Raw genomic sequence first — 57,671 nt, forward strand, 5'->3', positions numbered from 1 at the left:
GGTACTGTGATTTTCAGTATTGTGGCAATTATATTCTTTACAGTTATGAATCCGGCTCTGGGAGAAAATTTGATCACCCAGACAGAGATCAGTACTGTTCATACAATCTTTAATATCGGAACAACGGTATTGCTTTTCCCGGTATCCAACTGGATTATCACATTGGCAAAGAAACTTGGCCGTGTAGAAGAGTGTACACAGGAAGACGATGTTGTATTACTGGATGACAGAATGCTTCAGACACCAGGTATTGCATTACAGTCTACCGTGACAGAGATTGTAAGAATGGGAAATATTGTTGCAGAGACATTGAAAGAATCTAAGGAAGTGCTCTTTACAAAGAGCGAAGAGACGATAAAAAGTATCAAGGAGAAAGAGTCTGTTGTAGATAAGCTTAGTGCAGGAATTACAGATTATGCTATTAAGATCACAGCGCTTCAGGTCAGTGAGAAGGAACATCAAGATGTGGCACATTTACTCCAAGTCGTATCAGATATGGAACGGATCTGTGACTACTGTGAGAACATTTCAGAGTGCGCAGAGGCGATGCGCGAGAGAAAGCTAGAATTCTCAGAAATTGCGACAGAAGAGATCAAACAGATGATGGACGTCTGTGTGGAAAGTTATCTTTACGCAAAGGAGGCATTCTTTGAGAAGAGTTCAGAGAAAGCAGTGAAAGTGATTGAGAAAGAAACACTTGCAGATGATCTGGAGGTACGTTTGAGAAATAAACATATCAAACGTCTTGCAAATAATCAGTGTAATGCAGAGACGGGTATCTTCTATTTAGATACGCTCGTTTCTATGGAGAGAATTTCAGATCATGCAAGAAATATTGCAGAAGAAATTATGAATCCGGAAAACTAAATATAAAATGAAAATAGGAGTTGCTGCAAAATAGATGAGGAATCACTATGGAGCAGTGACTCCGTTTTTATGCCACAAAATCAGAAAACGAAATCCGAAGAGTCCGTAATCTGTGGTATAATAAGATATGAGCAATAAATTAAAATACTACAAAAATCATACCGAATAAGGAGTTCTATTATTCTGAAATTATACTCAATAAAAAAGACTGGGAAGAGTATAAAAAGTGGGGCAATGAAAATTGAAAAAATATTATCAAGAGAGCTTGGAAACAGGCTCTCTTTTTTGAAACAGGAAGATATTAAACGCGTTAGTAACACGTTAGTAACAAAAGTGCCTGAAAACCTATTAAAATCGTGATATGAAATTAAGAAATTATTAAATATTTATAAATAAAAAATATTGTATGATATGGTATCATAATTTCAAGTGAGTGTAATGTTTTTTCTTTTTTACAGAATTGAGAGTATTATTAGGATATGGGAGTGCATGGATGTCTGGTCATGTGGTGTGGAAGTGAAAGAAAAAACGCATGGATTTGACCGATGCAGAGAAAGGAGCAGTGAAGTGAAGAAGATCATTGAGGCGAAACACTTGTTTAAGTTGTACCGTGTAGGAGACAGTATCGTGCGTGCATTAAATGGCGTGAATTTTAGTATCTATGAAGGAGAGTTTTGTGCAATCGTCGGGACTTCCGGTTCGGGAAAGTCAACACTGTTAAATATGCTTGCAGGACTTGAAAAACCAACCAAGGGTGAGGTGATTATCAATGGCGTTCATATGGAAAAGTTAAATGAAGATGGACTTGTAAAATTCCGCAGGGAGAACGTAGGTTTTATATTTCAGTCTTTCCATTTGATCGGGACGATGAATGCAGTAGAAAATGTGGCATTGCCGCTGAGCTTCCGAGGGGTGCCAAAAAGTAAGCGGATGAAGATTGCCAATGAGATGCTTGATCTTGTCAATTTGAAAAAGCATAAAAAGCATCTGCCGAATCAAATGTCGGGCGGACAGCAGCAGCGAGTCGGAGTAGCGAGAGCTCTTGTAGTGGATCCGAAGATTATTTTTGCAGATGAACCGACAGGAAATCTGGATTCGCATACGTCAGAAGAGGTGATGCGTTTGATGCAGAAAGTAGTTAAGGAGCAGAAGAAGACACTGGTAATGGTCACGCATGACAATCATCTTGCAGAGTATGCAGACAGAGTGTTCCATATTATTGACGGGGAGATTGTAAAGATTGTTGATAATCGGGAACAAGGGAAAGAAAAATCAGAAGAGAGTGGAAAGGAAAGAAAGCAATGAGAAGCAAAAAGAGATGGGCAGCATTCCTTCTCTGTGCAGCAATGGTGTTGCCTGCGGAAGTGTATGCAAAGGAACTGAATACAGAAAAGGAAATGATGACAACGGAAGAGGGACAAACGCAGATTGGTCTGGAGATGACATCCCAGATTGAAGGAAATGAAAGCGATGTCCTTCTCTACCGGGCGGGGGAGACAAAAAATTTATTATTAAATTTCACAAACACAGGAAATACACCGTTGACTTGTGTCAACGTGACTCCGAGAGTAAAAGCAAATACAGACGCGTGGCCGTTTGAGATTGAAAACAAAAATTATACACAGACAGTGGATGCAATCGCACCTGGAGAGACAAAGGCAGTATCTTATGCATTTACTGCACGGCAGGATGTAGTATCTCGCTACTACAAATTGAAATTTGATCTGACATGTGCGGAAGGTACGATTTCGGAACAAAGTGTTTTTTTGAAAACGGATGTCAAAGAGGAAAACCAGAATCAGCAAGATCCAGGGCAGCAAAAGCCTGACCAGCAAGACCAGGGAAGTGGGGAACAAAATGGATCCGTTTCTTATCCGTACGATGCAGGCGGAGTATATAATGGAGGAGAGGTTGTATCTGGTGGAGGTGAGACAAAGACAGGAGTGCCACGTGTTATCGTGTCCGGATTTAATACAGATCCGGCAGAGATTCCTGCGGGAAGTAACTTTAATCTGATTGTACATTTACAGAATACCTCTCAGGATACGGCTGTTTCCAATATGCTTTTTGAATTCAATGCTCCGGCGGAAGGCGCGGAGTCAAGCGGAGCAGCCCCGGCATTTCTTCCAGTTTCCGGATCCAGCTCTGTCTATTTGGATCATATTCCGGCAGGAGGGACGAAAGATATTGCGATTGCTCTGAATGCACGGGCAGATTTGCTTCAAAAGCCATACAGTATTGAATTGTCCATGAAATATCAGGATGGCAATGCAACACAGTATGAGGGACATGCGGCGCTTGCAATTCCGATCAAGCAGGCGGCGAGATTTGAGTTCAGTGAGGTGGAAGTCAGCTCGCCGGAAATCGCAGTCGGTGATGAAGCGAATATTATGTGCAATATCTATAATCTTGGACGTACCAAACTTTATAATGTAAAGGCGAAATTTGAGGGGGAAGGAATCAAAGGAAAAGAAGTATTTGTAGGTCATGTGGAATCAGGATCTTCTGCCGCTATTGATGGAATGGTAACTGGGGAGAAAGAGACGACCGGAGATGGCAGAATGAAGATGATTGTGACTTATGAAGACGAGGCAGGAGCCTCATACTCGACAGAACAGGAATTTCAGCTTCTTGTGACTCCAAAACAGGAAGATGCAGGAATGGTATTTAGCCCTGAAACAGAGCCGGAAAAGAAAGGATTTCCGATTCTGCCAGTTGGGATTGCAGTAGTAATACTTGCGGGAGGGATTGCTGCGATTATCATCGTAAAGAAGAAAAAACAAAGAAAGCTTCAAGAAGAGGAGGAGAGCTTGGCAGATGAGTTTGATAGACTTACTGAGGATGAGTAGTGGAAATTTAAAGCGCAGAAAACTCAGGACTTTTCTGACTGTTCTCGGTGTGGTGATCGGTACAGCTTCCATTGTCGTGATGATTTCACTCGGACTTGGCATGCAGAAATCCATGTATAAGCAAGTGGAGGAATCTGGTGGGATTACAAATATTGATGTCACTGGGAAGAATAATGGGGGAGGCGGTGTCATCATCAGCAGTGATATGATGCATCAGGATCAGGAGTCGGAAAAATACATTACAGATGAGGCCATCAAAGAGTTGAGCAAGATAGAACATGTGAAAATGGCGTCTCCGGTGTTGTCAATGTCAGCGATGATTCTCAAAGGGAATTATGAGGGATACATTGATTTGAGAGGAATGCGTCCGGAAGCATTGGAGGAGCAAAATATTCCACTGATAGAGGGGAGTCGTCTTCCAGAGACAAAGACATCCAATTTGGAGCTGATCATCGGTAATTTGATTCCTGAGATGCTTTATGAAAAAAATACAGGAAAAGGATATTGGGAAACCGGAAAACTGCCAGAAATCGATTACATGAAGGATTCTTTGTTCTTAATCTTAGATTCGGATGCATATTTGGCTTCCAAACAGAATGGAACAAGTTCTTTGGAACAGTCACTTGGCAAGAATGAAGGGCAGGGAGGAAACCAGGCGAGCGCAAAAGCGCCAAAAAAATATGTTGTCCATGCCAGTGGGATGGTGAAGGGAGACTTAAACACCTATAATTCACATTCTTATTATGTATATTGTGATCTGGATACGCTGATTGCTTCTCTGAAAAAAGAGTATGGAACGAAGCCGATTCCCGGGCAGCCGACGACAAAGTCTGGAAAGCCATATAAGGAATTTGTATATTCGTCCGCCTGTGTGCAGGTAGATGATATTGACTATGTAGAGGAAGTGTCAGCCAAAATTCGAGAAATGGGATATACCGCGAACAGCAATGCAGAATATTTAAAAAGCATGCAGAGTCAGTTTGCGATCATTCAGGCTGTACTTGGAGGAATTGGTGCAGTATCACTTCTTGTAGCAGCAATTGGAATTGCCAATACGATGATGATGTCCATCTATGAGAGGACTAAGGAAATCGGTGTCATCAAAGTACTTGGGTGCAGTCTGAAAAATATCAAACAGATGTTTCTGATCGAGGCAGGTTTCATCGGGCTTTTGGGAGGTGTGATTGGAAATATTTTGAGTATGCTTCTGTCATTTGGAATCAATACAATTGCCGGAAGCATGGGAAGTGCGATGGGATTTGAAGGAGACATTTCATATATTCCAATTTGGCTTATTCTGGCTTCCCTTGGATTCGCAATTTTGGTCGGGATGGCAGCAGGATATTTCCCGGCGCTGCGTGCTATGAGGTTAAGTCCGCTTGCGGCAATCCGTAACGAATAGAAAAACTGGAAGAGAGGTGTAAAAAGCCTCTCTGTTTTTAGGTATGTACAAAATTTGTTGTTTCCATTAGAAAAGGCTTGTATTTTTCAGCGGTTTATCTCAAAATAAAAGGGAAGAAAAATGGCTGAGAAAAATAAAAAATTGAAATGAGGAATGAATATGAAAAAGGCACTGATCGTTGTGGATATGCAAAATGATTTTGTAGATGGAAGTCTTGGAACAAAGGAGGCACAGGAAATCGTAGAAGCAGTGGAGAAGAAAGTAAAAGCTGCCCGGGAAATGGGGACAGAACTTCTTTTCACAAGAGATACCCACGGAGAAGATTACCTTCAGACAAAAGAGGGGAAGTCGCTTCCGGTTATCCACTGTGTCAAAGAAACAGAAGGCTGGGAGATCATAGACTGCCTGAAGCCTTATGCTGACAGAATTTTTGACAAGGAAACTTTTGGAAGCATTGCTCTGGCTGATTATGTTGCCGAGCAAGGATATGAATCCATTGAGCTTGTCGGTCTCTGCACAGATATTTGTGTTGTGTCAAATGCACTTCTTCTAAAAGCACGTCTTCCAGAGACAGACATTGTTGTGGATCGAAGCTGCTGTGCAGGAGTAACTCCAGAGAGCCACGAGGCGGCGCTGTCTACGATGCAGATGTGTCAGATCCAGATACTATAACAGTTTTTGATGGCAGGAGATGAAAGAGATGTTTCGATTATGGGGAAAGATATTTAAAGACAACCGGATGGTACGCGATACGGTCATCTGTATTGAGGAGGAAGATACGAGGACACATAAAATTTTCCGTGCATTAGATGAAATCTGTTACGAATTTGATCTGAGTAAACCAATTTGGCTGAATCATACAATCAGTGAATTTCAGAGACATGACAAGGCAAGATTTTATCAGGATAATTTTGTGGATTCCATCGACTTTGACTATCTGGAAATTCATATTATTGAGGAGTAAAGAAAAGGACAGGGTGTGCTTATCTTTCTTCTATGGAGAAAATGGGACAACATATGAAAAAGTATAAAGAATATTAAAAAATTGTGAAATTTAAGACAATTAAATCATCCTATGTTATAATAATTGTATCAAATGATTTTTCGGATACAAGGAGAGAAGGAACGTGATGAGAACAGTGGTAAAAAATTACGAGGATGTGGATAGTTGGAAGACTGTCATGTTTTTGTACAATGCCGCAATGAAAGAAGTAGGAACGAAACTGGAAATATTAAATGATGAGTTTCAGCATGTACACAAGTATAATCCAATTGAGCATATTAAATCTAGAATCAAGTCACCGGAGAGTATTGTAAAGAAGTTGAAGCGCTATGGACATGAGACATCCATTGAAAATATGGTTAAGTATGTCAATGACATTGCGGGGGTCAGACTGATCTGCTCTTTTACATCAGATATTTATCGGCTGGCAGGTATGATCGGGAATCAAAGCGATTTGAAAGTGCTGTCGATCAAGGACTATATCAAGAATCCGAAGGAGAGCGGATATAAGAGTTATCATATGCTTGTTTCTGTACCGATTTTTTTATCGGACAGTGTTGTCGATACGAAGGTTGAGATTCAGATCCGTACGATTGCGATGGATTTTTGGGCAAGTCTTGAGCATAAGATTTATTACAAATTTGAAGGGAACGCACCGGAATATATCAGCAGAGACTTAAGAGAATGTGCGGATATGGTCTCGGCGCTTGATGAGAAGATGTTATCGCTCAATGAAGCAATCAAAGCGTGCCTGCAGGAATCGGAGCGGGAGAAGGAATCGTAATAGAATCTGAAAAGAATAGCAAATAGGAGTTGGCAATCGTTCCTGGAAATGATAAAATAACTTAGAGCGTGTCAGAGAGGAGTTCGTCAGAGCACTTCCCGGCACGCTCTAAGAGTACGTTAGGAGGAAAAAAGGAATGGAGAAATTGAAGAACAAGAAAATGGCTGTACGTCTTCTCTGGGCAACATTTGGAAGTCTTCTGTTTGCTGCGGGCGTTAATATTATTATTTTACCGCTGCATTTATATAATGGAACTTTCTTAGGTATTGCTCAGTTGATCCGTACATTTCTTGTAGACTATCTGAAGATTGCCGCGCTTAGCGGGATCAATCTTGACGGTATTATTTTCTGGTTATTAAATGTACCGTTGTTTTTCATGGCATGGAAAGTACTTGGAAGGGGATTTTTCTGGTTGTCTGTCTACACGACAACAATTGAGACGTTGTTTATGACATTTATTCCGATTCCCAATACACCGATCATTGAAGACTATCTGACGGCGTGTATTATCGGAGGGCTTGTTGCTGGTGTCGGAACAGGAATGATCCTGAGAGGGGGAAGCTCCGGAGGAGGCCAGGATACACTAGGAATGGTATGTGCGAAGAAATACCCGTCATTCAGTGTTGGAAAAGTAAGTATTCTTATGAATATTTTCGTGTATGGAATCTGTTTTATGATATTTGATATAGAAATTACAGTTTACTCGTTGATCTATGCGACCGTGATGGCAATGACGTGTGACCGGGTGCATGTGCAGAACATTAGTCTCAGTGTGATGATCTTTACAAAGAAGGATGGGGTTGAGCAGGCAATTATGAATGAGATGCGCCGCGGTGTGACGGAGTGGGAAGGAAAAGGTTCCTACACGAAGGAAGATTCCAAAGTATTTGTTGTTATGATTTCGAAATACGAACAGAATGAGATCACAAGAATTGTCTCAGAGATCGATCCGAATGCATTTATGATCTTTACAGAAGGTGTGAAGGCAGTCGGAAACTTTGAAAAGAGACTTTCTTAATCAAAAAAGAATATGTTTTGATATGATGAGAGGAGCGTGTCCGTAAAAAGACATGCTTCTTTTTTGTAAAATAATTTTACACAGATTTAACAAAAGGCTGTTTTTAAATTTAACAATCGCCAAGTATAGTATCACTTGTAAACGAAAGCAGAATGAAAAATAAGACGGATTGAAGGAGAGTAAATCGTATGAAAATGAAAAAGTTTTTAGCAGTAATGGCAGTGGTATCTATGACAGCAGCAATGGCAGCAGGTTGCGGAAGCAGTGAAGAAGAAGGAAAAACAGAAACGAATGAAAAAACGGAAGCAAGTGGAGAAACGGATACTTCATTTGACTCTGCAAATGATATTTCTGTGACATCAAGAGAAGATGGTTCAGGAACAAGAGGAGCATTCATCGAGCTGCTGGGAATTGAAGAGAAAGACGATGAAGGAAATAAAATAGATAATACAACAGAAGAGGCAAATATTACAAACAGTACATCTGTTATGATGTCAACAGTAGCAGGCAATGAGTATGCTATCGGTTATATTTCTCTGGGATCTCTTGATGACAGTGTAAAAGCTGTGAAAGTAGATGGAGCGGAAGCGACAGAAGACAATATCAAAGATGGTTCCTACAAAGTGGCAAGACCATTTAACATTGCTACAAAGGAAGAAGTAAGCGAAGTGACACAAGATTTCATCGATTACATTCTGAGTGAAGAGGGACAGGAAATCGTATCTGATAATGGATATATTTCTCTTGATGATGTGAAGCCATATGCGGGTAGCAAGCCAGAAGGAAAGATTGTTGTCGCAGGATCTTCTTCTATTTCACCGGTGATGGAGAAGTTAAAAGAAGCTTATTTAAAAGTGAACACAAGTGCAGAGATTGAGATTCAGACAAGTGATTCCACAACAGGTATGACTTCTGCAATCGATGGAATCTGTGATATTGGAATGGCGTCCAGAGAGTTGAAGGATGAAGAGAAAGAGCAGTTAAAAGCAACTGTGATCGCAACAGATGGAATTGCAGTAATCGTAAATAAAGCAAATCCGATGGATGAGCTCACAAGTGATCAGATAAAAGAAATCTATACAGGTGAAGTGCTTGCTTGGGATGAGTTAAACTAATTCAGGAATTGCTTGCAAAATAGCCTGAGAAAGATGGATAAGAGGGAAAAAACAATATGAAAGCATGGAAAGAAAAGTTCATGCAGGGAGTGTTTTTCATCGCCGCCTGTACTTCGGTGCTGGCGGTGGCTCTCATTTGTGTATTTTTATTCGCAAATGGAATTCCTGCAATGAAGGAAATTGGATTTATGGAATTTTTGACCGGAGAGAGGTGGAAGCCGACCAATGAAATCTTCGGAATCCTCCCGATGATCATGGGAAGTATCTATGTCACTGCGGGAGCAATTATTTTAGGAGTTCCGATCGGAATTCTGACATCGGTATTTATGGCAAAATATTGTCCAAAGAAAATCTATCCGGTGCTGAAAGGTGCTACCGAACTTTTGGCAGGAATCCCGTCCGTTGTATATGGATTTTTTGGATTGGTAGTACTTGTGCCATTGATCAGAGACATCTGCCAGAAATTTCACTGGGGTGGAAATGGAAGCAGCATTCTGACTGCATCTATCTTACTTGGAATGATGATTCTTCCGACGATCATCGGTGTCACAGAGTCAGCGATCCGTTCTGTGCCGGCGCATTATTATGAGGGTGCACTTGCACTGGGGGCGACACATGAGCGAAGTATCTTTTCGGTTGTTCTCCCGGCAGCAAAATCAGGTGTTGTAGCAGGAATTGTACTGGGGATCGGACGTGCGATCGGAGAGACGATGGCAGTGATCATGGTAGCAGGAAACCAGGCGAGAATGCCTGCGGGGATTGTGAGAGGTGTTCGTACTCTTACGGCAAATATTGTGCTGGAGATGGGATATGCAGCAGGACTTCACAGAGAGGCACTGATTGCAACTGCCGTTGTTTTATTTGTCTTTATCCTGCTGATCAATCTTTCCGTATCATTGTTGAACAGGAGGGCACAACATGAATAGGCAGACAATTGGACAAAAACTTCGTGCTTACAGACGAAGACCTGGATCGTTAATCTTGATGCTCCTTGTGATGTTGTCAGCAGTGGCAACTTTTGCAGTTCTCTTATTTTTGATTGCATACATTTTGATCAAAGGACTTCCGCATCTGACACCAGATCTGTTTGCATTAAAATATACTTCAGAAAATGCATCTTTGATGCCGGCGCTGTTAAATACAATCGGAATGACTGCGTTATCGCTTGTAATTGCAGTACCGCTTGGGATTTTTGCCGCAATCTTTCTTGTAGAATATGCAAAGAGAGGAAATAAATTTGTGGAAATCATCCGACTTACGACGGAAACGTTGTCGGGAATCCCGTCGATTGTTTACGGATTATTCGGATTGTTGTTTTTCGTAACAACACTCGGCTGGGGATATTCTCTACTTGCTGGGGCATTTACATTGGCAATCATGATTCTTCCACTGATCATCCGAACGACAGAGGAAGCATTAAAATCAGTTCCAGACAGTTTCCGTGAGGGAAGCTTTGGGTTAGGAGCGGGAAAACTTAGGACAGTTTTTTGTGTAGTTCTGCCATCGGCAGTACCGGGAATTCTTGCAGGTGTAATTCTGGCGGTCGGAAGAATTGTTGGGGAAACGGCAGCGCTGATCTATACAGCGGGAACTGTTCCGGCAGTGCCGAAAAGTGTGATGGGATCTGGGCGAACCCTTGCCGTACATATGTACAATCTGTCCAGTGAAGGACTTTACATGGATCAGGCTTATGCGACGGCGGTCGTACTTCTTGTACTTGTTGTCGGAATCAACTGCCTGTCCGGATATATTGCGAAAAAGATTACGAAAGGAAATGGAAATGGGGAAAATTAGTGTAAAGAACCTAGATTTATATTATGGCGATTTTAAGGCTCTGAAAAATATTAATATGGAAATCGAGGCAAACAAAATCACTGCATTTATTGGGCCGAGCGGATGTGGAAAATCTACTTTGTTAAAGTCGATCAACCGGATGAATGATCTTGTGGAAGGATGTCGGATCGACGGACAGATTTTACTGGATCAAGAGGACATTTATGGAAGGATGGATGTGAATCTTCTCAGAAAACGTGTCGGAATGGTATTTCAAAAGCCAAATCCATTTCCAATGAGTATTTATGACAACATTGCATTTGGACCGCGTACACATGGGATCCATTCTAAGGCAAAGTTAGATGATGTTGTGGAAAAATCGCTTCGCCAGGCAGCAATTTGGGAGGAAACAAAGGACCGTTTGAAGAAAAGTGCACTTGGAATGTCCGGCGGACAGCAGCAAAGACTTTGTATTGCAAGAGCGCTTGCAGTGCAGCCGGAAGTGCTTTTGATGGATGAGCCGACATCTGCATTGGATCCAATCTCGACATCGAAGATTGAGGACCTTGCCATGGAACTAAAAAAAGACTATACTATTGTCATGGTTACACACAATATGCAACAGGCAGTGCGCGTGTCGGACAATACCGCATTTTTCCTTCTTGGTGAGATGATTGAATATAACAATACAGAAAAATTGTTCTCGATTCCGTCAGATAAGAGAACGGAAGATTATATTACAGGGAGGTTTGGATAAGAGATGCGCAATAAGTTTGATATGCAGCTGGAACGACTCAGTGAACAGCTTATTTTTATGGGAAGCCTTTGTGAGAAAGCAATTGCAAATGCGACAAAGGCTCTGAGAAACGGAGATTTGGAACTTGCAAAGCTCGTCATGAGCGAAGATGAAGAGATTGACCAGATTGAGAAAGATATCGAGAGACTGTGTTTAAAACTTCTGCTTCAGCAGCAGCCGGTGGCAAGAGATCTGCGCCAGATTTCTGCGGCGCTGAAAATGATCACAGATATGGAGCGGATCGGAGATCAGACATCAGATATCGCGGAGATTATCATTTCTGCTGGAATGTCAGAAGCGAGAGATATTTCGGTAATCGGGACGATGGCAGAAGCAACGAGCAAGATGGTTCATGACAGTATCCTTGCCTATGTCAATAAAGATTTGGAGATGGCGCAGAAGGTTATGCTTGCCGATGACGAAGTGGACAGAATGTTTGAACTTGTAAAGGCGAAACTGGTAGAATTGATTCTGAAGGATGGCGGAAAGCAGGGCGAGAAAGCGATTGATTTGATTATGATCACGAAGTATCTCGAGCGTATTGGAGACCATGCAACAAATATTGCAGAATGGGTAGAATTCTCTATCACAGGCGTGCACAAAGACGGACAGCTTGTGGAGAGATAGATAAAGGAGAGAACGAAGATGATTTATTGCGTGGAAGACGACAGTAACATCCGGGAATTGGTCGTATATACACTGGAGTCCACAGGGATGAAAGCCTGTGGATTTCCAGATGGGACTGCATTTATGAAAGCTTTGGCATTTGAGACGCCAGAGCTTGTTCTGCTTGATATCATGCTTCCGGGAGAGGACGGTATTTCCCTTTTGAAGAAGCTCAAAAGTTCAGCAAAGACGAAGGATATCCCGGTGATCATGGTTACAGCAAAAGGGGCAGAGTATGACAAAGTGATCGGGTTGGACAGCGGCGCAGATGACTATGTGACGAAGCCGTTTGGAATGATGGAGCTGATCTCGCGCGTGAAAGCGGTGTTAAGAAGGACGAAGCGGGAAGAGAAAAGCACAAAGTATGAGATCAGAAATCTTATTCTGGATCAGAAAAAACATGAAGTGAGAGTGGATGGAATCCCTGTCACATTGACATTGAAGGAATTTGAACTTTTGGAGCTTCTGATCCGAAATAAAAATATTGTATTGTCAAGAGACAGACTTTTGGAGGAAGTATGGGGATATGATTTCGATGGGGAGACAAGGACGATCGATGTTCATATCCGTACACTTAGACAGAAGTTAAAAAGTGCAGGAGATTTGATTGAGACTGTGCGTGGAGTAGGCTACCGGATGGGAGGACAGGATGAGACGTAAGATACAAAGAAGCATGTGTCTAGTTGCGTTTCTTGCACTTTTAATCTCGGGAATCCTGACCGTTGCGGCAGTTTATCAGCAGACAGTTATGAATAAAACCGCAGAACTTAGGCAGGAGGCGGAATATATTCAGGCGGCAGTCGATATTGCTGGAGAAGAATATCTGAATGTCATGGACAATGTGCAAAAAAGCACCAGGCTTACACTAGTCGGGCAGGATGGTACAGTACTCTATGACTCTGTACAAGACGATACGACGTTAGAAAATCATAAAAACCGAAAAGAAATCAAAGGAGCGATGGAAAATGGGAGAGGGGAAGCAGTAAGAACGTCCGATACACTTGGACAAAAGACGTTCTATTATGCGATCCGACTGCAGGATGGGACGGTCCTTCGTGCCTCCCAGACTATTGATAATGTGCTTCCAACAATTCGGAAGCTTCTTCCATACATCATTGGGATCTTTCTTTTGATGGTGGCGGGAGCTTATCTGCTGGCAAAATGGCAGACAAAGCGTCTGATCGATCCAATCAATCATTTGGATCTGGAACATCCGCTCGAGAATGATGTGTATGAAGAATTGACACCACTTTTGCAGGGAATCGATGTGCAGAACCGGGAAAAGGAAAAGGCGGCTGAGATGCGGAAAGAATTTTCTGCAAATGTTTCCCATGAATTGAAGACGCCGTTGACATCTATTTCAGGATATGCGGAGATTATGAAAAATGGGCTGGTGCGGCCGGAAGATATGAAGGGATTTTCAGAGCGGATTTACAATGAGGCGAGCCGTCTGATCACACTTGTGGAAGACATTATCAAGATTTCCAAGTTAGATGAGAAGAGCATTGAGCTGGAGAAGCAAGAGGTAGATCTCTATCTGCTTGTAAGAGAGATATGCACAAGGCTTGCTCCGCAGGCGGAAAAGAAGAGCGTACGATTTGAAGTGTCAGGAGAGCATGTTTCCTATAATGGAATCCGTCAGATCCTTGATGAGATGATCTATAATCTCTGTGAAAATGCAGTAAAGTATAATGTCAAAGGCGGAAAAGTCAGTGTGTGGACAGGAAATACACTGGAAGGCCCAAAAGTCATTGTGGAAGACACTGGAATTGGTATTCCAGAGGAAGAAAAAGAACGTGTTTTTGAGCGGTTTTATCGGGTGGATAAGAGTCACTCCCGGGAAAACGGAGGAACTGGACTTGGACTTTCTATCGTAAAACACGGTGCGCTTCTCCACGATGCAAAGATTCAGATCAGCAGTAATCTAGGCAAAGGGACAAAGATTGAATTGATTTTCGGCGGGGATTCCAGAAAAGAGACAGATAGCGAAAACGACAGATGAGAGAGAAATGAAAACAATCTATGGCGGTAGTCGAAGAAAATGATAGCTGCCATAGATTGTTTTTTTGTTGAAGTGGATATTGACTTTCGGAATAGATATGTTACACTGAAAGAGTAATTCTAAGGGAGATTCTTTCCCTTTTTACATGGATCAGGCAGTTCTGCCAGTTATTCCAGTATGTTTTTAATTTGATGATGAAAGAAGTGTGATGCCTATGCTTGTTGGAAACAGATAGAATCGACGGATGGATAGAGTTTTTGTACGATTCTATTTTAGACAGAGTGATCGGAAGAAAATTTGAAAAGAGAAAGGAATCATTTATGAGAAAAGGAAGACAGATGGTGTTGCTATGTATTGCGGCAATGCTTTTTTGTACTGCCCTGTGTTTTCCGAAGGAGGCAAAAGCACAGACGGAGCAAGTAACGATTGAAACAGGAAGAGAGATTTATTATCATCAGTATTCTACAAATTTATTTTATATCAATGGCAATGTAGGATATTGTCTGCAGCCAGCAAAGGAGACGCCGGCAGATGGGATTTATGCAGGAGAAGTTCTGCAAAACAATGAAGTGCTTGCAAAAGCCATTTATTTTTCAACGGGGCAGCCGGGGGAAGCGGTTGTAGGAGAAGGATTCTGGCAGATTCCGGATCCGGAAATATCTGGAGTTGTGTCGTGGGATGAGCGCTATGCATATTCCCACATGTTCCTCTCATGGATTTTTGCAGATTATGATTTTGATGCCGCGTTTCACGGAACAGGTCTGGAAAACGAAGTATTTTATGAAGACTTAAAGAAAGATTTTCAATGGAAATTAGAGCACATCAAAGGGTTGAAAGTGCCGGAGGCGGCATTATCTTTTTCGGATTCTGATGTGACGGCCTATATAGACAGTGAAGGACAGCGCACAGAAAGTCTGGTTCTGTCAGGAGATCCGGAAAATGAGATTGCGCTTCCTCTGCGGGAAAAAATGGTGCTTGTAAATGAAAGCAGAGGGACGGAAGAGACTGGAATCGGTCATATTTCCGGAGGCGAACAGTTTTATTTGAGAGCACCGATAGATATGAAAGAAACCTATCAGAGCGGGGAAATTTACGGAAGTATTACCAATGAATGGCGCTCCTTGATCATCGGAACCGGAGAAGATACTCAGATTATGGGAGTAGGCAGCTATGCAGTGACACCGACAGCACCAGTTCAGCTCAATGTGCAGTGGGTTCCTACAGGAAAAATCAGATTGAAGAAAATTGACGCAGAGACACAGCAGGGAAAACCTCAGGGGGAGGGATCCTTTGAGGGGGCGGTCTATGAAATTTTCGACAGGAACGGTAAGAAGCAGGATACTCTTACGACAGACAAAAAGGGAGAGGCGGTTTCAAAGCTGCTCCCCTATGGGATTTACACGATACGGGAAGTCAAGGCGCCATTTGGTTATACAGTTGCGATTGATCAAAGTGTGCAACTGCAGGAAGTGGAAATTGTCGTTGTATCTGAGGAAAAGCCGCAGAAAGGGATCATTCGTCTTCAGAAAGCAGACAAGGAGGCAGAGCAGGAGAAAAAGTCCCCATATGCATCTTTAAAAGGTGCAGAATACACGGTGAGCAGCAAAGAAGGTACAGTTTTTCAGACGCTTGTCACGGATGATGAGGGCAAGGCAGAAAGCAAACCACTTTTAACCGGAAAGTATCAGGTGAAGGAGACGAAGGCGCCGGAAGGATACAATATCGATCCGACGATCTATCAAGTAGAGCTGTTGCCGGGAGAAGAGACAGCAGAAATTTTTTATCAATCGGTTTCTTCGAAGGAGGAAATCATCCGCGGGGATTTTGAGATTATGAAATTAGCAGAAAATGAAAATGAGGATGAAGATACCCTTCAGGGACTTGCAGGCGCAGAATTTACTGTCTATGAAAAAACAAGTGGAAAAGAAGTTATAAAGCTGGTGACAGATGAGCGTGGGTTTGCGACTACAGTATCTAAAGAATATCCAAGGGGAAGGTTGATTTTCGGGACTTATGTTGTGAAAGAAACGAAGACACCAGAGGGGTATCGTCCGGTCAGACCATTTGAAATTACGATCAAGGAGGAAAAGGTAGTGCTGCGAGGAATTTACAAGGAAGATAAACTGATCACATCTCCGATCACCGTTGTAAAAGTGGATCAGGAGACTGGGAAGCAGATTCAGGCAGCAGGAGTGGAATTTAGGCTGCTGGACAGCAGAAAAAAACCAATTGAAATGGAAGTGTATTATCCAGAGCATATGAAGACTTCTATTTTTAAGACAGATAAGAAAGGACAATTTACTTTTCCACAGAAATTGAAAAAGGGACAGTATTATTTAGAGGAAGTAAAAGCGCCGGAGGGATATCTGAAGGGGGAATTACTTCCGTTTGAAGTGAAAGAAGGAGCAACGTGGGCGGAGGCACAGGTGATTCGTTACAGCAACCGAAGTGCAAAAGGAAAGATTGTGCTTCAGAAAATAGATCAAAAAACGAAGGAGACTCTTTCAGGAGCTGTCTTTGAAATCTTTGCTGCAGAAGATATTGTGACAGCTGACCAGACAGTACATGCAGAAAAAGGAGAACTGGTTGATACGGTGGAAGTTTCGGAAAAAGGGGGATGTTCCCAAAATCTGTATCTCGGGAAGTATGTTGTAAAGGAGAAAAAACAGCCGGAAGGATATGTCCGTCTGAAAAAGGAGTATGAAGTTGAATTAAAATACAAAGATCAAGTGACAGAAATTGTGACAGAGGAGCTGACAGTTGCGAATGTGCCAGTGACGACAGAACTTGTTAAGACAGACAAAAAGAGCGGAAAACCACTGGAAGGAGTTTCGTTTTCGGTTTGGAAGAAGGAGGACGAGAAACTGCCGAAGTTTGAAAAGAAAATGTATGTGACAAATCAGGATGGAAAGATTCTTTTGGAATATCTAAAGACTGGCACATATTGCATCCAGGAGAAAAAGACACTTCCGGGGTACCTTCTGTCCGAGCAGATTACTGAATTTACAGTAGATGAAGAGGGATACAGCGAAGGGAAGCAAAGACTTTGCCTGAAACTAGAAAATGAACATACCAATATAGAAGTGGAAAAACTGGATGCGGATACGAAAAAACCGGTAGAGGGCGCCGTACTTCAGATTGAAGATTTACAGGGAAAGGTAATTGTCGAAAAATGGAAAACAGAAAAAGAACCAAAACAGATTGAAAAGTTGCCGGAGGGAGAATATGTACTGGTGGAAGCAGAGGCACCATTCGGATATCAGAAGGCAGAAAAAATGAAGTTTCGTGTGGAACCTAGAAAAGAAGTGCAAAAGATTACACTTTATAATAGGAAATCAGAGAAAGAGAAGCTTCCAGAGGAGAGTACAGGAAGGAAGGATACACCAAAAACCGGAGATACAGCGACAGTCGCAAAGCTCATTGCGGCGTTGCTTGGAGCTTCTCTGTTACTTGGATTGATTTATTACAGAAAGCGAGATCGAAAGAGGTAGAAAAAAGAATTGACAAAGCACCCACCATATAGTATTGTACTAATATATTAGTACAAAAAGATGCCGATGAATGTGTATAAGATATGGAGGGTGAGAGATGATAGAGATTAAAAATCTTACGAAGATCTATAAGCTGAATAAGAAGCAGATGAAAGAATCAAAGACAAAGAGCAGCCGGAAAGTTGCAGTCGATGATGTTAGCTTGCGAGCAAAGAAGGGGGAAATCTACGGATTGCTTGGACCGAATGGGGCAGGAAAGACAACGACGCTTCGCTGCATTGCGACAATCCTCAAACCGACAAAGGGTGAGATTTATGTGTCAGGACATGAAGTGCAGGAAGAGCCGGAGGAAGTCCGCAAAAAGATTGGATTTCTTACAAGTGATATCAAGCTCGATCCGCAGTTCACAACAGATTATCTGTTTGACTTTTTCGGAAGACTTCACAATGTTCCGGAGGAAAACCTGAGAAAAAGAAAAGAAGAGTTGTTTGAGTATTTTGAAATCAAAGATTTTGCACATAAACAGATCAAAGAACTTTCCACGGGTATGAAGCAGAAAGCAGCAATCGCAGTTAGCCTTGTACACGATCCGGAAGTGGTGATCTTTGATGAGCCGACCAATGGGCTTGATATTATCACAGCGAGAAATGTTACAGACTATTTGAGAAAGCTGAGAGACGAAGGGAAACTGGTGATTGTGTCGACACATATTATGTCGGAAGCGGAAAAACTCTGTGACCGCATAGGAATTGTTATCGATGGGACGAAGGTTGCGGAAGGAACGCTGGAAGAACTTCTTCAACAGACGAATGCGCAGGATCTGGAAGATGCATTTTTTGAGTTTTATAAGTTGAGGAGGGAATAAAAGATGAATGGAATCAAACAGATTTTTCAAAAAGAAATGGCACGTATCTTTCGGGATAAAAAAATGGTGTTTTCGGTATTTATTCTGCCGGTGGCGATTATGATTGGAATTTTGATGGTCACCGGAACATTTCAGAAACGGATGTTGTCAAATATAGAAGGACATACCCCGATTGTCTATGTGGAAAATGAACCGGAAAGCTTTCAACAGTTTTGCGAGGCGGCAGAGGTTAAGGTGAAACCTGTCAAAGAAGGGGAGGTAGAGAAAGTAAAAGAGAAGATTCTGAAAGGAGATGTAGATTTACTTCTTTCTTTCCCGGAAAATATGGATTATAAGATTGCAGAATATCAGACGGGAGATGAGATCCCGGAGATTCTTCCATATTATAATCCAGGTGAAGACTATTCCAAAGAAGCATTCGATACAGTTGGAGGGACATTACTGGAGACGTACAGACAGGTACTTTTGGGACAGAGAGTCGGAAATCTGGAGCAGATTGAGATTTTTAAGGTAGATAGAGAAAGCGAAGCAATCCAGATTAAAGATGAAGATAAAGTAAACGGCAAAGTACTTGGCATGATGCTTCCGTATTTTATTACTATCTTGCTGTTTGCAGGTGCTATGGGACTTGGAGTTGACATGATCACAGGGGAGAAAGAGCGGGGAACGATGGCGAGCCTGCTTGTGACACCGGTGAAGCGAAGTTCGATTGTGCTCGGGAAGGTATTTGCACTGATGGCACTGACAGGAATTTCTTCAGTCATTTATGTGGCGGCGATGGTTGCCTGCATGCCGATCATGGCAAAGACGATGGGAGGCAATATCGGAGATGGATTCAAGATCAGCATGGATGTGAAACAGATCATCATGTTAGGCGCGCTGTTGATCGCATTATCTTTCTTATACTCTACATTAATTGCTTTGGTATCTGTTTTTGCAAAATCAATGAAAGAGGCAAGCAGCTATATTATGCCGATGTACATGTTGATTCTTGTTATCGGACTGTCAACGATGTTTTCATTTGGAAATACGCCGGAAAGTTCTTACTGGATTCCGGTTTATAATAGTTCAGTTGTATTAAAAGAGATTTTGACACAGGAAGTGACGATACTACATTATGTGATCACACTGTTGATGACATTTGGGATGGGAGCAATTCTGACTGGTGTGATCGTGAAGGCATTTGAGAGTGAAAAAGTCATGGCATCGTAGCATGAGTTGAAAAAGAGGTGGCACTGTGCATATATAATGTGAAAAATTGTGAGAGACAATACAGTGTCATAAAAAGAAAGTGCTGTCAGAATGGGAGCTGTTTTATGAAAACAGAGTACCATTGCTGACAGCACTTTCTTTATCTTACTTAGAAAGGGATTATAATTGAATGTTTTTAAACAAATCGCCAAGATTTGTTCCGATTTCCTCTGATTTTGGGATCTCGACCGCTTCTTCTTCCTCTTCTGGTTCTTCTGACAATGCCTTCATACTGAGACTGATCTTACCATCTTTGATTCCGATTACTTTCACTTGAACTTCTTCCCCTGTTTTGAGAACGTCTGCCGGAGATTTGATTCTTTTTTCACAAATCTGTGATACATGCACCAGACCAGACAGTCCGTTTTCTAAGAGAATAAATGCGCCGTAAGACTGGAGAGAGTCCACTGTTCCGGAGAGGATACTTCCGACAGGAATCTCCTGGACCTTTTTTGCGCGCTCTGCAGCCTGCTCTTCTTTTAAAATCTCGCGGGCAGAGAGAACGAGGCGGTTCTCAGCAGGATCGATATCAATGACACGAACCTTAATCTCTTTGAGCAGATAAGTCTCAAGATCTTCGATATAGGAGAGAGAAAGCTTGGAGGCAGGGATAAATCCACGGAGTCCTTCGATATAGGCGATAGCCCCTCCATTTACGATCCCTTCAATTTTGACTGGAAGATCGGTCTGTTGTTCCATATATTTTGAAACGATATGCCATGGATCTGCATTGTCAAATTGTCCTTCGTAGTCAGCCATAGTTTCTGTTGTAAATTGTTCTTCACTCATGCTCTACACCTCAATTTTCATAATTTTCTTCTATTATAGCATAGATTCTTTCGGAAAAACAGAAAAGAAAAATTTTGGCAAAAAAATAACAGACTGTATGCAAAAAAAACAATTCCATGAAAAAATAAGGTTGACGAACAGAAGAAAAAATGGCTTACTATATAGTATAAATGAATTGTTGATGAGGGATTGGATTATGACATCAGAAAAAAAGAAGAATAGAAAAGTGTATGTTGTAGGGCATAAGAATCCAGATACGGACTCTATCTGTTCTGCACTTGCTTATGCAAATTTAAAGAGGAAAGTAACCGGCCAGGAATATGTTGCAAAAAGAGCCGGCCAGGTTAATGAAGAGACACAGTATATTTTAGACAGATTTGGAGTAGAAGAACCGGGACTTCTGTCAAACGTGCAGATTCAAGTTAAGGATCTCGATATTAGCAGGGTATCAGGAATTGAAGGTCATGTGTCGATCAAAGAAGCGTGGCGGCAGATGAAGGAATCGAATACGAAGACGATGCCGATCACAAAGGAGAATATGTTAGAAGGTCTAATCACGATCGGAGATATTGCGACTTCTTATATGGATGTGTATGACAGTCATATTCTTGCGAAAGCGCGTACGCAGTATCGAAATATCGTCCAGACTTTAGATGGTACGATTGTGACAGGAAATGAACATGGATATTTTGTGAAAGGGAAGGTTGTGATCGCAGCATCCAGCCCGGAACTTCTCGAGAACTTTATTGAGAAAGATGACTTGGTAGTTTTGGGAAATCGTTATGAATCACAGCTGTGTGCTCTTGAGATGGAGGCAAGCTGTATTGTTGTCTGCCAGGGATCGGAAGTGTCAAAGACGATTAAAAAGCTGGCAGAAGAAAGACAGTGTGTTGTGATCAGTACGCCGCATGATACATTTACTGTAGCCAGATTGATTAATCAGAGTATTCCGGTAAAGCATTTTATGAGTAAGGAAAATCTGACGACATTTAAGATGAGTGATTATGTGGAAGATATCAAAGATGTGATGACAAAGAAGAGATTCCGTGATTTCCCGGTTGTAGACAGAAAAGGAAGATTTGTCGGATTGATTTCGAGAAGGCTTTTGATCGATGCAAGAAAAAAACAGCTGATTTTAGTGGATCACAATGAAAAATCTCAGGCTGTGGATGGAATCGAAGAGGCAGATATCCAGGAAATCATAGATCATCACAGACTTGGAAGCATTGAGACGATCGGACCGGTATATTTCAGAAACCAGCCGGTTGGATGTACTGCAACGATTGTTTATCAGATGTATGAGGAACAGGGGGTGATGATCGACAGGATGATCGCATCCCTTCTGTGTTCTGCAATTATTTCCGATACACTGATGTTCCGTTCGCCTACGTGCACTGATGTGGATCGAAGAGCGGCGGAGTCACTTGCGAAGATTGCAGATATTGATATTGAGAGCCTTGCAAGAGAGATGTTTAATGCGGGAAGCAATCTGAAGAATAAGACTGCGGAGGAAATATGTTTCCAGGACTTTAAGAAATTTAATATTGGAGATGTGGAGTTCGGTGTTGGGCAGATCAATTCAATGAACAAAGATGAACTGCATGACATCAAGGAAAAGTTGATTCCTTATCTGAAGGAGGCAATGTACAGTCAGGGATTGGATCGCATTTTCTTTATGTTAACGAATATTATTGAAGAGTCCACAGAACTTTTGTGTGACGGTGCAGGTGCAAGGGAGCAGGTATTTGATGCGTTTGATTTGAGAGAAGATACGGAAGACATTATCTTAAAGGGAGTTGTTTCCAGAAAGAAACAGTTAATTCCGAATTTCGTAATTGCGTTGCAGCAATAGAAGGGACAGGATATGGAGAAACAATTATGGAAACCGGGAAATATGATCTATCCACTGCCGGCAGTGATGGTGAGCGCCGGGGATGCCGATGGCAATACCAATATTATCACAGTTGCATGGACAGGGACAATCTGTACGAATCCAGCGATGGCATATATTTCTGTGAGACCAGAACGCTATTCCTATGAAATGATTCGCAGCTCAGGAGAGTTTGTGATCAATCTGACGACAAAAGATCTTGTGCATGCGACAGATTATTGTGGAGTAAAATCCGGCAGGGATGTGGATAAGTGGAAAGAGACTCGGCTTACAAGAGGAAAAGCGGAAAAACTTCGCTATGCACCGACAATCGTAGAAAGCCCTGTCAATATCGAGTGTAAAGTGACAGAGGTAAAAGAACTTGGATCTCATCATATGTTTCTTGCGACGGTGGAGGCGGTACAGGTCGATGGAACCTATATGTCTGCAGGTGGGAAGTTTGAACTGAATCAGGCAGAACTTCTTGCGTATTCGCATGGTTCCTATTTAGAAACCGGGAGAGAACTGGGGACATTTGGTTACAGTATCCGAAAGAAGAATAAAAGCAAGGCGCAGAATCCTTCAAAGAAAAATAAAAAGAAGGCACAGAATCCTTCAAAGAAAAGTGAAAACAGGACACAGCGTGCCCGGAAAGATAGATAGAAGAAACAGGACAAAAAATGTCTGCTGGAAGTCCAAAAAGAAAGAGTGTGTTTCAAGGAAATGTCAGAATGTGTATGACATGGAGCGGGGACACATTCTTTTTTATTGTGGTTCATATATATGATATGAGCAAGAGGGGGAGGGAAAGTGGTTTGCATAGAAAATCTATACTGCAATTTCTTGGGATGTTATATTTAGTATGCCTGATTTTGAAGGCGAGAAGTGGTCGGGAGGCTGAGGAGGCTGATGGAGCTATTACGGCGGGAGTGGAGAAGCCAAAGATAGCGATTACATTTGATGATGGTCCGCATCCGGTATGGACGCCGAAACTTTTGGAAGGATTAAAAGAGAGGGAGGTTTTGGCAACATTTTTTCTGATCGGATCCAATATAGACGGAAATGAGACTGTTGTAAAGGAAATGTACGAAAATGGACATATCGTTGGAAATCATACGTTTCATCATGTAGAGATGACAAAGCTGTCAGATGAAAAGGCGATGGAAGAGATTCGGATGACTAACGAAAAAATTTCTGCAATTACCGGGGAGCCGGTGTCGTTTATGCGCCCGCCGTTTGGGGCATGGCAGAAAGGTCTGGAAAAAGAGATGCAGGTTTTGCCAGTAAACTGGTCTGTGGATACGCTTGATTGGACGACGAAAAATGCGGATGAAATTGTGAACAAGGTAGTGACGGAAGTCAAAGAAAATGATATTATTTTAATGCATGACTGTTATGAAAGTTCTGTGAATGCGGCTCTCAGAATTGTGGATATTTTAAAAGAGAGTGGTTATGAATTTGTGACAGTGGAAGAGTTGATCCTCCCATAGAATGATTGGAGAGGGAAATGGTGAATCTGCCGGAGATGCAGGCGAATAACAGAAGAGAGAACAATTATAGATAAAGGAGTAACAAGATGATAAATGAATTTTCCAGAATGGAGTTACTGATTGGAAAAGATTGTGTAGAAAGTTTGAAGGAGAAGACAGTACTTGTATTCGGTGTGGGAGGAGTTGGATCACACTGTATTGAGGCGCTGGCAAGAAGTGGTATCGGTCATTTGATCATGGTGGATAATGACACCGTATCACTGACCAATATCAATCGGCAATCGATTGCTTATCACAGTACGATCGGACAATACAAGACGAGGGTGATGAAAGAAAGAATTCAGGATATTTGCCCAAAAACAGAAGTGACAGTCCATGAAACATTCGTCCTTGAGGAGAATGCAGCGGAGCTTTTGGATGGGAATATCGATTATATCGTCGATGCGATCGACACAGTGACAGCAAAACTTGCGATTGCTCAGATTGCCGATCAGAGAGGGATTCCGATGATCAGCAGTATGGGAACGGGAAATAAGCTTCATCCGGAATTATTTGAAATTACAGATATTACAAAGACATCTGTCTGCCCGCTCTGTAAGGTGATGAGAAAGGAATTGAAGAACCGGGGAGTAGCACATTTAAAAGTACTCTACTCAAAAGAAAAGCCGGTCGATGTCTCAAAAAATATTACGGAAGAAGAAAAAGGAAATAAGCGTTCACTGCCGGGAAGTATTTCCTTTGTACCTCCGGTGGCAGGACTGATCATTGCCGGGGAGGTTATCCGTGATCTGGCAGGAATTTCATAGGAGGAAAAGATATGGATCTGTTTGATTATATGAGAGAAACGACAAAGAAAAAAGAGTCTCCGCTTGCATCGCGTCTGCGTCCGAAGACTCTGGAGGAAGTGGTAGGACAGCAGCATATAATTGGAAAAGATAAGCTGCTTTATCGGGCAATCAAGGCGGACAAGTTGAGTTCTATTATTTTTTATGGACCTCCGGGAACCGGGAAGACAACACTGGCAAAGGTGATTGCCAATACGACTAGTGCCAATTTCACTCAGATCAATGCGACAGTTGCGGGCAAGAAAGATATGGAGGAGGTTGTCAGGCAGGCAAAAGACAATCAGGGAATGTATGGGAAGAAGACAATCTTGTTTGTCGATGAGATCCATCGGTTTAACAAAGGACAGCAGGACTATCTGCTCCCGTTTGTAGAAGATGGTACGCTCATCCTGATTGGAGCGACTACGGAAAATCCCTATTTTGAAGTCAACGGCGCGTTGATTTCCCGCTCCAGTATTTTTGAATTAAAGCCGCTGGAAAAAGAAGATATCCGTAGATTGATCATGCGGGCGCTGACAGATGAAGAGCGTGGAATGGGAAGTTATCATGCGATCATCGATGAAGATGCGCTGGAATTTCTTGCAGATATTTGTGGTGGAGATGCAAGAAATGCTCTGAATGCGATAGAGCTTGGGGTATTGACGACGGAGCGGTCGGAGGATGGAAAGATCCACATTACGATCGATGTTGTATCAGAGTGTATCCAGAAGAGAGTTGTGCGCTACGATAAGGGAGGGGACAACCACTATGATACCATTTCTGCATTTATCAAAAGTATGCGCGGATCCGATCCGGATGCCGCAGTCTTTTATCTTGCAAAAATGTTGTATGCAGGGGAAGATGTGAAGTTTATTGCCAGAAGGATTATGATCTGTGCATCAGAAGATGTAGGGAATGCAGATCCGATGGCGATTTCTGTGGCGGTAGCCGCGGCGCAGGCGGTGGAGCGTGTCGGAATGCCGGAAGCCCAGATCATCTTGTCGCAGGCGGTACTATATGTGGCGACAGCGCCTAAGAGTAATTCAGCAGTAAATGCGATCATGGCTGCAAATGCAGCGGTGCGGGCACATAAGACTACAGTACCGTGTCATCTGCAGGATGCGCATTACAAAGGTTCTGCAAACCTGGGAAGAGGAACTGGATATAAATACGCGCATGACTATCCAAATCACTATGTAGAGCAGCAGTATCTTCCAGAGGAGATTAAAGACATGCAATTTTATGAGCCTTCGGATATGGGATATGAAAAGGAGATTCAGGAGCATTTCCGAAGGATCAAAGGGAAATAAAGTGTTTTTACAGGTAAGGCTGCTTAGCGAAGAAACGATTTTTCGCCTACCAAATCAATAAAAATCTGTCTTGGATGGCGAATATTGCCTGTCAAGACAGATTTTTTATTTGCTCCGATGGAAAGGAAATCTGGTAATCGAAAAGGAACCGACAACTTATCGTTTGACAGAGCGTATTGCGACAAAAGCTGGAATATTATGTTTGTGTAGATTCCCCTGACCGCTTGTATCTTCATATAGATCAGTAAGCTGGAATCCAGCTTTTAACTGTCCTCCGATCTGTTCTTCTAATGTGTGAGAAAATTGGATTCCCCAGTCATACTTCATGGAGTCTTCATATTGTTTTTTATTTTTTAATGGGTGAAACGGCAGAGAATAGGTCAGATACTCTTCGTTTTCATCAAAAACATAGTTGATTCCGAGATCATATCCACCAAGCAAGACTCCCCCTTTTTTCAAAATGCGGTAACATTCTTGGAAAACAGGTTCTACTTTTTCTATATAGCAGTTAGAAACTGGGTGAAAGATCAGATCAAATATCCCATCTTCAAAGGGAAGTGGCTGTGTCATATCTGCTTGAATGATTGTTACAGGATATCCTTCTCTGTCAGCGACTAGCTGCTCACTTGCACATTGTTGGGAAGAATAATCCAGTACGGTACAATCTGCTCCGAGGGCAGCAAAAATAGGAATCTGCTGTCCACCGCCGCTTGCAAGACCAAGCACTTTTTTGCCACACAGACTGCCGAACCATTCATGAGGAACAGCTTTTGTCGGAGTAAGAAGAACATCCCATTCCCCTTTTTGTGCGTTTTGATAAAGCTCATGGGAGATAGGCTGTCCCCAAACCCAACCATCCAGACACCAGGTATCGATTGCTTCAGCATTTATTTTCTGATAGTTCATTGTAAAATCTCCTTATAAAAGTTGTTTTGTCCGATTTTTGTCTGTAAAAACATTTACCATAACAGATTTAGAAATAGAAGAAAAAAATCTATAATAGATTCTGCATCACGAAGGCATAGATTTCCTGATTTTTCTGTTTCCAGTGGTGGACGACAGTTTTTGCTTCCTGCTCGGTCGGTACTGTGATAGTCAAGTCGATCAGAGAACCGTGATTTTCCGTGACTTGGCAGCGAACAGAAAATTCATGATTATCATTTCGGTAATAGTCTGCGCGCACAGCGACAGCGTTCTTCAGTTCGTAATGCTTTTCCTGAAGAAAGGTGTCAATCTCATCCTGAATAGTAGGAGAAATCTTGTTTTGAAAAAACTGGATCGTCTCAGCACCTTCTTCTGTCAGATGATAGAAGGTGCGGCTGTGTTCTTTCTCCAGACGGATCAGATTAGCATTTTCCATTTCCGAGAGAGCCTGCTGGAGTGTGAAATAATTCGTGTATTCCTTGTCGAGGACAAATTCGGAGATTTGTGAGTTCGTCAGAGGGAAATCCACTTTCTGAAGCATATATAAAACAATTAATTTGTACAAAGTAAATGAGTCTGACATTGTACGCAAATCCTTTCTAAAATCATAGTTTGTAGTTCTTCCCCTGCCAAAGATCCTGTTCCTTGAAATATTGATTCATTTTGTTGAGGACAAGACGCTTGTGTCCGGTCCAGCATGGAGCAATCAACAGTTTTTTTGGCCCATCGCCGGTCAGGCGGTGGATGACGATATCTGGACGCAACTGCGTAATACACTTTCCAAGAAATGCAATGTATTCCTCCATTGTCGGGACGAAGAAAGGGGAAGTTTCATAATAGTCGGCGAGATCAGTTCCATGTAGAATATGAAGAAGCTGGAGCTTGATTCCTTGAATATCCATTGTATTTAGATAAGAAATCGTCTCCTGCATCATCAGCTTCGTCTCACCGGGGAGATATAAAATCGTATGGACAATCACTTCCACACCAATCTGCCGGAGATTTCTGACAGCTTCTTCAAAGACGGAAAGCGAGTATCCGCGCCGGATAAACCGGGCGCTCTGTTCATGGATTGTCTGAAGACCAAGCTCTACCCATACGGGTTTGATCCGATTCAGACGTGCTAAAAGTGTGAGAATTTCGTCATCCAGACAGTCTGGTCTGGTGGCAATGGAGAGAATCTTGACTTCAGGACAGGAGATTGCCTCTGTAAAAATCTTCTCCAGATAACTGACTTCGGCATAAGTGTTTGTGTATGCCTGAAAATAGGCAATATAAGAGACTGCATCGGTCTTTTTCTTTATTTGCTCTTTGCCGGATACAATTTGTTGCCGGATAGATTCGCGAGGATTTCCTGCGAAATCACCGGAGCCTCCGGCGCTGCAGAAAATGCAGCCCCGGTCTCCGAGTGTACCGTCACGGTTTGGGCAAGTCATTCCGCCGTTTAAAGCAAGTTTATAGAGCTTTTCACCGTAAGTATGTTTTAAGTGATAATCGAGAGAGTGGTATCTCTTTTCGCCCCAGCGCTTCATTAGATCAGATCCTTAATCGCCTTGCTTACGACATCGGCAACACGTGGGTCAAATGCTTCCGGGAGGATATTGGTATCGCTTAAATCTTCATCCGAAACGAGACTTGCGATTGCCTCAGCAGCGGCAAGTTTCATCTCTTCCGTAATCTGTGTGGCACGTCCTTCCAGAGCACCTTTGAAAATGCCAGGGAATGCGACAACATTATTGACTTGATTTGGAAAGTCAGAACGTCCAGTTCCAATGACACGTGCACCACCTTCTTTTGCAAGATCCGGCATGATTTCAGGAACAGGGTTTGCCATCGCAAATAAGATAGAATCTTTATTCATGGAAGCAACCATCTCTTTTGTGACAATATTCGGTGCGGATACTCCGACAAAGATGTCAGCTCCTTGCAATGCATCTGCAAGTGTTCCCTTCTTCCCTTCCAGATTGGTGACTTCTGTCATCTTTTTTTGCATCCAGTTTAAATTCGGAGAATCTTTGGAAATGATTCCATTGATATCACACATGGTAACATGGCAGAAACCGTAAGTAAGAAGAAGCTTTGTGATGGCGATTCCGGCAGAACCTGCACCATTTACAACAATCTGACATGCTTCCTTTTGCTTACCGGTTACTTTCAGCGCATTGATGATGCCGGCAAGGACAACAATGGCAGTTCCATGCTGGTCATCGTGAAATACCGGGATATCAAGGAGTTCTTTTAAACGCTCCTCAATTTCAAAACATCTCGGAGCAGAGATATCTTCCAGATTGATGCCTCCAAATGCCGGAGCAATGTTGACGATTGTGCGAATGATCTCCTCGGTATCTTGGGTATCAAGGCAGATCGGAACTGCATTGACTCCACCGAATTCCTTGAATAAAACGGCTTTTCCTTCCATAACAGGCATTGCTGCATAAGCGCCGATATTTCCGAGACCGAGAACAGCACTTCCATCCGAGATAACAGCGATCGTATTGGCTTTCATCGTATATTTGTAAGCAGCTTCCTGATCCTGGGCAATCACCTTGCAAGGCTCTGCGACACCTGGTGTATATGCAATTGCAAGGTCTTCTCTGGAATTTACTTTGGCTTTTGCACTGATCTCTAATTTCCCATTCCATTGTTCATGCATTTGTAATGCCTTTTCGTTTGTTGTCATATTATTCACACCTTTTCTTTTTCATATTTTTGAAACTTCTAAAGTTATGATAACATTCCGGTGAAATCAAATCAACAAGGATTGCTGAAAAAATACTTTCTTTTTCCCTAAAAATAGTGTATAATGCGTATATCTTAAGAGAAGTCATGTCAGACGAATATTCCCGCAGATACTTATTAATAATTAAAATAATTAGGATAGACAAATGAATAGCGAAAGGAAGTAGGATAATGAGAGAAAAATATGAATCATTACCGTTAACGTCTTTGAAGGAAATCGCAAAAGCGCGAGGATTAAAAGGGGTATCGACAATGAAAAAAGCAGATATCATCGAATTAATGCTGAAAAAAGACGAGCAGGATAAAGCAGAAGAAGCAAAAGAAGAGGTAAAAAGCGAGAAAACAGGGGTCATTGATATTGAGGAGCTGGACAGCGGAATTACGGCGCAGGGGATTCTTGAAGTGCTTCCGGATGGATATGGATTTATCCGGAGCGATAACTATCTTCCGGGAGAGAATGACGTCTATGTATCACCGTCACAGATTCGCAGATTTAATCTGAAAACTGGAGATATCCTGACTGGAAATACGAGAATCAAGACACAGTCGGAGAAATTCAGCGCACTCTTATATTTGACGACGGTCAATGGAATGCGTCCGGCAGAGGCGGCGAGACGGACAAATTTTGAAGATATGACACCAATTTTTCCTAACGAAAGACTTCGCCTGGAACATCCAAAAAGTTCTACGGCGATGCGCATCGTAGATTTGCTTTCCCCAATAGGAAAAGGACAGAGAGGAATGATCGTTTCTCCTCCGAAGGCTGGTAAGACAACTTTGATCAAGGAAGTGGCGCTGTCAGTTTTGAGAAACAATCCAGAGATGCACATCCTGATTCTTTTGATCGATGAGCGTCCAGAGGAAGTGACAGATATTAGGGAAGCGATCACCGGGAAAAATGTAGAAGTCATTTACTCTACGTTTGACGAACTTCCTGAACATCATAGGAGAGTGTCGGAGATGGTGATTGAGCGTGCAAAGCGTTTGGTAGAACATAAAAAAGATGTGATGATCTTACTTGACAGTATCACACGCCTTGCAAGGGCATACAACCTGACCGTTCCGCCGAGTGGAAGAACGCTATCTGGTGGTCTGGATCCGGCTGCGCTTTATATGCCGAAGCGGATTTTTGGTGCAGCTAGAAATATGAGAGAAGGAGGCAGCTTAACAATCCTCGCAAGTGCACTTGTAGACACTGGAAGCAAGATGGATGATGTTATTTACGAAGAATTTAAAGGAACTGGAAATATGGAACTTGTCCTCGATAGAAAGCTTCAGGAAAAAAGAGTGTTCCCGGCAATCGATATTCCAAAATCGGGAACAAGAAGAGAAGATCTTCTGTTAAGTGCAGAAGAACAGGAAGCAGTATATTCTCTGCGCCGTGCCTTAAATGGAATGAAGAGCGAGGAGGCAGTCGATAATATTTTAAATATGTTTTCTCGCACGAAAAATAACGAAGAGTTTATCCAGATGGTAAAGAAGACAAAAATTATCTAATGATTTTTACAAATAACTTGCAATGTGAAAATAAGTATGATACAATAAAAAAGCTGTTTAACAAATAATAAGCAAGCGTTCCTCTGTCATTACGATAGTAGGATGATTGCAAAGATATTCGCTGTGAGGGCGATATAACCTCACGAAATAAAAATGAAGAGGTGAAAATCATGAAAGAAGGAATACATCCAGTTTATCATCAGGCAACAGTAACATGTAACTGTGGAAACACATTCGTAACAGGATCTACAAAAGAAGATATCCACGTAGAAATCTGTTCTAAATGTCATCCATTCTACACAGGACAGCAGAAAGCTGCTCAGGCTCGTGGACGTGTTGATAAATTTAACAAGAAATACGGAATTCAGGAATAATCAGAATGACGAGAATAGGTTGAGGTGCAAATCTCAACCTTTTTTAACATTGTAGAGAATTGTACAGATATGACAGAGGGAAAGAATTAATGGAAATCTGTCTGAAAAATAGAAGGAGAGCGAATCTATGAAGTCATCAAATATTGGCGGGCAGGCGGTTCTGGAAGGTGTGATGATGAAGAACGGGGATCAGTATGCAGTAGCGGTCAGAAAACCGGACGGAGAGATTGCGCTTCAGAAAGAAGTATACGATGGGATTGTCAAATGGAAGAAACTGACAAAGATTCCATTTGTGCGAGGAATCTTCAGTTTTGTAGATTCTCTCGTGCTGGGAATGAAGACACTCTCTTATTCGGCAAGTTTCTTCGAGGAAGAAGAGGAGGAAGAACTAACCGAGAAGGAAGCGGCGAAAAAGGAGAAGCAGGAGAATTTGATTATGGGGATCACAATGGCATGTTCGGTAGTGATCGCGGTTGCAATCTTTATGGTTCTTCCTTACTTGCTGTCAAATCTTTTGAAACCGTTTGTGCCGGGCAGATTTGCCAGGACTGTTATAGAGGGAATCGTGAGGATTGTTCTGTTTATCGTATATATCCTGCTGATCTCGAAGATGAAGGATATTCAGCGCGTGTTCATGTATCATGGAGCAGAACATAAGTGTATCAATTGTATTGAGCATGGTATGGATCTGACTGTGGAGAACGTAAGAAAAAGTTCCAAACAGCACAAGCGGTGTGGGACAAGTTTTCTGTTTTTTGTACTGTTTGTCAGTATTATCGTCTGCTTTTTTATTACAACAGAGTCTCCGGTATTAAGAGTGTTACTGCGGATTGCACTGCTTCCGGTAATCGCGGGAATTTCTTATGAAATCATCCGGCTTGCAGGAAACACAGAGCATCCAGTTGTGGAATTGTTAAGCAAGCCGGGGCTAGCGCTTCAGAATCTGACGACGAAAGAGCCGGATGATGATATGATCGAAGTGGCAATCTGTTCGGTAGAAGCAGTCTTTGACTGGAAGAAATACCAAAAGGAAAATTTCCCGGAAGAGCCATAGAACAGGATGTGGGCAAAATCAATGAGAAGATTGCAAAAGAGATGACAAAATCTAACGGGATTGGTAAAAGGGGATCAGTATGACGATACAGGAACTATATAAAGAAGGAATTTTTCGTCTGAAGCAGGCAAGAATCGCGGAGGCAGAACTGGATGCCTGGTATCTGCTCGAATATGTGACAGGAATCAGCAGGACGATGTATTATCTGAAGCAAGCGGAGCCTGCAGAAGAGCAAGCGGCGGAAAGATATTTTGACTGTATCAGCAGGCGGGCGCAGAGGATTCCGCTTCAGCATATTACTGGGGAGCAGGAATTTATGGGATTGCCATTTATTGTCAATGAACATGTGTTAATCCCGCGACAGGATACAGAGATACTTGTAGAGGAAGCATTGTCTCATTTGAGTGGAAACGAACAAGTGCTGGATATGTGTACCGGTTCCGGATGTATTTTGATCAGTCTGGAACATTACCGGAAAGGGATCCGGGCAGTCGGGGCAGATATTTCGGATGAAGCGCTTCAGGTGGCGAAAAGAAATGCAGAGAGCCTAAATGCTGATGTCACGTTTCTGAAAAGCGATCTGTTTGAACAAGTTGCCGAGAGATATGATCTGATCGTGTCCAATCCGCCGTATATCCGAACAAAAACAATTGAGGAACTGGAAGAGGAAGTAAGGCTGCATGATCCGATGATTGCATTGGACGGAAAAGAAGATGGATTATATTTTTATAGAAAGATTACAGAAAAAAGCCGGGAACATTTGAAGCAGGGTGGTTGGCTCCTCTTTGAAATCGGGTATGATCAAGGAGAGGATGTTGCAAAGATGATGGAGAAAGCCGGGTTTACAGAGGTAACGGTAAAAAAGGATCTGGCGGGACTTGACCGTGTGGTATCCGGCATGTACAATAGATGAGAGAAATGGAGGAATAGATATGTTTGATAAATTAGAAGATCTGTTGATCCGCTATGAGGAAATCATGGGCGAACTTCAGGAACCGGATGTTGCAAATGACCAGGAACGGTTTCGGAAGCTGATGAAAGAGCAGGCTGATTTAGCTCCGATCGTGGAGGCATATACAGAATATAAAAAAGCAAAACAGTCTATCGCAGATAGTGAGGAAATGCTTGAAATCGAATCTGATGAAGAGATGAGAGAACTTGCAAAAGAAGAGCTCAGCTCCTCGAAAAAACGTGTGGAGGAATTAGAGCATGAATTGAAGATTCTTCTTCTTCCAAAAGACCCGAACGACGATAAGAATATTATGGTAGAGATTCGTGCCGGAGCCGGTGGAGATGAGTCGGCTTTGTTTGCGGCAGAAGTATATCGTATGTATGTGCATTATGCAGAGAGCAAGAGATGGAAGACAGAGATGATCTCTGTCAATGAAAATGGAATCGGTGGATTTAAGGAAGTCGTATTCATGGTAAGTGGACAGGGCGTTTACTCTCGGATGAAATACGAAAGTGGAGTACACCGTGTACAGCGTGTGCCGGAGACAGAGTCCGGTGGACGTATCCACACATCCACAATCACTGTTGCGGTGATGCCGGAAGCGGAGGAAGTGGATGTTGTGATCGAAGAGAAAGATATTCGTATCGATGTAATGAGAGCATCTGGAAATGGTGGGCAGTGTGTCAATACAACAGACTCTGCAGTTCGTCTTACACATTATCCGACAGGAATTGTGATTTACAGCCAGACAGAGAAATCACAGCTTCAGAACAAAGAGAAAGCATTCCGCTTACTGCGTTCAAAACTGTATGAATTAGAGTTAGAAAAACAGCAGTCCGCAGAGGCAGAGGCAAGAAGAAGCCAGATTGGAACAGGAGATCGTTCGGAGAAGATCCGTACTTACAATTTCCCACAGGGACGTGTGACAGACCATAGAATTAAATTGACACTGCATAAGCTGGACAGCATTTTGAACGGAGATTTAGATGAAGTGATTGACAGTTTGATCGCAGCAGATCAGGCGGCAAAACTGAGTAATATGAATGAATAATTGTTCTTGTCTACAAAAAGTGGTCAAAGAAGAGAAAACTGTTACAAAATAAAAAATAAAAGAGAAATACCAGTCAGCAGGAGATAGAACGTTGAAGGGTAGTTCTCTTTTTTTATATAGAGTTTTACTGTTGGAAGAAAGAAAAAAGAAATCAAAACAAAGGAGAGGGAAGATGTTCTGTAAAAAATGTGGGAAAGAGATCAAAGAGGGTGTGAGATTTTGCCCGTATTGCGGGGCAGAAAGCGGTGTCAGCAATGAGATGAAAGCAACGGAAAGCAGGGGTTCAAAGAAGGAGAAGACTCATAAGAAATCAATCAGAAAGAAAATCTGGGCAGTTGCTATTTCAACGGGTATTCTTCTGTTATGCGGAGGAGGAGCATTTGCCATGTATAAGGCAGGTGTGGCTTCTGAGAAAAAGGAGAGACAGGCGCAAGAAGCAGAAGAAAAGAAGGAAGCAAGAAAAAAGAAGGAGAGCGTTAAAAAAGAGGAAGAAGAAAAGGTTTCCAACGAAACAAAGGAGAAAGATGAGACATATCCACAGATCATCACACTGGATGCCGATGTGCAGAATGAGATCACTGATTTTCTGAGCCTGCTTTGTAAACTGGATGCAGGAGGAAATGGGAAAAATTTCTCAGAGGGAGTTGTGGTCAATGAAGAGTTTGCGTATTCATTTTTGATACGGTCGATATGGTTTGAGATTCCTTTTGTGGATGGAGAGTCTGCCAAGCTCGGGCAGATGGGATGGGAGATTCCGGAAGAGACTGTCAGGGAATATTTGGAGAATTCTATCGGGACAGGAGCTTTCAACGAAGAGCATGTGGAAATTTCAGATGGAATGGTTGTGCTGGAAGGGGTAACGCCAACTTCGGCCTATGGAAATGATACTCCTCAGATCATGCAACTAAAAAAGATATCAGAGGATGAAATAGAAGTCTATGGAGAAGTTCATTATACGCCGGAAATGCAGGAGGCACAACCGTACTCAGCAGTGTTTGATGTTACTCTGATAGAAAATTCGCAAAGCATGTGGGGTGGTTATACATTACAGTCTGTGAACACTTGGACAGAGAAAAGTACAAATCAGGATAAAGCAGAGGGACAGAAGAATCCTTTAGCATTTCGTGTTTCTGCAAGTTCTACACTGCAGGAAGAGGGATATGATCATAGTACAGCAGCTCTTTTGGACAGAAATCCGGCTACCTGCTGGATAGAGGGAGTGGATGGCGTTGGAATCGGAGAATATCTTTTATTTGACTCAGAAGAAAAACAGAGTGTGAGAGGAATTGCTGTTCTTCCAGGGTACTTAAGTTCAGAGGATATCTATACAAAAAATGGAATTCCATTGGAACTGGAAATCAAAGCAGGAGATCGAATCTGGACAAAAAGATTGGAATCGTATGTTCCGAATTTTTCTGCACCAATGGATTCTATGATTTACATTGATTTTGGACAAAGTATTTCTGTTGATTCTTGTATCGTGACGATCAAAGACAGCAGGAGCGGAACAAAGTATGATGATATCTGCATCGCAGAAATGTTTTTATATGGGGAATAAATGGTGTCTAGTTTTCAGCAAAGATGCAGCCGAACGTCCAGAGGACAAGGCGTACAAGGTTGAGGTTTATTTAATGGATGAAATCTATAAGTTTGCCAAACAGAAGAAAAGCTGTATTGTCAAAATGTCCTATCTGTTTGTATATAAAGCCAGATATATAGTAAAAAAGCCGGATGTATTATATAATAAGCCCGACAAAAGCAAGAAGTTTGCACAACAGGAGGAACACTATGAGCGAGAATAATCAGAAGATGGCGCCGCATCTGGAAGCAGGAGAAAAGAACGGGGGATTTTGTGGTCCGTTAACAGGTGTAAAAGCGGTGGAAAAGGGAGAGGAAGGTCATATCGTCTGGCTCACATTTGAGGAAAATATTAAGGGAAAGCTTATTTTTCTGGAAGAAACTATTTTCCGCTATGATGTAGATCCGAGCGGAGCATTTGAGAGTTATGCGGCTCCGAGAGAGAAGGAGCATACAGCAAAGATTCAGCAGTGTCCGGACGAGTCAGATTTTTATACAAAACCGGAAGTAGAAATCTACGAGGAAAATCAGACGATCAATCTCTGCTGTGGAAAGACAAAAGTAAGTTTTGATAAAGCAACGGCAAAGATGAAAATTTCTGTCAGCGGCAAGACCGTTCTTGAGGAAGCCAAAGGTCTCACGATCGGTGAGGAGACAGTTCAGACACTTGTCAGAGGAGAAAAAGAAAATTTCTACGGTGGTGGTACACAGAATGGACGGTTTGTACATACTGGAAAGACTATTCAGATTGTCAATGAAAGCGCATGGATGGACGGAGGTGTTGCATCACCGAATCCGTTTTATTTTACGACGGAAGGCTATGGGGTTCTGAGAAATACATTTGCCGATGGAAGTTATGACTTTGGAGAAAGTGAGACTGCGGTTGTGCGCGCTGCGCATAAAGAAGCGAAGTTTAGTGCTTACTATTTTCTGTCTGATGGAGAAAATGGAAGCCGGATTACGCAGGAAATCTTAAAAGCCTACTATCATGTAACTGGAAATCCGCTACTTTTGCCGGAATATGGATTTTACGAAGGACATCTAAATTGTTATAATCGCGATGCGTGGTCTGACGAAGGTGGAGAGAAGGAATGGAACATTAAAGGAATCGCCGAAAGCACCGCCGCAGGGATGACAAAATATGAAAGTGGTATGGCGACCGGATATCGTTTGTCAGAAGGACAACATTCAGAATCCTTAAATGGAGAAGGACCAAAAGTGGCAGCAGAGCATTACCCTGAAAATGTAGATGCGCCATATGAATATTCAGCGAGAGCTGTATTGGATCAGTACGTCAGATACGATATGCCGCTTGGATATTTCCTCCCAAATGATGGATATGGTGGGGGATATGGACAGAATGGCTATTATGTACAAGGGGGAGTCAATGAGGATGGAAGCAGTTCTCCAGAACGAATCGCAGCGGTAGATGCCAATGTAGAAAATCTTGCGAAGTTCAGAGAGTATGCAAACAGCAAAGGGGTTGCAGCCGGACTTTGGACAGAGAGTAATCTGGTACCGGACTCAGACAATCAGACATATTGGCACCTGCTTCGGGATTTCCGGAAGGAAGTATCTGTCGGAGGGGCGACCACATTGAAGACCGATGTTGCATGGGTAGGACCGGGATACTCTTTCCAGTTAAATGGAGTGAAGACGGCCTATGACATTATCACGACAGCAGAGCAGTTTCGCCCGAATATTATCTCTTTGGACGGATGGGCAGGTTCACAGCGTTTTAACAGTGTGTGGAGCGGTGACCAGACCGGAGGAAACTGGGAATATATCCGTTTCCATATCCCGACTTATATCGGAAGCTCTCTGAGCGGAAATCCAAATATTGGTAGTGATATGGATGGAATCTTCGGAGGAAAGGCACTGATTGCTGCGCGTGACTATCAGTGGAAATCGTTCACACCTCAGATGTTAAATATGGACGGATGGGGCACTTACATGAAAGCACCGTACACATTTGGGGATCCGTATACGGGGATTAACCGAATGTATATGAAAATCAAGTCACAGTTGATGCCATATATTTATACGACAGCTGTCTCTGCGTCAAATATGGATACGGGAAATGATGACACGGGACTTCCGATCGTGCGTGCAATGTTTTTGGAATATCCGGAAGATGCGTATGCATACAGCAGAAATATGCAGTACCAGTTTTTGCTTGGAGCAAATATTTTAGTTGCGCCAGTTTATAAAAATACAGCTGCAGATGAAGAGGGAAATGATGTGAGAAACCACATTTACCTTCCGGATCCAGACGAAGTGTGGATTGATTATCTGACCGGAGAAAAATATCTGGGCGGACAAGTGCTTAATAATTTTGCGGCGCCGCTTTGGAAACTGCCGGTGTTTGTAAAAAATGGAACGATTCTTCCAATGTATGAGGCAAACAATACGCCGGATGCCATTGACCGGACAAAGCGGATGATAGAATTCTGGCCGGATGGAGACAGCTTTTATACAACTTACGAGGATGATGGAAAATATATCCATAATCAGACGGAGGAGGATGAGAAATACGGAACCATTGACCATGTTTCGTATGGAAGTCATGTTTCAACGACCTATACTTCCAGTGTGAAGGAAGGAAAGGCGATTCTGACAGCAGAATGCTCCGAAGGTACTTATGAAGGATATGAGGAAAAGCGTAGCAGCACATTTATCGTACATTTGTCAAACCGTCCGGAGGCAGTAACAGCATGGAATGGAGAAGAAAAGTTGCATCTGACAGAAGCAGAAAATCTGGAAATCTTTGAGCAAAGTGAGCCAAAGAAAGGAGAGGGGATTTTCTTCTATGACGAACATCCAATGATCCGTACCTACGCTTCTGAGGAAGAAAAGATTTTACGCGCAATGGTAGAAAAGGTTCAGGCAGAGCCGAAGCTGTATGTAAAACTCGCAACAGTGGACAGCCAGAAAGAAAAACAGATCGTAGAGATTCTGGGATTTGAAAATACCGTTTGCCGGATGGCGGAAAAAGAAAATGGTGCTCTTTCTGTACCGCAGCTGACGGCAGCAGAAGAAGCGAAAACTTCTACAAGCATCGGATTATGCTGGACAGAAAGCAAAGGAGCATCTGAATATGAGATGCTCGTGGATGGAAATCTTTATGCCATGGGAGATGCACTTTCTTATATCCATGATGATCTCGACTATCATTCTGAGCATACTTATTGCGTGCGGGCGAGAAATGCGGAAGGGTATTCTGCATGGAGTGAGCAGCTTGTGACCAGTTCTCTGCTGGATCCGTGGAGAAATGAGATTGGTGCACTTGGAACGATTTCATGGACCGGAGGAGATGAGGCAGGAGCACTGAAGTATGCGACAGACCACAGCTTCCGTGGATTATTCTTCGCAGTGGGGGATGTTGTCGGTGACAAGACTCCGTTCATCTATGATTTTGGTGCAGCTTACGAACTGGATAAATTTGAGTATTATCCACGCGACAGTTATGGAAGTGGTACCGTAGAGCGTATGAATGTCTACTCCAGTTTAGATGGAAAACATTGGAAACTGGAATGGGATGGAACAAAAGAGGAAGAGTGGGTATATAACACGGATCTGGAAGTAGAAGAAAATGCAAAGACAGTTCCGCTCACCGGAGTCAGTGCACGTTATCTGAAACTTCAGATTATGAAATCGCGGCGCAATTACTTTGCATCCCATGAACTTCCGGTATACAAAAAAGATGGATCCAAGCCATTTGCAGTCGGAAGTACTAATAAGAATGAGACGGTTTCAGAGGGTGATTATACCAATATGAAAAATTACCTTGGAACTTCTGTCAAGGATGGTTCCAACTTTGTGGATCAAATCCAGAAGCGAAGTGGAGATATCAATATGAACGGCATCTATGATGTTTATGATTATGCATTTACAATGTTCCAACTCGATGGAGGCACAAAACAGAGCGGAGAAGTATCCGGGCAGGCAACACTTTGTGCAGAAAAATCATGTATCAGAGCCGGTGAGACAGTGACCTTTACGGTACTTGCAGAAGATGCGAAACATGTCAATGCATTTGGAGCTGTCATCGATTATGATCCTTCACATCTGGAATTTGTATCAGCTGTCGGAACGAAGGCGGTAGGAGCGATGGAAAATCTGACGGTCAATAAGGTATACAGTGATGGAACCGCTTATGTCAATCTTGCATTTGCAAATCGCGGAGATCAGCCGCTGTATAGTGGAAGTGATGAACTTGCAGTCATTACAATGAAGGCACGCACAGATCTCTGCCCGGCAGAAGAGATGAATGTAGATAAACTTCTTTTGATCGGTCCGGCATATGATGTGGCAGGAGAAAATGACACAGACGAGAAAAAGGATATTGAAGGGCAGAAAGAATCAGAAGAAAAATAAAGAGAAAAAGCAAAATAGAAGAAAATTTGTCTAAGAGAAATCAGAGAATGACAATAGCTTTGCAATAGAAAAAGACACTCCAGGAAATGCCAAGGGGTGTCTTTTTCCTATAGGGAACTGCTTACGGAGCTCTGGAAGTTTGTATGGAAAATAGGAAAACAGAATGTTCGATTTGGAAAAAATGCTTCTTGACAACAAAAAATGTATTTGATAAAGTTACAGTTAAATAATGTAATGAAAAAAGTTACAATTTGTACAGATATCCACAGGAAAATTTTGCACAGACAAAAAAGGAAACGGATCTCTGTCAAAAAATGTAAAAAGAAAATAAGGAAAGAGGTGGTTTTATGGGATTTTCGCTGGACATCAGCATTCCGGTATTGACAGTATTTTTACAGGGGGTGTTTAGTTTCTTTTCTCCTTGTGTTCTGCCGCTGATTCCGCTGTATATGGGGTATCTGTCAGGCGGAACGGGTGAGATTGGGGAGGATGGAAAGGTTCACTATGAGAGACGAAAAGTGATGATCCATACGGTTTGTTTTGTGGTAGGAGTTAGCTTTGCATTTTTCATTCTGGGACTTGGCGCATCTGCACTTGGGAGCTTTTTGCAGAAAAATCAGATGTTGTTTGCAAGAATCGGTGGAATTTTAGTGATTGCATTTGGTTTCTATCAGCTTGGTGTCTTTGGTCCGAGCAGATTACTTGGAAAAGAGCGCAGACTGCCATTTCATCTTGATGTGCTTGCAATGTCCCCGCTGACCGCGCTGCTGATGGGATTTACGTTTAGTTTTGCGTGGACCCCGTGTGTAGGTCCGGCGTTGACGAGTGTGCTTTTGATGGCGGCATCCGCCGGGACAAAGTGGATGGGGTTTGCATTGATCGGCGTATATACACTTGGATTTGTGCTCCCATTTCTTGTACTGGGGCTGTTTACGACAAGCCTTCTGGAGCTGTTAAAAAAGCATATGAATGTTGTAAAATATACGGTAAAAGTAGGCGGGATACTGATGGTTTTGATGGGACTCTTCATGTTTACAGGGAAGATGAATGCAGTCACCGGATACTTATCAAAAGTTTCCATAGCAGGAAATGAAACAGAAAATGCAAAAAAACAGAAAAATCAGTCAGCAGCCCAACAGAAAAATACCGGGCAGGATAATACTTCCGGGGAGAAGAAAAAAGTGCCGGAGAAAGCAAACAGGAAGAAAAGAAGGAAAACGATCAACGAGAGACCGTTCCTTCCATCGACTTTACACTACAAGATCAGTATGGGAATACGCATACATTATCAGAATATAAAGGAAAGACCATTTTTTTGAATTTCTGGGCGACTTGGTGCGGACCATGCCGGAATGAGATGCCGGAGATCCAGAAGTTGCATGAAGAATATGAAGCACAAGAAGACAGTGATGTGGTGATTCTGGGAATTGCGGCACCGGATCTTGGAGGGGAAGCTTCTGAGGAAGAGATCAAGGCGTTTTTGGAAGAAAATGGATACACGTATCCAGTTGTGATGGATACGACCGGGGAGATTTTCTCAAGTTATGGAATCAGTGCATTTCCGACTACTTTTATGATCGATAAGGATGGAAATGTATATGGATATGTCAGTGGTCAGTTAAGTGAAGATGTGATGCGAAATATTATTGAACAGACACAGAAGCAGGGGGGAACACAAAAATGACAAGTGAATTTGCAATCGCGGTCCATGCACTTGTGTTTCTGGAACATAAGGGAATCGTGATCTCCAGTGAAGAGTTGGCAAAGAATGTGTGCACCAACCCGGCTCGGATCCGGAAGGTGATGGCAAAATTGAAAAGGGCTGATTTGATCCGTACAAAAGAAGGGACGGAGGGAGGATATCTCTTCTTTCGGGAAGCAGAAGAAGTGACACTTGCCATGGTAGCGGAGGCACTTCAGATTTCTTTTGTGTCGACTTCGTGGCGGAGCGGGTCTCCCGAGAAAAAGTGTTGTGTGGCATCGGGGATGGCAGATGTGATGGCGGGGATTTATGGGGATTTAAATGCATGCTGTAAAGATCTGCTAAAACAGAGAACAATCGCAGATGTGAAGCGGGAACTTTTTCATTTTGCAAAAGAAAAAGGAACATTTTTGGAAGAGAAGGATGGAGGAAAGAAAAGATGGGAGAGAAGTTAAAGAAACTTGCGGCATATTATAAGCCGTACAAAGGATTGTTTTTCAGTGATATGTTTTTTGCAATTCTGGGAGCGGCAGTCACATTGATCCTGCCGTTGATCGTCCGTTATATTACAAATGAGGTCGTATATTTCCCGGCAGAGGATGTGTTGCATACGATTACGTGGATCGGTGTCCTGATGTTTGGACTCGTTATTTTGGAATTTGGCTGTAATTATTTTATCGGATATTATGGACATTTGATGGGTGCAAAGATGGAAGCGGATATGCGGAGGGATATTTTTGGACATTACCAGAAATTGACCTTTGCGTTCTATGATAATCAGAAGGTTGGAGGGCTGTTGTCTCGTATTACGAGCGATTTGTTTGATATCACAGAGCTTTTGCATCACGGACCGGAAGATATCGTGATTTCTATTATCAAGCTCGTTGGATCTTTTGCAATCTTATTTAGTATCAATGCGAAGCTGACACTTGTCGCGTTTGCATTTATTCCGGTCATGATTCTGTATGCGGGATATTATAACCGGAAGATGAAGCGGGCGTTTAAGAGAAATCGAGAGAAAATTGCAGATATTAACAGCCAGATTGAGGACAGCCTTTCAGGGATCCGTGTTGTGAAATCGTTTGCAAATGAAAAGATTGAGATGAAGAAGTTTCAGGATGGAAATGACCGCTTTGTTGCAGCAAAGAAGATCAGCTACCGCTATATGGGAGCATACAATTCTGGGCTTGGCGCTTTGACAACACTTGTTACTGTTGTTGTTTTGATCGCCGGAGTGCGGTTTATGGCAGCGGGAACAGTGGCGGTGACTGACCTGATCACATTTCTTTTGTATATCAATAACTTTACAGAACCGGTGAAGAAACTTGTCAATTTCACAGAGCAGTTCCAGAATGGATATTCAGGTTTTGAGAGATTTCTTGAAATCTTGTCGATCGCACCGGATATCAAGGACAAAGAAGATGCAGTCAGTGTGGAGCATCTGGAAGGAAAGATTGAGTTTGAAAATGTATCTTTTCATTATGAGGGCAGTACGGAAAATGTACTGGATCACATCAATCTGGATGTGGAGGCAGGAGATTATATGGCATTAGTCGGTCCATCAGGTGTCGGAAAGACTACAATCTGCAGCCTGATCCCACGTTTTTATGAGGTGTCAGAGGGTGCTATCCGGATTGATGGCATTGATATCCGGGATATGAAGTTAGATGACCTGAGAAATAATATTGGAATTGTGCAGCAGGATGTTTACCTGTTTGCAGGGACGATTATGGAAAATATCCGTTATGGAAAGCCGGATGCGACAGATGAGGAAGTGGTTATGGCAGCGAGAAATGCAAATGCCCATGAATTTATCATGAGTTTTCCGGAAGGATATGATACAGATATCGGTCAGCGCGGTGTGAAACTCTCCGGAGGACAAAAGCAGCGTCTGTCTATTGCACGGGTATTCTTAAAGAATCCGCCGATTCTGATTTTTGATGAGGCTACATCAGCGCTGGATAATGAGAGTGAGAAAGTTGTGCAGCAGTCCTTAGAACGTCTGGCAAAGAACCGTACGACATTTGTGATCGCGCACAGACTCTCTACGATTCGAAATGCAAAGCGGATTCTTGTGCTGACTGAGAATGGTATCGAGGAAGAAGGAACTCACGAGCAGCTGCTCGAGAAAGACGGCGTGTATGCCGACCTTTATCAGATGCAGTTCCGAAAAGGGATCGAGTGCTAGAAATAGATACACTGCCTGAAAAAGTACTTTTAAAGAAGCGCGAAGAAGGCAATGGCAGCAGGAAAACAGAGAAAAGCAAAATTTGAGAAGAGGTAGAATAAAATGATAACGATAGACTTTCGAAGACCGACTTTGGAGGATAAGGAACTTTTGACATCTTACTTTAGAAAGTATCCATCGCGAAGCTGTGAGCGCACGTTTGTTAACGTGTACCTGTGGGCGAAGTTTTATCAGGTAGGCTATGCGATGGTAGAAAATACGGTTGTCTTTCGGTCAAAGGAAAATGGATTGTCCTTTGCCTATCCGGTGGGAGATCCAAAGGATGTCAAGCGGACGATCGAAGTGTTGATGGAGTACAGCAGGGAACAGGGGTATCCGTTTACGATGTACTGTGTCACAGAAGAGAACTTTGCACAGCTGGAAGAGTGGTATCCGGGACAGTTTCAAATCGAATACGACAGAGACAGTGCAGATTATGTCTACGAGTCTGAGAAACTGGCGACACTTTCTGGCAAAAAGCTTCACGGTAAGCGAAATCATATCAATAAATTCAAACAAGTAAATGAAGATTGGTCGTATGAAAAGATTACAAAAGAAAATATCGAAGAGTGCTTTCAGATGGCACTGCAATGGCGGATTGAAAATGGATGTGAGGCAGATGAAGAGAAAAATGCAGAGATGTGTGTAACACTCAATTCTCTGCGGCTCTATGAAGAACTGGAGCTGACCGGGGGGCTTCTGAGAGTGAATGGAAAGGTTGCTGCATTTACCCTTGGAGAGGAAGTCAGTGACGATACATTTGTAGTCCATATTGAAAAAGCATTTGCAGAGATCCAAGGTGCTTATCCGATGATCAATCAGCAGTTTGTGGAACACGAGTGTATGAAATATAAATACATTAACCGTGAGGAAGACACTGGGGCAGAGGGACTTCGCAAAGCAAAACTGTCGTACCGCCCGGTATTTCTTGTGGAAAAAGGAACTGTGACAAAGAGGGAGGCAACAGTATGATCGCAGAGAAGATGAAAGGGATGGTGGCCAATAGTTCTGCCATCCGCGCGATGTTTGAGGAAGGCAACCGTCTTGCAAAGCTGTACGGGAGAGAAAATGTATTTGACTTCAGTCTCGGCAATCCAAATGTGGAAGCACCGGAGGCGGTAAAGGAAGCACTTATTTCCATTGTAAAGGAAGAGGCACCGCTGGAACTTCATGGCTATACGAATAGCAATGCAGGATATGAAGAGGTACGCCAGGCAGTGGCAGAGTCATTGAATGAGCGATTTCAGACGGAGTTTTCTGCAGAAAATATTCTCATGACAGTCGGTGCAGCGGGAGGCTTGAATGTGATTTTAAAGACGCTTATCAACCCGCAGGAGGAAGTGATTGTTTTTGCACCGTATTTCGGTGAGTATAGAAGTTACACATCCAATGTGGATGGTGTACTTGTGGAGATCTCACCGGACACAGAAACTTTCCAGCCAAAGCTTACTGAATTTGCAGAGAAAATTACTCCGAAGACGAAGGCGGTTATCGTGAATACGCCGAACAATCCGACCGGTGTTGTGTATTCGGAGAAGACAATCCGGGAAATGGCACGAATTTTGGAGGAGAAGCAAAAAGAATATGGGACTGAGATCTATTTGATTTCCGATGAACCCTACCGGGAACTTGCTTTTGATGGAGTGGAAGTACCGTATCTGACAAAATATTATAAAAATACGATTGTGGCATATTCTTATAGTAAGTCTCTGTCCCTTCCGGGAGAGCGGATTGGGTATCTTGTGATTCCTTCAGAAGTGGCAGACAGTTGTGATGTGATTGCGGCAGCGGGTGTGGCAAATCGGATTTTAGGATTTGTCAATGCACCGACGTTGCTTCAGAAGGTGGTTGCTAAATGTATTAGAGAAAAAACAGATCTTACCTATTACAATAGAAACCGGGAAACACTTTATGAAGGGCTGAGACAGTGTGGATTCAGCTGTATAAAGCCGCAGGGAGCTTTCTATCTGTTTGTGAAATCTCCAATCGAAGATGAGAAAGCGTTCTGTGAGGCGGCAAAGGGATACAATATCCTTCTTGTGCCAGGAAGTTCTTTTGGGTGTCCAGGTTATGTGCGGATTGCTTACTGCGTGGCATATGAGACAATTATTGGTGCGCTGCCGAGATTTCAGGAACTTGCAAAGCAGTATTTTCAGAGATAAGCCTAGAGAAGCACGCGAAAGTCCGTAAAAGAAATAAAATTTTTGTAAATCAAAAGAGAAAGATTGAAAAAAGAGAGGATTTATGCTAAATTTTTTAGCAGAGTGCATGGAAAGGAGATTAATGTATGCTGAAACAAATATTGCAGGGAATGGTTGTCGGAATTGCGAATATCATTCCGGGAGTCAGCGGTGGAACAATGATGGTCGCTATGGGACTGTATGACAAGCTGATTCATTCAATTACCCACTTGAAGAGCGAGTTTAAACAAAGTATGAAGCTTCTGATCCCAATTTTTGCTGGGGCAGGAATTGCAATTGTCGTATTGTCGAAATTGTTTGAATTCTTACTTGATACATATCCAATCCCGACGAACTTTGCGTTTTGCGGTCTGATCATTGGAAGTCTTCCATTTATTGTAAAGAAGGTGAAAGGACATTCAGTCACAATCGGGAAAATAATTCCATTTCTTGTCTTTTTTGCAATCGTGATTCTGATGGCGATGCTTGGAGAGACCGGAGGAAAGACAGCGGATGTCACATTTGGGCTTGTCAATGTAATTAAGTTATTCTTTGTAGGGGTTGTTGCGGCGGCAACGATGGTTGTGCCGGGAGTCAGTGGTTCGATGATGCTGATGCTGCTTGGATATTATGATGTAATTTTAAAGACGATTAATTTATTTGTAGATTCACTTGTGAAATTCGATATGGCAGGACTGATGCAGGGAGTTGGTGTACTTGCGCCGTTTGGAGTTGGTGTGCTGATCGGAATCGGTGTGATTGCAAAATTGATTGAATTCATTTTTTCAAAAGCAGAGATTCATGCTTATTATGGAATTATCGGTCTGATCGTCGCATCACCGATTGCGATTCTGATGAAGACGAATTGGTCAGGTGTTTCCGTATTTACGATCGGAGCCGGAGTAATCACATTCGGACTTGGATGGCTGATTGCCAATAAGCTCGGAGGAGAATAAAAAAGTAAAGAGAGGTCATGCAGAACCGCATGCAATTTTCAGATAGCAGGAAAGTGGAAAGAAACGTATCTGCTGGAGGGGAATGATTGCGAGGATGCAGGCCTTCTTTTTTTTGGAATCGAAGGCAAAAAAGATGCAAGAAAATAATGTTAGGAACCTTGCAAATTAAATTTTATAGTGTTATAATAAGAAAGTAAGGTATCTAACAATTGAAGTTGAGATACCTTGTTTTTACGAAAATTAGGAAACAGGAGGAATGTGAAGTGATAAAAGAACTTTCAAAATGTATCAGAGAGTATAAGGCAGCTTCGATCAAAGCACCGATTTATGTATCACTGGAAGTAGTTATGGAATGTATCATTCCGTTCATCATCGCCCAGCTTGTGAATGAAATTAAGGCTGGATGCAGTTTTTCCGTGATTGCAACATATGGATCGATCCTGCTTGTGATGGCAGCAGTTTCGCTGGTATTTGGTGTGATGGCAGGGACAGCGGCAGCGACCGGCTCCTGCGGATTTGCCAAAAACTTAAGAAAAGATATGTTCTACAAAATTCAGACGTATTCGTTTAAGAATATCGATCGGTTTTCTACCTCGTCTTTAGTGACGAGACTTACGACAGACGTGATGAATGTGCAGATGGCGTATATGATGATTATCCGAATTGCAATTCGATGTCCGCTGATGTTGATTTTTTCCTTTACAATGGCATTTATTATGGGAGGAAAGATGGCATGGATCTTTGTGATTCTTGTTCCGGTACTTGGTGTGGGACTGGCGCTGATCATCCGTCTGACGATGCCGCTGTTTCGGAAAGTCTTTAAGAAATATGATCGCCTGAACAATTCTATTCAGGAGAATGTAAAGGGAATCCGTGTTGTGAAATCTTATGTCCGTGAAGAATATGAAAAAGAAAAATTCGGGGCGGCAGCAGATGATATCTGTCAGGATTTTACAAGAGCAGAGAAAATTTTGGCATTCAACAATCCACTGATGCAGTTTTGCATGTATGCAGTAATGATCTTTGTACTTTCTTTCGGGTCTTATGTGATCATCTCATCAAGAGGGCTTGACCTGGATGTAGGACAGTTTTCTGCACTGCTTACATATAGTTTCCAGATTCTGAGCAGTCTGATGATGATTTCTATGGTTTTTGTTATGATCACAATGGCAAGCGAGTCTGCGAAACGTATCGTGGAAGTACTTTCCGAAGAGAGCACGATCAAGAATCCGGAGCATCCAGTTTATGAAGTCAGAGATGGTTCGATCGATTTTGATAAGGTAAATTTCAAATATTCAAAAAATGCAGAGAAGATGGCGCTTGCCAATATCGATCTGCATATCAAATCTGGTGAGACGATCGGTGTCATTGGAGGAACCGGGTCTTCGAAATCTTCTTTGATCCAGTTAATCTCCCGTTTGTATGATGTGACGGAGGGATGTGTTAAAGTCGGTGGCCGCGATGTCAAGGAGTATGATCTGGAGACTTTGAGAAATCAGGTATCTGTTGTATTGCAGAAAAATATTCTATTCTCCGGTACGATTAAGGAAAATCTTCGGTGGGGAAATAAGGAAGCAACGGACGAGGAACTGATCGAGGCATGTAAACTGGCACAGGCAGATGAATTTATCAGACAGTTCCCGGCAGGATATGATACCCATATCGAGCAGGGAGGAACGAACGTGTCCGGTGGACAGAAACAGCGTCTCTGTATTGCAAGAGCGCTTCTAAAGAAACCGAAGATTCTGATTCTGGATGATTCGACGAGTGCAGTAGATACGAAGACGGATGCATTGATCCGCCAGTCATTCCGCGAATTCATTCCGGAGACGACAAAGATCATCATTGCTCAGAGAACCTCCTCCGTGCAGGATGCAGACCGGATCATTGTCATGGACGGCGGTACGATCAATGCAGTCGGAACACATGAGGAACTTCTGAAACACAATGAGATTTACAGAGAAGTATATACATCTCAGAATAAGGCAGGTGATGACGATGAAAAATAAGGGACCAAGCAGAGCAAAAAAAGGAACACTGGGACGTCTGATCAAGACATTGTTTGAGTTTTATCCGGTTAAGATGCCGATCGTACTGTTCTGTATTATTTTCAGTGCAGTTGTCTCTTCCATTCCAGCTATTTTCATGCAGAATGTCATCGCGATCGTAGAGACAAGCTGGAAGAGCGGAGACTGGGATGCTGTTTCCGGAAAAGTTTTCTATTATGTAGGGCTGCTTCTTGTATTTTATATCTTGTCCATTTTGTCCGCGATCACTTATACCCAGATGATGGCGGGAATCACGCAGGGATTTTTGAAAAAGCTTCGTGTAAAAATGTTCAATGGAATGCAGGATCTTCCAGTCAGATATTTTGATACACATAATCATGGAGATATCATGAGCTATTACACAAACGACATTGATACACTGCGTCAGATGGTATCGCAGAGTATTCCGCAGCTTTTGATCTCTTCTATTACAGTGCTGACCGTATTCTCAATTATGCTGTACTTCAGTGTGTGGATGACGATTGTTGTTGTATGCGGCGTGATCCTGATGTTTTTTGTAACGAAGAAAGTTGGGGGAAATTCTGCAAAATATTTTGTGCGCCAGCAAGTCGCACTGGGAAAAGTGGAAGGTTTTGTAGAAGAGATTATGAATGGACAGAAAGTTGTACAGGTTTTCTGCCATGAGAGAGAAAGCGAGGCAGATTTTGATCGTCTCAATGAGGAATTGTTTCACGATGCGGAAAATGCCAATAAGTTTGCAAATATTCTGATGCCGGTACTGGGAAATATTGGAAATATTTTGTATGTTGCTGTTGCGTTGACTGGAGGAATTTTGCTTCTTTCTAAAGCTCCAAACCTGAGTATTTCCGGTATGGCGATCGGAATCAGCATTGTTGTTCCGTTTTTAAATATGACAAAGCAGTTTGCGGGAAATATCAGCCAGGTGTCAAATCAGGTCAATTCAGTTGTAATGGGACTTGCAGGTGCAGACCGTATTTTTACATTGATCGATGAAGAGCCAGAAGTTGATGAAGGTTATGTGACATTGGTCAATGCAAGAGAAGAGCATGGAGAGATTATAGAGTGTGAAGAACATACTGGACTGTGGGCATGGAAGCATCCACACCAAGATGGAACCGTGACTTATACAAAGTTAACGGGAGATGTCCGGATGTTTGATGTGGACTTTGGATATGTACCGGAAAAGACAGTACTTCATAATATCACACTTTATGCAGAGCCGGGACAAAAAGTGGCATTTGTAGGTTCTACTGGAGCAGGAAAGACAACGATCACAAATCTGATCAACCGTTTTTATGATATTGCAGATGGAAAGATTCGTTATGATGGAATCAACATCAATAAGATTAAAAAAGCAGATTTGCGCCGTTCACTTGGGGTGATTTTGCAGGAGACAAATCTTTTTACCGGAACTGTTATGGACAATATCCGTTATGGAAAGCTAGATGCGACAGAAGAAGAGTGTATTGCGGCTGCAAAACTTGCTGGTGCGCATGATTTTATCACGCGTCTTCCAGAAGGGTATCATACACCGCTTACGGAAAACGGGGCGAGCCTTTCTCAGGGACAGCGGCAGCTCATTGCAATTGCACGCGCGGCAGTCGCAGATCCTCCGGTAATGATTATGGATGAGGCGACTTCTTCGATTGATACACGTACAGAGGCAATCGTACAGCGCGGAATGGATGCGCTGATGGAAGGAAGAACGGTATTTGTCATTGCGCACCGTCTCTCCACTGTGCGGAATTCGGATGTGATCATGGTATTAGAGCATGGAAATATTATCGAAAGAGGAGACCATGAGACATTGATCGCACAAAAAGGAAAATATTATCAGTTATATACAGGAGCATTTGAGCTCGAATAATATTTTATATAAAAGTCCGGAAACCTGGAATTGATATCAGGTTTTCCGGACTTTTGTCGTTTCAATAATGAAAGATTAATGGGTCAAAAGTTTTTGATAACTGTTTTCGATACAGAAGGCTCCAAGCGGTGCTGTCAGTAGTATGGAGACAACGGCAACGGTGAGGACGAGATTTCCGCAGGAAAGTCCAAGAGCGAGAGGGATTCCACCGATAGCTGCCTGGACGGTTGCCTTTGGAGTGTAGGCTATCATGCAGAAAAGTCGTTCTTTTTTTGTAAGATCTGTTCCTGCAAGACAGAGAAAGACACCTGACATCCGAAAGAGAAGAACAAGGAGGAGCAGAAGAACAGCGGTTCCTCCGGCTGACTTCAGATAGCGAAGATCGACAGTTGCACCGACAAGGACAAAGAGTATAATCTCTGCTCCAACCCATAGTTTATTAAATTTTAAGGAGAGCCGGAGGGAAAGTGCCTGATTTTTCTGCTGCAGGGAGACACCGATTGTCATTACCGCAATCAGGGAAGCAAAAGGAATTACATTTGCACAGTGATCTTCCAGTGTGACAAGCAAAAAAGAGATACAGAGGAAAATGATTACTTTTGCAGTATCTCGCATGTGAATTCGGTGAAAGAAAACTGAAAGGAGCAGTCCGATTCCAAGCCCTGATATTATTCCGAGAAAAATGGATATTGGAATATTGACAAAACTTCTGATGGACACAGAGTCTCCGGCAGCAAGACTGGTAAAGGCGGTAAACACAACGATTACAAATACATCATCGACGGAAGCCCCGGCTAAGATCAGTTGAGGGATTCCTTTTTTTGTGCCATAGCCTTCCTCCATAAGTTTCACCATGTTCGGAACGATGACAGCAGGGGAAACAGCGGCAATGACAGAGCTAAGAATCGCTGCATCAAGCAGTGAGATGCCAAGCAGTTTTGGGGCAAGCAATATCATTCCTGCCATCTCAAAGCAGGCAGGCACAAAGCACATTAAAATTGCGGGACGTCCGACTTTTTTTAAATCATCCAGATTCAATGACAATCCTGCCCGGATTAAAATAATGATCAGAGCAATCCTGCGAAGATCAGCGGATACGGATAAAATGGAAGCATCAATCAGATCAAGTGCATAAGGACCGAGAAAGATTCCGGTGATCAGCATTCCGGTCAGCGCCGGAAGGTGTAGCTTTTTGCAGAGGGCACCGAGTGACATGCCTAGCAGCAATAGAACAGAAATACTAAATAACATTTGTTTTTCTCCTTTCCGATAGAAAATGATGTAATAAAAAAGCTGATGAGTCCTGCAAAAAGCAGAAGTCATCAGCAATCAGGGGAGGCACGCTCCACCTGGCGGTTTTAGTATTTACTAAGGGAGAACTTCATTCCCTTGCTAAAGGATAAGAGAAAAAGTTACATTTGTCAAGGAGAACTTTCGCAAGAAATTATTTGGCGCTTTCGTTACAAAGTTCTCTTTTTACAGCGAGCAGTAACAGAAAAAGTGCTACTGCAAGGAAAATGTGGGAAAGTCCTGCAAATCCAGAGAGCATACCGTTTAACATGCGTGTCATTGGATAGCCTGTTACTTGCACGATTCCGCGTATGAGAAGCGTGACAGCCATCAAAGGGAATGCAATGTTATAGATGAGAAAAAATTTTTGGAACAGTTTTTGGTCTCCAAGTGCAGTAAATTTGCAGAGCACTGCAAGAAGAAGAAAGAAAAATGTTCCGAGAACGAGCAGATGTCCGTGTATCACGCCAAGAGTTGTTTTCCCGGTGAAATCAAAGAGTTTTGTAAATTCTCGGTAGAAAACCCCTCCTGCCATGGAGCAGAAAAAATAGATGATAGAAGCGGTCATTAATGTTTTCACTGTGGTAATGTGTGTGTGCTTTTCTGTGCTCATATAAAATAGAACCTCCTAATAGAAAAATAATATGTGAAAAAGCTAATTTGCAGTTTCTGTTTTTTTGAAAAAAATGTAGTTCCGACCAAAAGTGATCCCTGCAAGAAACAGCGCCGCGCCCAGCCCGGTATAAAACACAGCGATAAATCTGTCCGGCAATAAGTGGAATGTGCGGATCGTGATCCCAAATGTGATCATAAAAGCCATGATCAGAAATGACTTCAGATCAAAAAAGTTAAGAAAAAACTGTCGCTCTTCCTGATAATTCTGAATACGGTCTGTGTGCTTTACAGTCAGTTTGCAAAAGATCATGAACCAGAAGAAAAGAAATACAAGAAGCGAAAGTATAAAGTTGATCACGCTTTTGTAAGCTACATAAGTCTCTATTCCGATGCGCAGGATGTTAAATCCGGCAATCATCCAGACGATTGCTGCGAGAAGCAGCAGATTTCGTTTTTTAATTTTCATAAGCATACCTCCTGTGAAAGAAAATGATGAACGATGTTCAGTTTCATGTATAGTAAACTCTCACTCTTTCCATTTGCAGTTCCCGCTGCACAAAAACATAGCAGTTAGTGAGCAGGGGCATAGAGACAGCGGCGGACAATCTCAAGGATTCCGCGGTAGTCTTTCTGAAAATGAAATACAGAGGAGACGAATAATTCCAGTACATAGCTGATAAATAATTCAGGAGTAAGCACTTCGTCAAATGCATCCTCCCGGACATTTGGATCTCTGCGCAGTACGTTCAGAAGGTTTTCCTCTAAATGGCGGAAATATTTCTGCATCATCTGATGTCCGGCTTTCTGATCTTCAGAAGCAAAAACCATTGCATGCCGGGAGAAAAATTCAGGATACATCTGACTTCCTCTCTGTACACTGTCAAAAAGCCAGTTAAGACATTCTACAAAATCGGAAAAAGCACACTGGCTTGCAGACATGTGGAAAATATCTTTCCAGATATTCTCAATCGCTGCACAGAGAAGTTCTGATTTAGAGGAAAAATAATTGTAGACGGAACCAACTGCCATGCCACATTCAGAGGCAACCGAGCGCATGCTGATTGCTTCCAGTCCCCGCTCTTTTGCAATCTTCTGGCAGGCGGCAATGATTTCTTCTTTTGAAGTAACTGTTGGATTCATAAAAACCTCCTTCTAAAATGAACCTTGTTCAAGTTTAAAATAAACGATAGAGGAATGTTTGTCAAGCAGAAAATTATTCTTTTTCAATCGCATGCGCACTAAGTCTTTTTTCGCCCCATGGAGAACTCAACATCGCTTCTCCGTTGACGATCCCTGCCTGCAGGACTTCAATTGGACCGAGCACATCGGTGATCGGGATTCCATTTATATGAACAGACTTTACGAATTCCTCGAAGGAAGTGTAAGTTTGTTCATCAAACACGAAATGGATTTCTTCTTGTTTAATCTTATTATAAAATTTTTCGTCTAACTCTTCTACATAGGCGCCCATGCGGTGTGTTGTGCCCCCATAGCGGAATTCTATAATCTCAAATGGCCAGGATTTGTCATAGTCACTTTTTATGATGGCAAGAACATCCTGCATAGAGATCCATAAAGTTTTCGGGTGTTTCTTAAAAATTTTAAACATGTCTATAAACTCCTTTCAGTAATAGATTTGTATGAGTGATCAGAAGAAATATACGATAGAGATGCTTGTTTGATTTGGAAAAGTTGCACATTCTATCGGTGAAAAGTTTTTAATATTATAGCATTTTTGACAACGAATTGGTACTAGTTAATTTAGTTTTATATTTGGATGACGACTAGTTGCTGGAATAAAAAATAGAAAATCCTTATTATTTCCTTAGAATTAGCTTCTACAATGAAGATAAATTCATTGCAGGAGGTAAAAAAATGCAGAAAAATATATTAGAAACAAGGGAACTTAGCAAAATTTACAGAGAGCAGAAAGCAGTCAATGCAGTCTCTATTCAGGTGCGGGAGAATACCGTCTATGGCCTGCTTGGTGCAAATGGGGCAGGAAAATCGACACTGCTGAAAATGATTGCGGGAATCGTCCGTCCGACTCAGGGGAGTATTCTGGTGGATGGCGAAGTATGGAGCAGGAAGTCATTAAATAAGATTGGTTCTCTGATCGAATCGCCGGCAATCTATGGAAACTTGTCTGCGAGGGAAAATCTGAAAGTGCGTACACGGATGCTCGGTCTTCCCGAGGAAAGGATTGATGAGGTGCTGGAGACCGTCGGACTGACACAGACTGGAAAGAAACGTGCAGGGAAATTTTCTATGGGAATGAAGCAGAGACTTGGGCTTGCGATCGCTCTTTTAAATCATCCGAAACTTTTGATCCTAGATGAACCGACCAACGGTCTGGATCCAATCGGAATCCAGGATCTTAGACAGATGATTCAGGAATTTCCACAAAAAGGAATTACTGTCATTGTGTCAAGTCATATTTTAAGTGAAGTGTCTCAGGTGGCGGATGATATCGGAATTATTGCCGATGGAGTGTTAGGCTATCAGGGAGAAATGCCTCATGAGGAAAAGCTGGAGAGTCTGTTTATGGAGATTGCCGGGGCAGGCAGAAAGGAGTAGTAGAGATGTGGAATGATCTTTGTGCAGAACAGATGAAGTACCGACATACTTTCTTGGGGAAAGCGTTTCTTGTGGCGCCGCTTTTGACATTGCTGCTTGGCATTAAGTTGTCTCCAGCGTATGTAGTTTTGACTAGTTTTAATTGGTGGTATATGTTTTTGCTTCCGGCAATGCTTTCCATTGTTTCCTGCAGCTGCGGAGAGAAAGATAGAAAGCTTGGCGAAAAGGCGGTGTTTACACTTCCGGTGTCACTAAAAAGGGTAAGGCTGATCAAGATTTTTTATTGCAGTCTGTGGTTGTTTTTGGCATGCATAGTACAGTGTATTTTGACGTTTGTGGCAGGACAGATATTCCAGGCGAAATATTCAGATACCATTACGATTTTTCATGCGCTGTTTGCAGGAGTGTTACTGTTTCTGACATACGCATGGCAGATTCCACTTTGCCTTCTTCTGGAGCAGAAATGCGGAACTGTAGCCACAATTTTGATCAATATGGTAGCAAATATTATCTTGAGTGCTAATTTTGCAACCGAAAGGATGTGGCTGATTCCATATGCAGTTCCGGCGCGTCTGATGTGTCCGGTACTAAAAATATTGCCAAATGGGCTTCCGGCAGAGCCGGGAAACATCACATTTTCCCCGCAACTTCTGTCATGGGAAAGTATTTTGCCGGGACTTGTGGTCACTTGCCTATGCTTTGTTGTTGTCACAGAAATTAGTATCCGGGTCTATGAGAGAAAGGGGATGAAGTAAATGCTGCGTGCAGAATTTGTAAAAATGAAACGGACTACACTTTTCTGGATGCATATACTGGTACCGATAGTTGGAACAGGAATTGTTCTCTGGTATTATAAGGGACTTGGGGCGTTGCATATGAATGTAAAGAGTATCGGGGAGTTTCTGGAAATTTTAAGTCTTGCATTTCCGACACTGAGCGGAATTGTGTGCGCGCTTGGAACAGAGATGGAAGTGGATGCCGGAAATATGCAGGTGCTCTTGGGAGGAGTAGCAGGAAAGTGCCGTGCAGGGGGCGTGAAATTGGTGGCATTGCTGCTGCTTGGAGCAATGGGAACACTGCTGGCGCTTGGAAGTTATCTGGTAGGGATCTATCTGTATTCTGGAGAATCTTTCAGTGGCGAGTTACTACTTTTTACTGTGGAGTCAGTTTTTATACTTCTTGGAACGCAGATTGCTATTTATGTCATCCATTTTTTTCTGAGTCTAAAGTGGCATAAGGGAGTTGTTATAGGGGCAGGGATTGTGGAGAGTATGCTTTCGGCGCTGTTTCTTACCGGAATGGGAGAGGGAATTTGGATGTATTGTCCGTTTGCCTGGGGAACACAACTGTTGAGATATATGATATATTATAAGGAGAAATTCATAATGGAAATAACGTCAGATCTAAGAACCGGGGTGTGGATGAGCGCAGGAATGACAGTTGCTTTTCTAACGGCGTTTTTTGTCTGGTTTTCATACTATGAAGGAAAGAAGGAAGTGGAATAAAAATGGCAAAG

Annotated in this window: 52 protein-coding genes, 1 pseudogene and 1 riboswitch (1 of these 54 cut by a window edge); of the genes and pseudogenes, 43 read left to right on the forward strand and 10 right to left on the reverse strand. The window is 42.5% G+C overall.

What is annotated here, in order from left to right:
* The 18 genes from ACESPO_RS09915 to ACESPO_RS10000 form a co-directional block, all read left to right on the forward strand.
* Positions 1-867: Na/Pi cotransporter family protein (locus ACESPO_RS09915; protein ID WP_499788768.1), on the forward strand; the 867-nt coding region annotated here is incomplete at its 5' end.
* A gap of 489 nt (positions 868-1,356) precedes the next feature.
* A complete protein-coding gene (locus ACESPO_RS09920; RefSeq protein WP_009262446.1) occupies positions 1,357-2,172 on the forward strand; it encodes an ABC transporter ATP-binding protein in 816 nt (271 codons plus the stop codon).
* Positions 2,169-3,716, forward strand: a complete 1,548-nt coding sequence (locus ACESPO_RS09925; RefSeq protein WP_120091075.1) for a COG1361 S-layer family protein — start codon at positions 2,169-2,171, stop codon at positions 3,714-3,716. The genes ACESPO_RS09920 and ACESPO_RS09925 overlap by 4 nt, the downstream gene beginning before the upstream one ends.
* Positions 3,685-5,118 carry an ABC transporter permease gene (locus tag ACESPO_RS09930; RefSeq protein ID WP_009262444.1) on the forward strand — a complete coding sequence of 478 codons (1,434 nt, stop codon included), beginning with the start codon at positions 3,685-3,687 and terminating at the stop codon, positions 5,116-5,118. The genes ACESPO_RS09925 and ACESPO_RS09930 overlap by 32 nt, the downstream gene beginning before the upstream one ends.
* A gap of 159 nt (positions 5,119-5,277) precedes the next feature.
* Positions 5,278-5,790 carry a cysteine hydrolase family protein gene (locus tag ACESPO_RS09935; RefSeq protein WP_016438319.1) on the forward strand — a complete coding sequence of 171 codons (513 nt, stop codon included), beginning with the start codon at positions 5,278-5,280 and terminating at the stop codon, positions 5,788-5,790.
* A 28-nt stretch (positions 5,791-5,818) separates the two neighbouring features.
* Entirely contained in the window at positions 5,819-6,082 is a 264-nt protein-coding gene (locus ACESPO_RS09940; protein WP_008974855.1) for a hypothetical protein, read from the forward strand.
* A 166-nt stretch (positions 6,083-6,248) separates the two neighbouring features.
* Positions 6,249-6,905, forward strand: a complete 657-nt coding sequence (locus tag ACESPO_RS09945) for a GTP pyrophosphokinase (protein WP_009262442.1) — start codon at positions 6,249-6,251, stop codon at positions 6,903-6,905.
* Positions 6,906-7,041: 136 nt separating this feature from the next.
* Positions 7,042-7,923: a YitT family protein gene (locus ACESPO_RS09950; protein ID WP_016438321.1), complete on the forward strand. Its 882-nt coding sequence runs from the start codon at positions 7,042-7,044 to the stop codon at positions 7,921-7,923.
* A 188-nt stretch (positions 7,924-8,111) separates the two neighbouring features.
* Positions 8,112-9,038 carry a substrate-binding domain-containing protein gene (locus tag ACESPO_RS09955; protein WP_016438322.1) on the forward strand — a complete coding sequence of 309 codons (927 nt, stop codon included), beginning with the start codon at positions 8,112-8,114 and terminating at the stop codon, positions 9,036-9,038.
* A gap of 56 nt (positions 9,039-9,094) precedes the next feature.
* Positions 9,095-9,964, forward strand: a complete 870-nt coding sequence (gene pstC, locus ACESPO_RS09960) for a phosphate ABC transporter permease subunit PstC (RefSeq protein ID WP_008974861.1) — start codon at positions 9,095-9,097, stop codon at positions 9,962-9,964.
* Complete coding sequence (gene pstA, locus ACESPO_RS09965) at positions 9,957-10,832, forward strand: phosphate ABC transporter permease PstA (protein ID WP_009262439.1); 876 nt, start codon at positions 9,957-9,959, stop codon at positions 10,830-10,832. Before pstC ends, pstA begins: the two co-directional genes overlap by 8 nt.
* Positions 10,819-11,568 carry a phosphate ABC transporter ATP-binding protein PstB gene (gene pstB / locus ACESPO_RS09970; protein WP_499788769.1) on the forward strand — a complete coding sequence of 250 codons (750 nt, stop codon included), beginning with the start codon at positions 10,819-10,821 and terminating at the stop codon, positions 11,566-11,568. The genes pstA and pstB overlap by 14 nt, the downstream gene beginning before the upstream one ends.
* A gap of 3 nt (positions 11,569-11,571) precedes the next feature.
* Complete coding sequence (phoU, locus tag ACESPO_RS09975; RefSeq protein WP_008974864.1) at positions 11,572-12,234, forward strand: phosphate signaling complex protein PhoU; 663 nt, start codon at positions 11,572-11,574, stop codon at positions 12,232-12,234.
* An 18-nt stretch (positions 12,235-12,252) separates the two neighbouring features.
* The gene (locus ACESPO_RS09980) at positions 12,253-12,933 is read left to right on the forward strand and encodes a winged helix-turn-helix domain-containing protein (protein WP_009262438.1); all 681 of its coding nucleotides are present in this window, start codon (positions 12,253-12,255) and stop codon (positions 12,931-12,933) included.
* Complete coding sequence (locus ACESPO_RS09985; protein ID WP_016438323.1) at positions 12,923-14,275, forward strand: sensor histidine kinase; 1,353 nt, start codon at positions 12,923-12,925, stop codon at positions 14,273-14,275. The genes ACESPO_RS09980 and ACESPO_RS09985 overlap by 11 nt, the downstream gene beginning before the upstream one ends.
* A 320-nt stretch (positions 14,276-14,595) precedes the next feature.
* The gene (locus ACESPO_RS09990; protein ID WP_270457615.1) at positions 14,596-17,766 is read left to right on the forward strand and encodes a SpaA isopeptide-forming pilin-related protein; all 3,171 of its coding nucleotides are present in this window, start codon (positions 14,596-14,598) and stop codon (positions 17,764-17,766) included.
* A 97-nt stretch (positions 17,767-17,863) separates the two neighbouring features.
* Positions 17,864-18,631 (forward strand): ABC transporter ATP-binding protein, encoded by a 768-nt coding sequence (locus ACESPO_RS09995; RefSeq protein ID WP_009262435.1) that lies wholly within the window; start codon positions 17,864-17,866, stop codon positions 18,629-18,631.
* A gap of 3 nt (positions 18,632-18,634) precedes the next feature.
* Positions 18,635-19,843 (forward strand): ABC transporter permease, encoded by a 1,209-nt coding sequence (locus ACESPO_RS10000; protein ID WP_499788770.1) that lies wholly within the window; start codon positions 18,635-18,637, stop codon positions 19,841-19,843.
* Positions 19,844-20,002: 159 nt separating this feature from the next.
* On the opposite strand, the gene ACESPO_RS10005 is transcribed toward ACESPO_RS10000, so the two are convergent.
* The gene (locus ACESPO_RS10005; protein ID WP_009262433.1) at positions 20,003-20,671 is read right to left on the reverse strand and encodes a S1 RNA-binding domain-containing protein; all 669 of its coding nucleotides are present in this window, start codon (positions 20,669-20,671) and stop codon (positions 20,003-20,005) included.
* A 196-nt stretch (positions 20,672-20,867) separates the two neighbouring features.
* On the opposite strand from ACESPO_RS10005, the gene ACESPO_RS10010 reads away from it, so the two are divergent.
* From ACESPO_RS10010 to ACESPO_RS10030, 5 genes are all read left to right on the forward strand, one after another.
* On the forward strand, positions 20,868-22,523 hold the full coding sequence (locus ACESPO_RS10010; RefSeq protein ID WP_008974871.1) for a putative manganese-dependent inorganic diphosphatase: 1,656 nt from the start codon (positions 20,868-20,870) through the stop codon (positions 22,521-22,523).
* A gap of 12 nt (positions 22,524-22,535) precedes the next feature.
* Positions 22,536-23,204 carry a flavin reductase family protein gene (locus ACESPO_RS10015; protein WP_270666074.1) on the forward strand — a complete coding sequence of 223 codons (669 nt, stop codon included), beginning with the start codon at positions 22,536-22,538 and terminating at the stop codon, positions 23,202-23,204.
* A gap of 17 nt (positions 23,205-23,221) precedes the next feature.
* Positions 23,222-24,031, forward strand: coding sequence for a polysaccharide deacetylase family protein (locus ACESPO_RS10020; RefSeq protein ID WP_499788771.1), 810 nt, complete (start codon positions 23,222-23,224; stop codon positions 24,029-24,031).
* A gap of 86 nt (positions 24,032-24,117) precedes the next feature.
* On the forward strand, positions 24,118-24,837 hold the full coding sequence (locus tag ACESPO_RS10025; RefSeq protein WP_499788772.1) for a tRNA threonylcarbamoyladenosine dehydratase: 720 nt from the start codon (positions 24,118-24,120) through the stop codon (positions 24,835-24,837).
* 11 nt (positions 24,838-24,848) lie between these two features.
* The gene (locus tag ACESPO_RS10030; RefSeq protein ID WP_499788773.1) at positions 24,849-26,165 is read left to right on the forward strand and encodes a replication-associated recombination protein A; all 1,317 of its coding nucleotides are present in this window, start codon (positions 24,849-24,851) and stop codon (positions 26,163-26,165) included.
* A gap of 156 nt (positions 26,166-26,321) precedes the next feature.
* Here the strand turns inward: ACESPO_RS10030 and ACESPO_RS10035 are convergent, their stop codons facing one another.
* The 4 genes from ACESPO_RS10035 to ACESPO_RS10050 all read right to left on the reverse strand — a co-directional run bounded on the left by ACESPO_RS10035 (position 26,322) and on the right by ACESPO_RS10050 (position 29,769).
* Positions 26,322-27,071 carry a class I SAM-dependent methyltransferase gene (locus ACESPO_RS10035; RefSeq protein ID WP_009262428.1) on the reverse strand — a complete coding sequence of 250 codons (750 nt, stop codon included), beginning with the start codon at positions 27,069-27,071 and terminating at the stop codon, positions 26,322-26,324.
* A gap of 88 nt (positions 27,072-27,159) precedes the next feature.
* The gene (locus ACESPO_RS10040) at positions 27,160-27,672 is read right to left on the reverse strand and encodes a DUF4364 family protein (protein WP_008974876.1); all 513 of its coding nucleotides are present in this window, start codon (positions 27,670-27,672) and stop codon (positions 27,160-27,162) included.
* 22 nt (positions 27,673-27,694) lie between these two features.
* The gene (gene mnmL, locus ACESPO_RS10045) at positions 27,695-28,621 is read right to left on the reverse strand and encodes a tRNA modification radical SAM protein MnmL/YtqA (protein ID WP_499788774.1); all 927 of its coding nucleotides are present in this window, start codon (positions 28,619-28,621) and stop codon (positions 27,695-27,697) included.
* Positions 28,621-29,769: an NAD(P)-dependent malic enzyme gene (locus tag ACESPO_RS10050; RefSeq protein WP_008974878.1), complete on the reverse strand. Its 1,149-nt coding sequence runs from the start codon at positions 29,767-29,769 to the stop codon at positions 28,621-28,623. Before ACESPO_RS10050 ends, mnmL begins: the two co-directional genes overlap by 1 nt.
* Before the next feature lie 230 nt (positions 29,770-29,999).
* On the opposite strand from ACESPO_RS10050, the gene rho reads away from it, so the two are divergent.
* From rho to ACESPO_RS10130, 16 genes and pseudogenes are all read left to right on the forward strand, one after another.
* Complete coding sequence (gene rho / locus ACESPO_RS10055) at positions 30,000-31,325, forward strand: transcription termination factor Rho (protein ID WP_008974879.1); 1,326 nt, start codon at positions 30,000-30,002, stop codon at positions 31,323-31,325.
* A gap of 170 nt (positions 31,326-31,495) precedes the next feature.
* Entirely contained in the window at positions 31,496-31,699 is a 204-nt protein-coding gene (gene rpmE / locus ACESPO_RS10060; protein WP_008974880.1) for a 50S ribosomal protein L31, read from the forward strand.
* A gap of 127 nt (positions 31,700-31,826) precedes the next feature.
* The gene (locus ACESPO_RS10065; protein ID WP_009262425.1) at positions 31,827-32,753 is read left to right on the forward strand and encodes a DUF1385 domain-containing protein; all 927 of its coding nucleotides are present in this window, start codon (positions 31,827-31,829) and stop codon (positions 32,751-32,753) included.
* A 79-nt stretch (positions 32,754-32,832) separates the two neighbouring features.
* The gene (gene prmC, locus ACESPO_RS10070; RefSeq protein ID WP_009262424.1) at positions 32,833-33,666 is read left to right on the forward strand and encodes a peptide chain release factor N(5)-glutamine methyltransferase; all 834 of its coding nucleotides are present in this window, start codon (positions 32,833-32,835) and stop codon (positions 33,664-33,666) included.
* Positions 33,667-33,685: 19 nt separating this feature from the next.
* Positions 33,686-34,756 carry a peptide chain release factor 1 gene (gene prfA, locus ACESPO_RS10075; protein ID WP_008974883.1) on the forward strand — a complete coding sequence of 357 codons (1,071 nt, stop codon included), beginning with the start codon at positions 33,686-33,688 and terminating at the stop codon, positions 34,754-34,756.
* Positions 34,757-34,928: 172 nt separating this feature from the next.
* Positions 34,929-36,314, forward strand: a complete 1,386-nt coding sequence (locus ACESPO_RS10080) for a zinc ribbon domain-containing protein (protein WP_270602287.1) — start codon at positions 34,929-34,931, stop codon at positions 36,312-36,314.
* The gene (locus tag ACESPO_RS10085) at positions 36,304-36,558 is read left to right on the forward strand and encodes a hypothetical protein (RefSeq protein ID WP_270602288.1); all 255 of its coding nucleotides are present in this window, start codon (positions 36,304-36,306) and stop codon (positions 36,556-36,558) included. The genes ACESPO_RS10080 and ACESPO_RS10085 overlap by 11 nt, the downstream gene beginning before the upstream one ends.
* Positions 36,545-40,711 carry a TIM-barrel domain-containing protein gene (locus ACESPO_RS10090; protein WP_016438332.1) on the forward strand — a complete coding sequence of 1,389 codons (4,167 nt, stop codon included), beginning with the start codon at positions 36,545-36,547 and terminating at the stop codon, positions 40,709-40,711. The genes ACESPO_RS10085 and ACESPO_RS10090 overlap by 14 nt, the downstream gene beginning before the upstream one ends.
* Before the next feature lie 347 nt (positions 40,712-41,058).
* Positions 41,059-42,395 (forward strand): annotated as a pseudogene (locus ACESPO_RS10095) (redoxin family protein).
* The gene (locus ACESPO_RS10100; protein ID WP_117576606.1) at positions 42,392-42,868 is read left to right on the forward strand and encodes an RrF2 family transcriptional regulator; all 477 of its coding nucleotides are present in this window, start codon (positions 42,392-42,394) and stop codon (positions 42,866-42,868) included. Before ACESPO_RS10095 ends, ACESPO_RS10100 begins: the two are co-directional and overlap by 4 nt.
* Positions 42,853-44,601, forward strand: a complete 1,749-nt coding sequence (locus ACESPO_RS10105) for an ABC transporter ATP-binding protein (protein WP_120105261.1) — start codon at positions 42,853-42,855, stop codon at positions 44,599-44,601. Before ACESPO_RS10100 ends, ACESPO_RS10105 begins: the two co-directional genes overlap by 16 nt.
* A gap of 102 nt (positions 44,602-44,703) precedes the next feature.
* A complete protein-coding gene (locus ACESPO_RS10110) occupies positions 44,704-45,612 on the forward strand; it encodes a DUF2156 domain-containing protein (RefSeq protein ID WP_016438335.1) in 909 nt (302 codons plus the stop codon).
* Positions 45,609-46,802 carry a pyridoxal phosphate-dependent aminotransferase gene (locus tag ACESPO_RS10115; RefSeq protein WP_009262398.1) on the forward strand — a complete coding sequence of 398 codons (1,194 nt, stop codon included), beginning with the start codon at positions 45,609-45,611 and terminating at the stop codon, positions 46,800-46,802. The genes ACESPO_RS10110 and ACESPO_RS10115 overlap by 4 nt, the downstream gene beginning before the upstream one ends.
* Positions 46,803-46,927: 125 nt before the next feature.
* Positions 46,928-47,776 (forward strand): DUF368 domain-containing protein, encoded by an 849-nt coding sequence (locus tag ACESPO_RS10120; RefSeq protein ID WP_009262397.1) that lies wholly within the window; start codon positions 46,928-46,930, stop codon positions 47,774-47,776.
* A 263-nt stretch (positions 47,777-48,039) separates the two neighbouring features.
* A complete protein-coding gene (locus ACESPO_RS10125) occupies positions 48,040-49,785 on the forward strand; it encodes an ABC transporter ATP-binding protein (protein WP_119987710.1) in 1,746 nt (581 codons plus the stop codon).
* Positions 49,769-51,673 (forward strand): ABC transporter ATP-binding protein, encoded by a 1,905-nt coding sequence (locus ACESPO_RS10130; protein WP_499788775.1) that lies wholly within the window; start codon positions 49,769-49,771, stop codon positions 51,671-51,673. The genes ACESPO_RS10125 and ACESPO_RS10130 overlap by 17 nt, the downstream gene beginning before the upstream one ends.
* 75 nt (positions 51,674-51,748) lie before the next feature.
* On the opposite strand, the gene ACESPO_RS10135 is transcribed toward ACESPO_RS10130, so the two are convergent.
* From ACESPO_RS10135 to ACESPO_RS10155, 5 genes are all read right to left on the reverse strand, one after another.
* Positions 51,749-52,924: a cation:proton antiporter domain-containing protein gene (locus ACESPO_RS10135; RefSeq protein WP_016438339.1), complete on the reverse strand. Its 1,176-nt coding sequence runs from the start codon at positions 52,922-52,924 to the stop codon at positions 51,749-51,751.
* A gap of 55 nt (positions 52,925-52,979) precedes the next feature.
* Positions 52,980-53,071, reverse strand: a riboswitch (Fluoride riboswitch).
* 46 nt (positions 53,072-53,117) lie between these two features.
* Positions 53,118-53,576, reverse strand: a complete 459-nt coding sequence (locus tag ACESPO_RS10140) for a DUF2871 domain-containing protein (protein ID WP_016438340.1) — start codon at positions 53,574-53,576, stop codon at positions 53,118-53,120.
* Between the two features lie 42 nt (positions 53,577-53,618).
* Positions 53,619-54,044 carry a hypothetical protein gene (locus ACESPO_RS10145; protein WP_117576600.1) on the reverse strand — a complete coding sequence of 142 codons (426 nt, stop codon included), beginning with the start codon at positions 54,042-54,044 and terminating at the stop codon, positions 53,619-53,621.
* A gap of 104 nt (positions 54,045-54,148) precedes the next feature.
* The gene (locus ACESPO_RS10150) at positions 54,149-54,718 is read right to left on the reverse strand and encodes a TetR/AcrR family transcriptional regulator (RefSeq protein ID WP_117576599.1); all 570 of its coding nucleotides are present in this window, start codon (positions 54,716-54,718) and stop codon (positions 54,149-54,151) included.
* Positions 54,719-54,791: 73 nt separating this feature from the next.
* Positions 54,792-55,187 carry a hypothetical protein gene (locus ACESPO_RS10155; RefSeq protein WP_119987722.1) on the reverse strand — a complete coding sequence of 132 codons (396 nt, stop codon included), beginning with the start codon at positions 55,185-55,187 and terminating at the stop codon, positions 54,792-54,794.
* Between the two features lie 266 nt (positions 55,188-55,453).
* Here ACESPO_RS10155 and ACESPO_RS10160 point away from each other — a divergent pair, with 266 nt between their 5' ends.
* The 4 genes in view from ACESPO_RS10160 to ACESPO_RS10175 are tightly spaced (at most 5 nt apart) and all read left to right on the forward strand, a layout consistent with a single transcriptional unit that may run on beyond the window.
* On the forward strand, positions 55,454-56,155 hold the full coding sequence (locus tag ACESPO_RS10160; RefSeq protein WP_270196517.1) for a lantibiotic protection ABC transporter ATP-binding protein: 702 nt from the start codon (positions 55,454-55,456) through the stop codon (positions 56,153-56,155).
* Positions 56,156-56,160: 5 nt separating this feature from the next.
* Complete coding sequence (locus ACESPO_RS10165) at positions 56,161-56,910, forward strand: lantibiotic immunity ABC transporter MutE/EpiE family permease subunit (protein WP_349160073.1); 750 nt, start codon at positions 56,161-56,163, stop codon at positions 56,908-56,910.
* The gene (locus tag ACESPO_RS10170) at positions 56,911-57,660 is read left to right on the forward strand and encodes a lantibiotic immunity ABC transporter MutG family permease subunit (protein ID WP_317344454.1); all 750 of its coding nucleotides are present in this window, start codon (positions 56,911-56,913) and stop codon (positions 57,658-57,660) included.
* A gap of 2 nt (positions 57,661-57,662) precedes the next feature.
* Positions 57,663-57,671, forward strand: the 5' end (the start) of a protein-coding gene (locus ACESPO_RS10175) for a response regulator transcription factor (RefSeq protein WP_008974907.1). It continues 651 nt past the right edge of the window; the window shows 9 of its 660 coding nt (coding positions 1-9); the start codon lies at positions 57,663-57,665; the stop codon falls past the right edge of the window.

The sequence above is a fragment of the Coprococcus sp. HPP0074 genome (genome assembly GCF_964238105.1).
GTDB classification, from domain to species: domain Bacteria; phylum Bacillota; class Clostridia; order Lachnospirales; family Lachnospiraceae; genus Faecalimonas; species Faecalimonas umbilicata.

Bases quoted from the DNA above. Each gene is read 5' to 3' on its own strand.
- ACESPO_RS09920 (WP_009262446.1), top strand. From the start codon at position 1,357: ATGGATGTCTGGTCATGTGGTGTGGAAGTGAAAGAAAAAACGCATGGA.
- ACESPO_RS09925 (WP_120091075.1), top strand. From the start codon at position 2,169: ATGAGAAGCAAAAAGAGATGGGCAGCATTCCTTCTCTGTGCAGCAATG.
- ACESPO_RS09930 (WP_009262444.1), top strand. From the start codon at position 3,685: ATGAGTTTGATAGACTTACTGAGGATGAGTAGTGGAAATTTAAAGCGC.
- ACESPO_RS09935 (WP_016438319.1), top strand. From the start codon at position 5,278: ATGAAAAAGGCACTGATCGTTGTGGATATGCAAAATGATTTTGTAGAT.
- ACESPO_RS09940 (WP_008974855.1), top strand. From the start codon at position 5,819: ATGTTTCGATTATGGGGAAAGATATTTAAAGACAACCGGATGGTACGC.
- ACESPO_RS09945 (WP_009262442.1), top strand. From the start codon at position 6,249: ATGAGAACAGTGGTAAAAAATTACGAGGATGTGGATAGTTGGAAGACT.
- ACESPO_RS09950 (WP_016438321.1), top strand. From the start codon at position 7,042: ATGGAGAAATTGAAGAACAAGAAAATGGCTGTACGTCTTCTCTGGGCA.
- ACESPO_RS09955 (WP_016438322.1), top strand. From the start codon at position 8,112: ATGAAAATGAAAAAGTTTTTAGCAGTAATGGCAGTGGTATCTATGACA.
- pstC (WP_008974861.1), top strand. From the start codon at position 9,095: ATGAAAGCATGGAAAGAAAAGTTCATGCAGGGAGTGTTTTTCATCGCC.
- pstA (WP_009262439.1), top strand. From the start codon at position 9,957: ATGAATAGGCAGACAATTGGACAAAAACTTCGTGCTTACAGACGAAGA.
- pstB (WP_499788769.1), top strand. From the start codon at position 10,819: ATGGGGAAAATTAGTGTAAAGAACCTAGATTTATATTATGGCGATTTT.
- phoU (WP_008974864.1), top strand. From the start codon at position 11,572: ATGCGCAATAAGTTTGATATGCAGCTGGAACGACTCAGTGAACAGCTT.
- ACESPO_RS09980 (WP_009262438.1), top strand. From the start codon at position 12,253: ATGATTTATTGCGTGGAAGACGACAGTAACATCCGGGAATTGGTCGTA.
- ACESPO_RS09985 (WP_016438323.1), top strand. From the start codon at position 12,923: ATGAGACGTAAGATACAAAGAAGCATGTGTCTAGTTGCGTTTCTTGCA.
- ACESPO_RS09990 (WP_270457615.1), top strand. From the start codon at position 14,596: ATGAGAAAAGGAAGACAGATGGTGTTGCTATGTATTGCGGCAATGCTT.
- ACESPO_RS09995 (WP_009262435.1), top strand. From the start codon at position 17,864: ATGATAGAGATTAAAAATCTTACGAAGATCTATAAGCTGAATAAGAAG.
- ACESPO_RS10000 (WP_499788770.1), top strand. From the start codon at position 18,635: ATGAATGGAATCAAACAGATTTTTCAAAAAGAAATGGCACGTATCTTT.
- ACESPO_RS10005 (WP_009262433.1), bottom strand. From the start codon at position 20,671: ATGAGTGAAGAACAATTTACAACAGAAACTATGGCTGACTACGAAGGA.
- ACESPO_RS10010 (WP_008974871.1), top strand. From the start codon at position 20,868: ATGACATCAGAAAAAAAGAAGAATAGAAAAGTGTATGTTGTAGGGCAT.
- ACESPO_RS10015 (WP_270666074.1), top strand. From the start codon at position 22,536: ATGGAGAAACAATTATGGAAACCGGGAAATATGATCTATCCACTGCCG.
- ACESPO_RS10020 (WP_499788771.1), top strand. From the start codon at position 23,222: ATGTCTGCTGGAAGTCCAAAAAGAAAGAGTGTGTTTCAAGGAAATGTC.
- ACESPO_RS10025 (WP_499788772.1), top strand. From the start codon at position 24,118: ATGATAAATGAATTTTCCAGAATGGAGTTACTGATTGGAAAAGATTGT.
- ACESPO_RS10030 (WP_499788773.1), top strand. From the start codon at position 24,849: ATGGATCTGTTTGATTATATGAGAGAAACGACAAAGAAAAAAGAGTCT.
- ACESPO_RS10035 (WP_009262428.1), bottom strand. From the start codon at position 27,071: ATGAACTATCAGAAAATAAATGCTGAAGCAATCGATACCTGGTGTCTG.
- ACESPO_RS10040 (WP_008974876.1), bottom strand. From the start codon at position 27,672: ATGTCAGACTCATTTACTTTGTACAAATTAATTGTTTTATATATGCTT.
- mnmL (WP_499788774.1), bottom strand. From the start codon at position 28,621: ATGAAGCGCTGGGGCGAAAAGAGATACCACTCTCTCGATTATCACTTA.
- ACESPO_RS10050 (WP_008974878.1), bottom strand. From the start codon at position 29,769: ATGACAACAAACGAAAAGGCATTACAAATGCATGAACAATGGAATGGG.
- rho (WP_008974879.1), top strand. From the start codon at position 30,000: ATGAGAGAAAAATATGAATCATTACCGTTAACGTCTTTGAAGGAAATC.
- rpmE (WP_008974880.1), top strand. From the start codon at position 31,496: ATGAAAGAAGGAATACATCCAGTTTATCATCAGGCAACAGTAACATGT.
- ACESPO_RS10065 (WP_009262425.1), top strand. From the start codon at position 31,827: ATGAAGTCATCAAATATTGGCGGGCAGGCGGTTCTGGAAGGTGTGATG.
- prmC (WP_009262424.1), top strand. From the start codon at position 32,833: ATGACGATACAGGAACTATATAAAGAAGGAATTTTTCGTCTGAAGCAG.
- prfA (WP_008974883.1), top strand. From the start codon at position 33,686: ATGTTTGATAAATTAGAAGATCTGTTGATCCGCTATGAGGAAATCATG.
- ACESPO_RS10080 (WP_270602287.1), top strand. From the start codon at position 34,929: ATGTTCTGTAAAAAATGTGGGAAAGAGATCAAAGAGGGTGTGAGATTT.
- ACESPO_RS10085 (WP_270602288.1), top strand. From the start codon at position 36,304: ATGGGGAATAAATGGTGTCTAGTTTTCAGCAAAGATGCAGCCGAACGT.
- ACESPO_RS10090 (WP_016438332.1), top strand. From the start codon at position 36,545: ATGAGCGAGAATAATCAGAAGATGGCGCCGCATCTGGAAGCAGGAGAA.
- ACESPO_RS10100 (WP_117576606.1), top strand. From the start codon at position 42,392: ATGACAAGTGAATTTGCAATCGCGGTCCATGCACTTGTGTTTCTGGAA.
- ACESPO_RS10105 (WP_120105261.1), top strand. From the start codon at position 42,853: ATGGGAGAGAAGTTAAAGAAACTTGCGGCATATTATAAGCCGTACAAA.
- ACESPO_RS10110 (WP_016438335.1), top strand. From the start codon at position 44,704: ATGATAACGATAGACTTTCGAAGACCGACTTTGGAGGATAAGGAACTT.
- ACESPO_RS10115 (WP_009262398.1), top strand. From the start codon at position 45,609: ATGATCGCAGAGAAGATGAAAGGGATGGTGGCCAATAGTTCTGCCATC.
- ACESPO_RS10120 (WP_009262397.1), top strand. From the start codon at position 46,928: ATGCTGAAACAAATATTGCAGGGAATGGTTGTCGGAATTGCGAATATC.
- ACESPO_RS10130 (WP_499788775.1), top strand. From the start codon at position 49,769: ATGACGATGAAAAATAAGGGACCAAGCAGAGCAAAAAAAGGAACACTG.
- ACESPO_RS10135 (WP_016438339.1), bottom strand. From the start codon at position 52,924: ATGTTATTTAGTATTTCTGTTCTATTGCTGCTAGGCATGTCACTCGGT.
- ACESPO_RS10140 (WP_016438340.1), bottom strand. From the start codon at position 53,576: ATGAGCACAGAAAAGCACACACACATTACCACAGTGAAAACATTAATG.
- ACESPO_RS10145 (WP_117576600.1), bottom strand. From the start codon at position 54,044: ATGAAAATTAAAAAACGAAATCTGCTGCTTCTCGCAGCAATCGTCTGG.
- ACESPO_RS10150 (WP_117576599.1), bottom strand. From the start codon at position 54,718: ATGAATCCAACAGTTACTTCAAAAGAAGAAATCATTGCCGCCTGCCAG.
- ACESPO_RS10155 (WP_119987722.1), bottom strand. From the start codon at position 55,187: ATGTTTAAAATTTTTAAGAAACACCCGAAAACTTTATGGATCTCTATG.
- ACESPO_RS10160 (WP_270196517.1), top strand. From the start codon at position 55,454: ATGCAGAAAAATATATTAGAAACAAGGGAACTTAGCAAAATTTACAGA.
- ACESPO_RS10165 (WP_349160073.1), top strand. From the start codon at position 56,161: ATGTGGAATGATCTTTGTGCAGAACAGATGAAGTACCGACATACTTTC.
- ACESPO_RS10170 (WP_317344454.1), top strand. From the start codon at position 56,911: ATGCTGCGTGCAGAATTTGTAAAAATGAAACGGACTACACTTTTCTGG.